Origin of the sequence: Kordiimonas sp. UBA4487 (genome assembly GCF_002389025.1) — a bacterium.
In the GTDB taxonomy this organism is placed as follows: Bacteria; Pseudomonadota; Alphaproteobacteria; order Sphingomonadales; family Kordiimonadaceae; genus Kordiimonas; species Kordiimonas lacus.
Map to the genome: position 1 here is coordinate 231,191 of NZ_DGNR01000013.1, position 56,068 is coordinate 287,258.

At 59.0% G+C, this 56,068-nt stretch carries 56 protein-coding genes, 1 other RNA gene and 1 pseudogene (2 of these 58 cut by a window edge); 22 read left to right on the forward strand and 36 right to left on the reverse strand.

What is annotated here, in order from left to right; genetic code table 11:
* The 4 genes from B3Z17_RS12615 to trxA all read left to right on the forward strand — a co-directional run.
* Positions 1 to 181, forward strand: partial view of a nucleotidyltransferase family protein gene (locus tag B3Z17_RS12615; protein ID WP_286830082.1) — the end only. Its footprint begins 557 nt before the window's first position; the window shows 181 of its 738 coding nt (coding positions 558-738); its start codon lies off the left edge, out of view; its stop codon occupies positions 179 to 181.
* Between the two features lie 3 nt (positions 182 to 184).
* Positions 185 to 3,154: a double-strand break repair protein AddB gene (gene addB, locus B3Z17_RS12620; RefSeq protein ID WP_286830083.1), complete on the forward strand. Its 2,970-nt coding sequence runs from the start codon at positions 185 to 187 to the stop codon at positions 3,152 to 3,154.
* A complete protein-coding gene (gene addA / locus B3Z17_RS12625; protein WP_286830084.1) occupies positions 3,147 to 6,599 on the forward strand; it encodes a double-strand break repair helicase AddA in 3,453 nt (1,150 codons plus the stop codon). Before addB ends, addA begins: the two co-directional genes overlap by 8 nt.
* Positions 6,600 to 6,683: 84 nt before the next feature.
* Complete coding sequence (trxA, locus tag B3Z17_RS12630) at positions 6,684 to 7,082, forward strand: thioredoxin (protein ID WP_277620363.1); 399 nt, start codon at positions 6,684 to 6,686, stop codon at positions 7,080 to 7,082.
* Between the two features lie 52 nt (positions 7,083 to 7,134).
* Here trxA and B3Z17_RS12635 read toward each other — a convergent pair whose 3' ends face one another.
* From B3Z17_RS12635 to B3Z17_RS12680, 10 genes are all read right to left on the reverse strand, one after another.
* A complete protein-coding gene (locus B3Z17_RS12635) occupies positions 7,135 to 8,454 on the reverse strand; it encodes a bifunctional folylpolyglutamate synthase/dihydrofolate synthase (RefSeq protein ID WP_286830085.1) in 1,320 nt (439 codons plus the stop codon).
* Positions 8,455 to 8,517: 63 nt separating this feature from the next.
* Positions 8,518 to 9,390 carry an acetyl-CoA carboxylase, carboxyltransferase subunit beta gene (accD, locus tag B3Z17_RS12640; protein ID WP_068301050.1) on the reverse strand — a complete coding sequence of 291 codons (873 nt, stop codon included), beginning with the start codon at positions 9,388 to 9,390 and terminating at the stop codon, positions 8,518 to 8,520.
* Between the two features lie 48 nt (positions 9,391 to 9,438).
* Complete coding sequence (gene trpA / locus B3Z17_RS12645) at positions 9,439 to 10,266, reverse strand: tryptophan synthase subunit alpha (protein WP_286830086.1); 828 nt, start codon at positions 10,264 to 10,266, stop codon at positions 9,439 to 9,441.
* Between the two features lie 16 nt (positions 10,267 to 10,282).
* Complete coding sequence (gene trpB / locus B3Z17_RS12650; protein WP_286830087.1) at positions 10,283 to 11,491, reverse strand: tryptophan synthase subunit beta; 1,209 nt, start codon at positions 11,489 to 11,491, stop codon at positions 10,283 to 10,285.
* Between the two features lie 36 nt (positions 11,492 to 11,527).
* Positions 11,528 to 12,172 (reverse strand): phosphoribosylanthranilate isomerase, encoded by a 645-nt coding sequence (locus B3Z17_RS12655; RefSeq protein WP_068301037.1) that lies wholly within the window; start codon positions 12,170 to 12,172, stop codon positions 11,528 to 11,530.
* A gap of 44 nt (positions 12,173 to 12,216) precedes the next feature.
* Positions 12,217 to 13,050, reverse strand: coding sequence for a crotonase/enoyl-CoA hydratase family protein (locus tag B3Z17_RS12660; RefSeq protein ID WP_286830088.1), 834 nt, complete (start codon positions 13,048 to 13,050; stop codon positions 12,217 to 12,219).
* A gap of 76 nt (positions 13,051 to 13,126) precedes the next feature.
* Positions 13,127 to 14,575 (reverse strand): hypothetical protein, encoded by a 1,449-nt coding sequence (locus tag B3Z17_RS12665; protein ID WP_286830089.1) that lies wholly within the window; start codon positions 14,573 to 14,575, stop codon positions 13,127 to 13,129.
* A 90-nt stretch (positions 14,576 to 14,665) separates the two neighbouring features.
* Positions 14,666 to 15,319: a B3/B4 domain-containing protein gene (locus B3Z17_RS12670; protein WP_286830090.1), complete on the reverse strand. Its 654-nt coding sequence runs from the start codon at positions 15,317 to 15,319 to the stop codon at positions 14,666 to 14,668.
* 111 nt (positions 15,320 to 15,430) lie between these two features.
* Complete coding sequence (locus B3Z17_RS12675) at positions 15,431 to 16,084, reverse strand: TVP38/TMEM64 family protein (RefSeq protein WP_286830091.1); 654 nt, start codon at positions 16,082 to 16,084, stop codon at positions 15,431 to 15,433.
* 1 nt (position 16,085) lies between these two features.
* Complete coding sequence (locus B3Z17_RS12680; RefSeq protein WP_286830092.1) at positions 16,086 to 16,820, reverse strand: SDR family oxidoreductase; 735 nt, start codon at positions 16,818 to 16,820, stop codon at positions 16,086 to 16,088.
* An 80-nt stretch (positions 16,821 to 16,900) separates the two neighbouring features.
* Between B3Z17_RS12680 and B3Z17_RS12685 the strand changes: the two genes are divergently transcribed.
* Complete coding sequence (locus tag B3Z17_RS12685; RefSeq protein WP_286830093.1) at positions 16,901 to 17,437, forward strand: Crp/Fnr family transcriptional regulator; 537 nt, start codon at positions 16,901 to 16,903, stop codon at positions 17,435 to 17,437.
* Between the two features lie 3 nt (positions 17,438 to 17,440).
* Here B3Z17_RS12685 and B3Z17_RS12690 read toward each other — a convergent pair whose 3' ends face one another.
* From B3Z17_RS12690 to B3Z17_RS12715, 6 genes are all read right to left on the reverse strand, one after another.
* Complete coding sequence (locus B3Z17_RS12690; protein WP_286830094.1) at positions 17,441 to 18,061, reverse strand: carboxymuconolactone decarboxylase family protein; 621 nt, start codon at positions 18,059 to 18,061, stop codon at positions 17,441 to 17,443.
* Between the two features lie 106 nt (positions 18,062 to 18,167).
* Positions 18,168 to 19,106, reverse strand: a complete 939-nt coding sequence (locus B3Z17_RS12695; RefSeq protein ID WP_286830095.1) for a hypothetical protein — start codon at positions 19,104 to 19,106, stop codon at positions 18,168 to 18,170.
* 92 nt (positions 19,107 to 19,198) lie between these two features.
* Positions 19,199 to 21,415, reverse strand: a complete 2,217-nt coding sequence (locus B3Z17_RS12700) for a 3-hydroxyacyl-CoA dehydrogenase NAD-binding domain-containing protein (RefSeq protein WP_286830096.1) — start codon at positions 21,413 to 21,415, stop codon at positions 19,199 to 19,201.
* A 23-nt stretch (positions 21,416 to 21,438) separates the two neighbouring features.
* Entirely contained in the window at positions 21,439 to 22,644 is a 1,206-nt protein-coding gene (locus tag B3Z17_RS12705; RefSeq protein WP_068301006.1) for an acetyl-CoA C-acetyltransferase, read from the reverse strand.
* Positions 22,645 to 22,674: 30 nt separating this feature from the next.
* A complete protein-coding gene (locus tag B3Z17_RS12710) occupies positions 22,675 to 24,468 on the reverse strand; it encodes an acyl-CoA dehydrogenase C-terminal domain-containing protein (protein ID WP_286830097.1) in 1,794 nt (597 codons plus the stop codon).
* Between the two features lie 48 nt (positions 24,469 to 24,516).
* Positions 24,517 to 24,960, reverse strand: coding sequence for a MerR family transcriptional regulator (locus B3Z17_RS12715; RefSeq protein ID WP_068300995.1), 444 nt, complete (start codon positions 24,958 to 24,960; stop codon positions 24,517 to 24,519).
* A gap of 217 nt (positions 24,961 to 25,177) precedes the next feature.
* Between B3Z17_RS12715 and B3Z17_RS12720 the strand changes: the two genes are divergently transcribed.
* From B3Z17_RS12720 to B3Z17_RS12730, 3 genes are all read left to right on the forward strand, one after another.
* Positions 25,178 to 25,543, forward strand: a complete 366-nt coding sequence (locus tag B3Z17_RS12720) for a DUF962 domain-containing protein (RefSeq protein WP_286830098.1) — start codon at positions 25,178 to 25,180, stop codon at positions 25,541 to 25,543.
* Between the two features lie 98 nt (positions 25,544 to 25,641).
* On the forward strand, positions 25,642 to 26,583 hold the full coding sequence (locus B3Z17_RS12725; RefSeq protein ID WP_068300988.1) for a sulfite exporter TauE/SafE family protein: 942 nt from the start codon (positions 25,642 to 25,644) through the stop codon (positions 26,581 to 26,583).
* On the forward strand, positions 26,583 to 27,338 hold the full coding sequence (locus B3Z17_RS12730) for a TIGR02186 family protein (RefSeq protein WP_286830099.1): 756 nt from the start codon (positions 26,583 to 26,585) through the stop codon (positions 27,336 to 27,338). Before B3Z17_RS12725 ends, B3Z17_RS12730 begins: the two co-directional genes overlap by 1 nt.
* A 27-nt stretch (positions 27,339 to 27,365) precedes the next feature.
* On the opposite strand, the gene B3Z17_RS12735 is transcribed toward B3Z17_RS12730, so the two are convergent.
* From B3Z17_RS12735 to B3Z17_RS12755, 5 genes are all read right to left on the reverse strand, one after another.
* A complete protein-coding gene (locus B3Z17_RS12735; protein WP_286830100.1) occupies positions 27,366 to 27,623 on the reverse strand; it encodes a sulfurtransferase TusA family protein in 258 nt (85 codons plus the stop codon).
* A 146-nt stretch (positions 27,624 to 27,769) separates the two neighbouring features.
* Positions 27,770 to 28,552, reverse strand: coding sequence for a helix-turn-helix transcriptional regulator (locus B3Z17_RS12740; protein WP_068300976.1), 783 nt, complete (start codon positions 28,550 to 28,552; stop codon positions 27,770 to 27,772).
* A gap of 275 nt (positions 28,553 to 28,827) precedes the next feature.
* Positions 28,828 to 29,052, reverse strand: coding sequence for a hypothetical protein (locus tag B3Z17_RS12745; RefSeq protein WP_068300965.1), 225 nt, complete (start codon positions 29,050 to 29,052; stop codon positions 28,828 to 28,830).
* A 213-nt stretch (positions 29,053 to 29,265) separates the two neighbouring features.
* Complete coding sequence (bioD, locus tag B3Z17_RS12750; protein ID WP_286830101.1) at positions 29,266 to 29,952, reverse strand: dethiobiotin synthase; 687 nt, start codon at positions 29,950 to 29,952, stop codon at positions 29,266 to 29,268.
* Between the two features lies 1 nt (position 29,953).
* Complete coding sequence (locus tag B3Z17_RS12755) at positions 29,954 to 31,156, reverse strand: aminotransferase class I/II-fold pyridoxal phosphate-dependent enzyme (RefSeq protein WP_349680328.1); 1,203 nt, start codon at positions 31,154 to 31,156, stop codon at positions 29,954 to 29,956.
* Between the two features lie 152 nt (positions 31,157 to 31,308).
* On the opposite strand from B3Z17_RS12755, the gene bioB reads away from it, so the two are divergent.
* Both bioB and B3Z17_RS12765 read left to right on the forward strand, forming a co-directional pair.
* Complete coding sequence (gene bioB / locus B3Z17_RS12760; RefSeq protein WP_333697800.1) at positions 31,309 to 32,298, forward strand: biotin synthase BioB; 990 nt, start codon at positions 31,309 to 31,311, stop codon at positions 32,296 to 32,298.
* Positions 32,299 to 32,300: 2 nt separating this feature from the next.
* A complete protein-coding gene (locus tag B3Z17_RS12765) occupies positions 32,301 to 33,563 on the forward strand; it encodes an adenosylmethionine--8-amino-7-oxononanoate transaminase (protein WP_286830103.1) in 1,263 nt (420 codons plus the stop codon).
* A gap of 5 nt (positions 33,564 to 33,568) precedes the next feature.
* Here B3Z17_RS12765 and B3Z17_RS12770 read toward each other — a convergent pair whose 3' ends face one another.
* The 6 genes from B3Z17_RS12770 to B3Z17_RS12795 all read right to left on the reverse strand — a co-directional run bounded on the left by B3Z17_RS12770 (position 33,569) and on the right by B3Z17_RS12795 (position 41,406).
* Positions 33,569 to 34,753: a DUF547 domain-containing protein gene (locus tag B3Z17_RS12770; protein ID WP_286830104.1), complete on the reverse strand. Its 1,185-nt coding sequence runs from the start codon at positions 34,751 to 34,753 to the stop codon at positions 33,569 to 33,571.
* Positions 34,754 to 34,851: 98 nt separating this feature from the next.
* Complete coding sequence (locus B3Z17_RS12775; protein WP_286830105.1) at positions 34,852 to 35,958, reverse strand: acyltransferase family protein; 1,107 nt, start codon at positions 35,956 to 35,958, stop codon at positions 34,852 to 34,854.
* Between the two features lie 71 nt (positions 35,959 to 36,029).
* Complete coding sequence (locus tag B3Z17_RS12780; protein ID WP_286830106.1) at positions 36,030 to 37,118, reverse strand: DUF547 domain-containing protein; 1,089 nt, start codon at positions 37,116 to 37,118, stop codon at positions 36,030 to 36,032.
* Between the two features lie 148 nt (positions 37,119 to 37,266).
* Positions 37,267 to 37,995 (reverse strand): Bax inhibitor-1/YccA family protein, encoded by a 729-nt coding sequence (locus tag B3Z17_RS12785; RefSeq protein WP_068300946.1) that lies wholly within the window; start codon positions 37,993 to 37,995, stop codon positions 37,267 to 37,269.
* Positions 37,996 to 38,134: 139 nt separating this feature from the next.
* Positions 38,135 to 40,669: an ABC transporter permease gene (locus tag B3Z17_RS12790; protein ID WP_286830107.1), complete on the reverse strand. Its 2,535-nt coding sequence runs from the start codon at positions 40,667 to 40,669 to the stop codon at positions 38,135 to 38,137.
* Entirely contained in the window at positions 40,666 to 41,406 is a 741-nt protein-coding gene (locus B3Z17_RS12795; protein ID WP_286830108.1) for an ABC transporter ATP-binding protein, read from the reverse strand. The genes B3Z17_RS12790 and B3Z17_RS12795 overlap by 4 nt, the downstream gene beginning before the upstream one ends.
* A 77-nt stretch (positions 41,407 to 41,483) precedes the next feature.
* Between B3Z17_RS12795 and B3Z17_RS12800 the strand changes: the two genes are divergently transcribed.
* Positions 41,484 to 42,161, forward strand: a complete 678-nt coding sequence (locus tag B3Z17_RS12800; protein WP_286830109.1) for an arylesterase — start codon at positions 41,484 to 41,486, stop codon at positions 42,159 to 42,161.
* A 68-nt stretch (positions 42,162 to 42,229) separates the two neighbouring features.
* Positions 42,230 to 42,832: an RNA 2',3'-cyclic phosphodiesterase gene (gene thpR / locus B3Z17_RS12805; protein WP_068300937.1), complete on the forward strand. Its 603-nt coding sequence runs from the start codon at positions 42,230 to 42,232 to the stop codon at positions 42,830 to 42,832.
* Here the strand turns inward: thpR and B3Z17_RS12810 are convergent.
* The 3 genes from B3Z17_RS12810 to B3Z17_RS12820 all read right to left on the reverse strand — a co-directional run bounded on the left by B3Z17_RS12810 (position 42,801) and on the right by B3Z17_RS12820 (position 45,125).
* Positions 42,801 to 43,685 (reverse strand): alpha/beta fold hydrolase, encoded by an 885-nt coding sequence (locus B3Z17_RS12810; protein ID WP_286830110.1) that lies wholly within the window; start codon positions 43,683 to 43,685, stop codon positions 42,801 to 42,803. The two genes, thpR and B3Z17_RS12810, sit on opposite strands and share 32 nt — an antisense overlap.
* An 85-nt stretch (positions 43,686 to 43,770) precedes the next feature.
* Complete coding sequence (locus tag B3Z17_RS12815) at positions 43,771 to 44,643, reverse strand: fructosamine kinase family protein (protein ID WP_286830111.1); 873 nt, start codon at positions 44,641 to 44,643, stop codon at positions 43,771 to 43,773.
* 8 nt (positions 44,644 to 44,651) lie between these two features.
* A complete protein-coding gene (locus B3Z17_RS12820) occupies positions 44,652 to 45,125 on the reverse strand; it encodes a low molecular weight protein-tyrosine-phosphatase (protein ID WP_286830112.1) in 474 nt (157 codons plus the stop codon).
* Between the two features lie 82 nt (positions 45,126 to 45,207).
* Between B3Z17_RS12820 and B3Z17_RS12825 the strand changes: the two genes are divergently transcribed.
* The 3 genes from B3Z17_RS12825 to B3Z17_RS12835 are packed head-to-tail and all read left to right on the forward strand — an operon-like array spanning position 45,208 to position 46,647.
* Complete coding sequence (locus tag B3Z17_RS12825; protein ID WP_286830113.1) at positions 45,208 to 45,927, forward strand: NAD-dependent deacylase; 720 nt, start codon at positions 45,208 to 45,210, stop codon at positions 45,925 to 45,927.
* On the forward strand, positions 45,924 to 46,223 hold the full coding sequence (locus B3Z17_RS12830; RefSeq protein ID WP_286830114.1) for a 4a-hydroxytetrahydrobiopterin dehydratase: 300 nt from the start codon (positions 45,924 to 45,926) through the stop codon (positions 46,221 to 46,223). The genes B3Z17_RS12825 and B3Z17_RS12830 overlap by 4 nt, the downstream gene beginning before the upstream one ends.
* A 10-nt stretch (positions 46,224 to 46,233) precedes the next feature.
* Positions 46,234 to 46,647, forward strand: coding sequence for a cupin domain-containing protein (locus B3Z17_RS12835; protein ID WP_286830115.1), 414 nt, complete (start codon positions 46,234 to 46,236; stop codon positions 46,645 to 46,647).
* Positions 46,648 to 46,663: 16 nt separating this feature from the next.
* Here the strand turns inward: B3Z17_RS12835 and B3Z17_RS12840 are convergent, their stop codons facing one another.
* The 4 genes from B3Z17_RS12840 to nudC form a co-directional block, all read right to left on the reverse strand.
* Entirely contained in the window at positions 46,664 to 47,134 is a 471-nt protein-coding gene (locus B3Z17_RS12840) for a PAS domain-containing protein (RefSeq protein ID WP_286830116.1), read from the reverse strand.
* A gap of 263 nt (positions 47,135 to 47,397) precedes the next feature.
* Positions 47,398 to 48,780, reverse strand: coding sequence for a S41 family peptidase (locus tag B3Z17_RS12845; protein ID WP_286830117.1), 1,383 nt, complete (start codon positions 48,778 to 48,780; stop codon positions 47,398 to 47,400).
* 13 nt (positions 48,781 to 48,793) lie between these two features.
* A complete protein-coding gene (locus B3Z17_RS12850; protein ID WP_286830118.1) occupies positions 48,794 to 49,303 on the reverse strand; it encodes a MarR family winged helix-turn-helix transcriptional regulator in 510 nt (169 codons plus the stop codon).
* 90 nt (positions 49,304 to 49,393) lie between these two features.
* The gene (gene nudC, locus B3Z17_RS12855; protein ID WP_286830119.1) at positions 49,394 to 50,371 is read right to left on the reverse strand and encodes an NAD(+) diphosphatase; all 978 of its coding nucleotides are present in this window, start codon (positions 50,369 to 50,371) and stop codon (positions 49,394 to 49,396) included.
* Positions 50,372 to 50,456: 85 nt separating this feature from the next.
* Here nudC and ffs point away from each other — a divergent pair.
* The 7 genes and pseudogenes from ffs to B3Z17_RS12890 all read left to right on the forward strand — a co-directional run bounded on the left by ffs (position 50,457) and on the right by B3Z17_RS12890 (position 54,418).
* Positions 50,457 to 50,555: signal recognition particle sRNA small type (ffs, locus tag B3Z17_RS12860), an RNA gene on the forward strand.
* A 133-nt stretch (positions 50,556 to 50,688) separates the two neighbouring features.
* Positions 50,689 to 52,467, forward strand: coding sequence for a DNA polymerase III subunit gamma/tau (locus tag B3Z17_RS12865; protein ID WP_286830120.1), 1,779 nt, complete (start codon positions 50,689 to 50,691; stop codon positions 52,465 to 52,467).
* 12 nt (positions 52,468 to 52,479) lie between these two features.
* Positions 52,480 to 52,806, forward strand: a pseudogene (locus tag B3Z17_RS12870) (YbaB/EbfC family nucleoid-associated protein); the annotation flags it as partial.
* A gap of 21 nt (positions 52,807 to 52,827) precedes the next feature.
* Entirely contained in the window at positions 52,828 to 53,139 is a 312-nt protein-coding gene (locus B3Z17_RS12875) for a hypothetical protein (protein WP_286830121.1), read from the forward strand.
* Positions 53,139 to 53,417, forward strand: coding sequence for a GIY-YIG nuclease family protein (locus B3Z17_RS12880; RefSeq protein WP_286830122.1), 279 nt, complete (start codon positions 53,139 to 53,141; stop codon positions 53,415 to 53,417). Before B3Z17_RS12875 ends, B3Z17_RS12880 begins: the two co-directional genes overlap by 1 nt.
* 3 nt (positions 53,418 to 53,420) lie before the next feature.
* Positions 53,421 to 54,026, forward strand: coding sequence for a recombination mediator RecR (gene recR / locus B3Z17_RS12885; protein ID WP_286830123.1), 606 nt, complete (start codon positions 53,421 to 53,423; stop codon positions 54,024 to 54,026).
* On the forward strand, positions 54,026 to 54,418 hold the full coding sequence (locus B3Z17_RS12890) for a GFA family protein (protein ID WP_286830125.1): 393 nt from the start codon (positions 54,026 to 54,028) through the stop codon (positions 54,416 to 54,418). The genes recR and B3Z17_RS12890 overlap by 1 nt, the downstream gene beginning before the upstream one ends.
* A 257-nt stretch (positions 54,419 to 54,675) precedes the next feature.
* On the opposite strand, the gene dapE is transcribed toward B3Z17_RS12890, so the two are convergent.
* A complete protein-coding gene (gene dapE / locus B3Z17_RS12895) occupies positions 54,676 to 55,815 on the reverse strand; it encodes a succinyl-diaminopimelate desuccinylase (RefSeq protein WP_286830126.1) in 1,140 nt (379 codons plus the stop codon).
* A gap of 3 nt (positions 55,816 to 55,818) precedes the next feature.
* Positions 55,819 to 56,068, reverse strand: partial view of a 2,3,4,5-tetrahydropyridine-2,6-dicarboxylate N-succinyltransferase gene (gene dapD / locus B3Z17_RS12900; RefSeq protein ID WP_286830128.1) — the 3' portion only. It continues 590 nt past the right edge of the window; only the last 250 of its 840 coding nucleotides appear in the window; its start codon lies beyond the right edge, outside the window; it ends in the stop codon at positions 55,819 to 55,821.

Consider the following 56,068-nt stretch of genomic DNA (forward strand, 5'->3'; position numbering starts at 1 on the left):
CAAGCCCACGCTCTATGACGATATGCCTGAGGGCAAATGGTCGAATGTTGAGATTTTCCGCAAGGCTTCGAGCGTCGGTCGGCTATACGGCTTGCTTCACACCGGCCACTGGATGCATGTGGGCACGCCCGAGGCCATCAAGGCGGCTGAGGAAAAGCTGGCTGAATTGGGGGCGGACTAGGCTATGGCTGACTATGGTCCCACCATCTATACGGTCGATCCCGCCCATCCTTTTGTGGACGCATTGGCGGCGGGCCTGATTGACCGCGCGGGCAGGGACCCAGCCAAACTGGCCGACATGACAGTGCTGGTGCCCAACAGACGCGCCGGACGGTCGCTCCGCGAAGCCTTCCTACGCCAACTGGGGCAAAAGCCTACACTCCTGCCCGCCATGCGCCCGATTGGCGATGTGGATGAAGATGAGATCACCTTCCTGGGCGCCGGGCTTGGGCTTGACCCTTCCGCGCTCAAGCCTGCCATCGGCGGTACGCGGCGGCAGGTCCTTTTGATGCAGCAGGTGATGCGCTGGATTGCGCTCAAAGGCGACCGGCTTGCACCCGCGCAGGGCTGGCGGCTGGCGGGGGAACTCGCCAAGCTGATGGACAGCATCGATACCGAAGGCCTGTCGTTTGATGGCCTCAAGGACCTGGTGCCGGAAAATCTGGCGCACCACTGGGAAGACACGCTCGCCTTCCTCAAGATCGTGTCTGAGCACTGGCCCGCAATTCTCGAGGCAGAAGGCGCAATGAACCCCGCCGCCCGGCGCGATGCCATGCTGGATATGGTGGCTGAGGCCTGGTCCCAGCGCCCACCCGTGGGGCAGGTGTTCGCGGCGGGTTCAACGGGCTCTATCCCCGCGACCGCAAAGCTCCTCTCGGTTGTGGCGCGCATGCCCAACGGGGCTGTGATCCTGCCAGGGCTGGACCGCGATATGCCCGACAGCGCCTGGGACGCCATCGATGCCACCCATCCGCAAGGCGTGCTGAAGGGGCTTCTTGTCACCATGGGGGCGAACCGGCATGAAGTGGCCCATTGGCCAACCTCAACCCTGCCCACGGGGCCGAACCGTGCGCTGCTTTTACGTCATGCTTTGTTGCCTGCTCGGGAAACTGACTGTTGGCGCGGCTTGGGCCTTGCCGAGACAGTCGACCCCTTCGCAGGGCTGACCAAACTGGTGGCGCCCACGCGGCGGGAGGAAGCTGACGCCATCGCCGTGATGATGCGCGAGGTGCTTGAGGAACCATCAAAGACCGCTGCGCTGGTGACGCCCGACCGGGCACTGGCCAGAATGGTGCGCGCCAGCCTGTCGCGCTGGGGCATTGAGGTGGATGATTCGGGCGGTGACCGGGTTCTGAATACCTTGCCGGGGCGTTTCATGGGCCTTTTGGCCGCCGCCGCCGCAGAACAGTTTTCGCCCATCGCCCTTCTGGCGCTGTTGCAGCATCCGTTCGTCTCAGTAGGGCTTGACCGTCCGGCCTTCCTCGCCAGCCTCAGGCGGCTGGATACCTTCGTGCTGCGAGGCGTGCGGCCGGCGGGTGGCCTGATGGGCCTGATGGCCCGCGCGCGCGTTGTGGCGCGTGACGCCAAGGCTGGGTTTGGTGATGATGATGTGGCGACACTCGAGCGCGTGATCAAGGCGCTTGAACCGCTGGAGCAGGGCCTTGTGGAGGAACTACCGCTCGATCAGTTGCTGCGCCGTCATGTTGGCGTGGCCGAAGCGCTGGCCTCGACGGATGCTGAGCCCGGCGAAGCCATCCTGTGGAAGGGCGAAGAAGGCCAGGCGCTCGCGGATGCGCTCGCGGACCTTATTCAGGAAACCGCGCCCGTGACCGGTGTCGCGACTGATGGCTATGCGGCTTTATTTGATGAACTGCTGGCGGGCGTCAGCGTGCGACCCGTTTGGCGCCAGCACCCGCGCCTCAGTATCTGGGGGACGCTCGAAGCCCGGCTGCAGCGGGCCGACCTGATGATCCTCGGGGGCCTGAATGAAGGCACCTGGCCGGGCGAGGTGAAACCCGAGCCCTGGATGAACCGACCGATGCGTGCCGAATTCGGGCTGCCGCCCCTGGAGCGCCGCACCGGGCAGGCCGCGCATGACTTTGTACAGGCCGCTTCGGGCGGGGAAGTGGTGCTGACACGTGCTGAAAAGGTCAGTGGTGCGCCCACGGTACCGTCCCGCTGGCTGTTTCGGATTGAGGCCCTGGCGGGCCGCGAGGTGCCAAGCGCAGGGCCGTATCTGGATTGGGCGGCCCAGCTTGACCGCAGCGCCGTGGTGACACCCTGCCTGCCGCCCCGCCCGACACCGCCGCTTGAGGCGCGCCCCACCAAGCTTTCGGTCACACAGGTGGAAACCTGGATGCGCGACCCTTATGGCCTTTATGCCTATAAGGTGCTTGGCTTCCGCTCGCTGGACCCTGTGGATGACCGCCCCAACGCCGCCACCAAGGGCACGCTGCTCCATGAAGCGCTGGAGCGCTTCCTGCTGGAAGACGGCCCAACGCGCGGCGAAGCGGGACTCGCGCGCCTGATGGACGTTGGGCGCAAGGTGTTTGAGGACGTGCTGACCCAGCCAACGGTCTATGCTTTCTGGTGGCCGCGGTTTGAGCGCATCGCCGACTGGTTCGTGAAAAACGAGGCCGAGCGCGGCGAAGTGTTCGATGTGGCGGCCGTGGAAAGCTGGGCAGAGGCGAAGCTGCCGGGCGCGGACTTCACCCTGATTGCCAAGGCCGACCGGATCGACCGGCAGCGTGAGACTGGCGCGCTGACCATCATCGACTATAAAACCGGTAACATCCCCACCAGGCGCCGCATGGAAGCGGGCTTCGCCCCCCAACTGCCACTTGAAGGCTGGCTGGCGGAACGCGGTGCCTTCGATGGTGTGGACGCGGCAGCGGTTGATGACCTCGTCTTCTGGGAACTCAAGGGCGGGGAGCCGGTGCAGAAGCAGCACCGCCCTGTCAAAGATGTGCCGCAGATTATTTCGGATGCGGAACAAGGCTTGTCGGGGCTGGTGAAGGAGTTCTCTAAGCCCACAACGCCGTATCTTTCAAACCCGCGACCGAAGGAAGCGGGATACGGTGACTATGACCATCTGGCGCGGGTGAAAGAATGGCGCAACGCCGATGATCCGTTCGGGGGAGGCGATAATGGCTAAACCCCGCATGACGGTCGAGCAGGCCCGTGCAACCCATCCTGAGCTTACGGCCTGGGTGGGCGCCTCTGCCGGAACCGGCAAGACCCACGTTCTGACCGCTCGCGTGCTCCGTCTGATGCTGACGGGTACAGACCCTGAAAATATCGTCTGCCTGACCTTCACCAAGGCAGCGGCGGCGGAAATGAAAAACCGTATCTTCGAGGAGCTCGGTCGCTGGACGCTGATGGCGGATGACGTGTTGGCCGCGGAGATCACCCGCCGCACGGAAGAATACCCGGACGCAGACATGTTGACCCGGGCGCGGCAGTTGTTCGCCAAGGTGCTGGACCTCTCTGGCGGCCTGCAGATACAGACCTTCCACAGCTTCTGCCAGGCACTTCTGGGCCGCTTCCCGCTCGAGGCCGGTATGGCACCGGGGTTCGAGGGCATGGACGAAGCTGACGCGCGCGAGACCATGGCCTCGGCCAAGGACCAGATGCTGGCCTATACCCAGACACCGGCCGGTGCGGCGGTAAGGAAAGCGCTCGACAAGGTCGCGGGGCTGGTGACGGAAAACACCTTCGATGAGGTGATCGAGCGGCTGTCGTTTGAGGCCTCCACCCTCCGCCGCGCCGAGCAGGCCTATGGCACCATGGGCCTTGTGCCTGCGCTCTATCGCGCGCTGGACCTGACACCGGGCGAGACGAAAGCCATGGTGCTGGAGGCCGCGATCCAGGACGATGCCTTCGACCTTGCAGGCATGCGCACCATGGGGCCTGTGTTGCTTGCTGGCAGCAAGACAGAACAGAAGGCGGGTGAGGCCATCACCGCCTTCACTGCAGCCGAAGGGGCCGCCAGAAAGGCGCTGTTTGATGATTATGCGCTGGCCTTCCTGACCGCTGCGGGCACCCCGCGGGCCCGGATCGCGGTCAAGAAAACGCTGACGGACTATCCCGAGTTCGAGGCGATTATCGACAAAGAGCAGACGCGCCTGATGCGTGTCACCGACCGGCTGGCTCGCATCGAGGCGGCTGAGGCCACAACGGCCTTGTTGCAGCTCGGCCTCGCGCAGCTGGGGCGCTATCACGCCATCAAGTCCGAGCGTGGGCTGGTGGACTTTGACGACATGATCGACCGCACAGTGGGCCTTCTGAGCCGCGGCGATGTGGCGCCGTGGGTTCTCTTCAAGCTCGACGCCCAAGTGGATCATATCCTGGTCGATGAAGCACAGGATACGAACCGCGACCAGTGGCGCGTGGTGGAGGCGCTGGCGACTGAGTTTTTCTCGGGCGAGGGCGCACGCGACCGGGATGTGGTGCGTACCATCTTCGCGGTGGGCGACGCCAAACAATCGATCTTCTCCTTCCAGCGGGCCGACCCGCGCGAGTTTGTGGCCGCGCGCGACCGGGTGTTCCACCGGGCCTGGGAGGCGGAGTGCGAAGCCGAACCTGTACCGCTCAATCTGTCGTTCCGGTCAGGCGGCGCAGTGCTGTCGCTCGTTGATGCTGTATTCCACAGGGAGGCTGACGCCTGGCACGGCCTGTCGGCGGATCTGGAGCATGTGGAACACCAGTTTATCCGGTCAGGCCATGGTGGCCTTGTGGAGCTGTGGCCACTCGAAGCGCCAGCGGCAGACAATGAGGGTGACGAGGAAGCCACCTGGGTGCCGCCAACCGTGCAGGAACAGGCCGATGATGCAGAAGGCCGGACAGCCTGGCGCATCGCCCACCGCATCCATGACATGATCAGGAACCGGGAGGAGCTGGAAGCACAGGGCCGCCCCATTGAGGCAGGCGACGTGCTGGTGCTTGTGCGCCGCCGCACCGCGTTTGTCGACCATCTGGTGCGCGCGCTCAAATATCTGGGTGTGCCGGTGGCGGGCCGTGACCGCATGGTGCTGACGGACGAGCTGCCGGTGATGGACCTCCTGGCGCTCGCGCACGCGGCGCTGCTGCCGACCGATGACCTGACGTTGGCGACAGTGCTCAAAAGCCCGTTCGTGGGCTTCGACGACGACCTGCTGTTTGATCTGGCTTATGGCCGGAAAGGCGCGCTGTGGCACGCGCTGCAGAAGAAAGCCACAGAACCATCAGCGCGGGCGGAGTTCGCCCACGCGCTCAAGTTCATGCAGGATGTGATCGGCGGCGCTGACATCCTGACGCCGTTCGAATTTTTCTGCCATGTGCTGACGGACCTCGGTGGTCGTAAGAAGCTGACATCCCGTCTGGGGGAAGAAGTGCACGACCCGATTGATGAGCTTCTCGAGGAAGCGCTTCGCTTCGAGCACACCCAGGCTGCCAGCCTGCAGGCCTTCATCCACCGGGTGGAACATGGCGGCACCCAGATCAAGCGGGACATGGAGGCCGCGGGCGGGGCTGTGCGCATCATGACCGCCCACAGTGCCAAGGGCCTGCAGGCGCCAATCGTGTTCCTGTCTGACCTTGTGAGCATGCCGGATGTCAGTCGCGATGGCCGCGTGCTGCCCCTGGAGGCCAAAGACCCTGACATGCCGCCGCTTCTGCTGTGGACATCGCCCGCCAAGAATTTGGCGATTGTTGAGGAAATGAAAGCGGCGCTCAAGGAAAGCCAGGTTCATGAATACAGGCGCCTTCTGTATGTGGCGCTGACGCGCGCTGAAGACCGGCTCTATATCGCTGGCTGGCAGGACCGGCGCGAGCCGAACGAGCACTGCTGGTTCAAGGCGATCGAGGCCGGTTTCGAGCGCATTGGCGCCGAGGATATAGAGCTGACGGACGGGCGCGAGGTGAAGCGCCTGACGGTTGAGCAAACCGCCGACGTGCCGCCGGTGAAGGCGAAAGCTGAAGCTTCAGCGACTGCCGCGCTACCGGACTGGATCACCCGCGCGATGCCCGACGAGCCGGACCCACCACGCCCGCTTGCGCCCAGCCGCCCGGACGAGGATGAGCCTGCCGCCACCAGCCCGACAGCGCGCGGGGACGGCAAGCGGTTTGAGCGCGGGCGGCTGATCCATACGCTTCTCGAATGGCTGCCGGACATGCCGGTGGACACGCGCGCGGATGCCGCCAGGGCCTATCTGCGTCGTTCTGGCGGGTTGCCGGACAGCGACGTGGAGGCTTTCTGGCGTGAGGTGGAAAACATCCTCAATGATCCGGTCTTCAGTCCCTTGTTCGCCCCGGGCAGCCGGGCCGAGGTGCAGGTGGCGGGCAGTGTGGGCAGCCGGGTCATCTCGGGTCAGGTGGACAGGCTGGTGGTGACCGAATCGGACGTGCTGATTGTCGACTATAAGACCAACCGCCCGCCGCCCAGGGATGCCGCCGGTGTGGCGCCGATTTACCTCAAGCAGATGGGGCTTTATGCGCGGGCACTCGAGGGCATCTACCCGGACAAGCAGGTCCGTACGGCCCTTTTGTGGACAGATATCGCCAGGCTGATGGAACTGAGCAAAAGCCAGATGGATGAAGCACTTAAGGCCATGGGCCTTTAGGGCATATCTGGTTTGTTTTCACGACCGTGTTACTAAACCTTGACCGGGCGAGGGCCTGTTCTTACGTTAGCTCTCAAGCCGCCAGTGAGGCGGGCAAAAGAGGCAACATTTCGCGCGGGCCCTGTAGCGTTCCGGCCCGACGAGCAAAAGAAAGAAGAGTGTGTTATGGCGACCATCACCATTACCGACGATAATTTTGAAGCTGAAGTGCTGAAATCCGACAAGCCCGTGCTCGTCGACTTCTGGGCACCATGGTGTGGCCCCTGTAAAATGATCGGCCCGGTTCTGGAGCAGATCTCCGGCGAGCGTGACGACATTGTGATCGCCAAAATGGATATCGATGAAAACCCAGAGACGCCAACGTCCTTTGGTGTGCGTTCGATCCCAACCATGCTGATCTTCAAAGGCGGCGAAGCCGTGGCGACCACAATGGGCGCCAAGCCGAAAGCCCAGCTTGAGCAGTGGATCAACAGCGCAGTTTAATCGCTCGATACATTGAGAATTGAAGAAGGCGCCCGATGAGGCGCCTTTTTTATTATGTCGGCAAAATGTCCGCGTCGCGCAGGACCTGCCCTGCGAGATAGAGCGAGCCGCCGATCAGCACGAAAGGCGGGCGTTCGTCCTGGGCTTTTTCGCCGGTCATTTTGAGGGCACTCGCTACATCCTTGGCTACGAGGCCGTTGATGCCTGCGTCTGTTGCGGCGCCCGCAAGGAATGATGGTTCCGCCGCACCTGGCTCACCCGGGATCGGCACGGCGATCACCCGGTTGACGATGCCCGAGAGCGGCTTCAGGTAGCCTTTGGCGTCCTTGTTGCCGAGCATGCCGAGGATCAGGATGATCTCCCGCTCAACCGGGTCCACTTCCGACAGGAAAGACCGGATCACTTGCCCGGCCGCCGGATTATGGCCGCCATCCAGCCACAGGTCATGGCCATCGGGCAGCATGGCATTGAGGGGGCTGTTCTTGATTTCCTGCAGGCGTGCAGGCCAGCGCACCCAGCCAAGCCCGGCGCGTATGGCGGCGTCCGGGATTTTGACGGCGGTTTGCGCGTGCACCAGCGCGATGGCCATGCCGGCGTTCGTTACCTGGTGTTCGCCCACAAGCGTCGGCATCGGCAGCTCAAGTTCGCTTTGCCAGTCGCCGTAGCTGAAGCCATCTCCGCGCGGTTTGATGGCCGATTGCCAATCGCGCTCGAACAGCTTTGGCTGCACGCCTTTTTCTTCGCACACGCCCTGGATGGCCTTCATGGCTTCGCCCATCTGTGGCCCGATCACAGTGGGCACGCCTTCCTTGATGATGCCAGCTTTCTCGAACGCGATGGCAGCGAGCGTGTCGCCCAGGAACTGTTCGTGGTCCATGCTCACGGGCGTGATGCCAACTGCAGCAGGCTTATCGACCACATTGGTGGCGTCCAACCGGCCACCGAGGCCTACCTCCAGGATGCAGAGGTCAGCGGGTGTGCGCGCAAACGCCAGGATCGCGGCGGCGGTGGTGACTTCAAAGAAGGTGATGGGCTCTTCGCCGTTGGCTTCTTCGCATTCTTCAAGGAGTTCCGTGAGCGCGTCTTCGGAAATCAGCTTGCCTGCCACGCGGATGCGTTCAGCGAAGCGGACCAGATGCGGGCTCGTGTAAACATGTACCCGGTGCCCGGCGGCTTCTGCGATGGCGCGCAGCGTTGCGGTGGTTGACCCCTTGCCGTTGGTGCCAGCGATATGGATCACTGGCGGCAGCTTGTCCTGCGGGCGACCAAGGCGCTCCAAAAGCCGCTCCATCCGGCCCAATGAGAGGTCGATTTTCTTGGGGTGCAGGCGCATCAAGCGCGCGAGAACGGCATCGCTGGCCGAAGTATCCACGGGTGGGACTCCCTTGAACAGAAAGAACGGCCGCCTGGCGAGGTGCCGGCGGCCCGTAATGACTTACTCTGCAGCCTTTTTCTTGTGCCGTCCGCCCATCAGAAGACGGATCATGGTGCCCAGCTTTTCGCCCAGCTCGTGCCGGTGCACAACCGCGTCTACCATGCCGTGCTCCTGCAGATATTCTGCGGTCTGGAACTTCTCCGGCAGTTTTTCGCGGATGGTCTGCTCGATCACGCGCTTGCCAGCGAAACCGATCATGCAGCCCGGCTCGGCGATGTGGACGTCACCCAGCATGGCGTAGGATGCGGAAACGCCGCCTGTGGTCGGGTCTGTCAGCACAACGATGTACGGCAGGCCCGCATCGCGCAGCATCTGGATTGCGACCGTCGTGCGCGGCATTTGCATCAGGCTGAGGATGCCTTCCTGCATGCGCGCGCCGCCAGAGGCGGTCATCATCACATAGGGTGCGCCGATCTTGAGCGCGTGGCGGGCGCCGGCAATGATGCCTTCGCCCACAGCCATGCCCATGGAACCACCCATGAAGAAGAAATTCTGAACGGCCACGACAACGTCTTCGCCGCCGATCTTGCCCACAGCCACCTTGATGGCGTCTTCGTCACCGGTTTTCTTGCGCGCGTTCTTCAGGCGCTCGGTATAGCGCTGGGTGTCGCGGAACTTGAGTGGGTCCTGCTTCACAGCAGGCAGGTCGATCAGGTCGTAGGTGCCGTGATCGAAAAGATTGTCGAACCGATCCTTCGGCGGCACACGGTCGTGATGGTCACAGTGCGCACACACATATTGGTTGGCGACAAATTCTTTCTGGAAAATCATCTGGCCGCAGCTTTTGCACTTATGCCAAAGGTTGTCTGGTGTTTCCTTTGGGTTCAGTACTTTTTGCAGCTTCGGTTTTACATAGTTGGTGAGCCAGCTCATGCGTCTCAACCCCTTCTCTCAATTGGCTTTTTGGCGCCTGGCGCCTTGTTAGCCCTTTGTCCCGGCCCGCACACCTTCGGCGAGTTTACCGGTAAAGTCCAGCACGTCCTTGACCATGCCGCTCTTTGGCATGTGGCTATCATCAAGGCCACTTTCAATCAGGGATACGATTGCGGACCCGACTACAGCCCCATCTGCCACGCGGGCAATGGCTTCGGCTTGTTCAGGCGTGCGGATACCGAATCCGACGGCAACTGGCAAGTCTGTATGTGACTTGATACGCATTACCGCCGATTCGATATCGTCTGCTGTCGCAGACTTGCCGCCCGTCACGCCGGCTACGGCTACATAATAGACGAATCCGCTCGCGCCATCCAGTACTGTGGGCAAACGGGCGTCGTCGGACGTCGGTGTGGCCAGCCGGATCACGTCGATCCCGGCGGCATTTGCGGGCAGGCGAAGCTCTTCGTCCTCTTCGGGCGGCAGGTCGACAATGATAAGCCCGTCAACGCCAGCCGCCGCGGCATCAGCGCAGAATTTTTCAGTGCCGTAAGCATAGATGGGGTTGAAGTATCCCATCAGAACCATCGGGGTGCTGTCGTCCGTTTTGCGGAACTCACGCACGATCTCGAGCGTGCGCTCCATGTTGCCGCCGGCTTTCAGTGCGCGCTGGGCGGCCTTGTCAATCGCCGGGCCGTCAGCGGACGGGTCGGTGAAGGGCATGCCCAGTTCAATGATATCTGCGCCCGCGCCCGGCAGGCCACGCACGATTTCCATCGAGGCGTCGAAGGTTGGGTCACAGGCGGTGACGAAGGTGACGAAAGCGGCGCGCTTTTCACCGGCCAGACGCTCGAAACAGGAAGTCAAACGGCTCATAACTCTGATCCCAACTCTAGATTTCAGCGCCGAGCGCATCGGCCACTGTGAAAATGTCTTTGTCGCCGCGCCCCGAGAGGTTCATGACAATGATATGATCCTTCGGCAGGTCAGGCGCCATACGCATAACCTGCGCCAGCGCGTGGCTGCTCTCAAGCGCCGGGATGATGCCTTCGGTGCGGCACAGCAGCTGGAAGGCCTCAAGCGCTTCATCGTCGGTGGCGGAAACATAATTCACCCGGCCGGCTTCATGCAGCCAGACGTGCTCCGGCCCGATGCCGGGATAATCAAGGCCTGCGGAGATTGAGTGCGCTTCGGTGATCTGGCCGTCAGCATTCTGCAGCAGATAGGTGCGGTTGCCGTGTAGCACACCGGGCGTGCCGCCCGCGATGGAGGCGGCGTGCTTGTCGGTCTCCAGACCATGGCCGGAGGCTTCAACCGCATACATCTTGACGTCCGGGTCATCTAGGAACGGATGGAACAGGCCCATGGCGTTGGAGCCACCGCCCACACAGGCCACAAGGCTGTCTGGCAGGCGGCCTTCCTGAGCCTGAAGCTGTTCTCGCGTTTCGCGGCCGATGATCGACTGGAAATCGCGCACCAGCATCGGGTAGGGGTGCGGCCCCGCCACCGTGCCGATGATATAGAAAGTGTCGTGAACGTTGGTGACCCAGTCCCGGAGCGCGTCATTCATGGCGTCCTTGAGCGTGGCCGAACCCGATGTCACCGGTTTCACCTCGGCGCCCAGAAGCTTCATCCGGAACACATTCGGCTTCTGGCGCTCGATATCCACGGCACCCATGAAGACGGTACATTCAAGGCCGAAGCGGGCGGCCACGGTGGCGGTGGCCACACCGTGCTGGCCCGCGCCGGTTTCGGCGATCACACGGGTCTTGCCCATGCGTTTTGCCAGCAGCACCTGGCCGATGGCGTGGTTGATCTTGTGCGCGCCGGTGTGGTTGAGGTCCTCGCGCTTCATGTAAATCTTGGCGCCGCCCAGATGTTCGGTCAGGCGCTCGGCATAATAAAGCGGATTGGGCCGTCCGATATATTGGCGGTTCAGCTCGTCCAGTTCGGCCAGATAGTCTGGGTCCTTGATGGCGTCGCGGTAGGCCTTTTCAACCTGATGCACCAGTGGCATCAGGGTTTCCGAGACATAGCGTCCACCGAATTTTCCGAAATGACCCTTTTCATCGGGGCCGGTACGATAACTGTTAAGCGACATCTGTACGTCCTAACTCACATAAAACCACCGGAGGCCTTACCTAACGGCTTTTGCCGCACGAAGGAAGGCTTCAATTTTATCGCCGGACTTGCGGCCCGGCCCATCTTCAACGCCCGAAGAGACGTCCACGGCATGAGCGCCGCTTTCCTGCACCGCCTGCCTGACATTCTCTGGCGTCAGACCACCCGCCAGCAACCACGGATATGGCAGGTCCCTGCCCGACAGCAGGTTCCAGGGGAAACTGTGCGCATTGCCGCCGGGGCGGTCAGACCCTTTGGGCGGCTTGGCATCAAACAGTATAGCGTCCACGTGCGGCGCGAACATGTCTGCCTGGTCGATATCCTCGGCTGTCGATACCCCGATTGCCTTGATGATTGATACGCCAAGTCGGTTCTTCAGGATCAGTGCTTCGTTGGGATATTCATCGCCGTGCAGCTGCACCCAGTCCAGATCAAGCGCGTCGCAGGCATCTTCAATAAAATCGTGGGATGCGTTCACGAACAGGCCGACCCGTTCCGTTGAGGACGGCAGTTGACGACGCATGGCGGCAGCATCCTGGAGCGTCAGGTTCCGGGGCGATTTGTCGAAGAAAACAAAGCCTAGCCAGCGGGCGCCATAATAGGCCGCCAGATTGGCGTGTTCAGGCTTTGTAATGCCGCAGATCTTTACCGAAACAGACATGCCCCAATGGTTCCTCAAGACCGGTGTTGGGGTGAGTGCGTCCCCTAATCCGGATCGTCGCCTTTCAAGAGATCATCAAACTCCACGCTTTGGCGCGTCAGCGCAGCAGTCGCGGCCTTCATCAAATCCTCGCCCAGGAGCATACCGCTGTTCCATGTGGCGACATAGTCCAGGCCGTCCGCAACCGAATGATCCCGTGCATGATTGAGTACCGCTTTTGTGCCTGCAACCGCAAGAGGACTTTTGGATGCAATTTCTTGCGCGATCCGTAAGGCCAGCTCGTGCAACGCCTTACTGTCACTCGCTGTGTGGTTGACAAAACCTAACCTGAGGGCTTCATCCGTCAGCATCTTGCGGCCTGTGTAAGCCATTTCCTTCACAATACCGAACGGCAGCACGTGCGGCGCGCGCTGAAGCGTACCGACGTCGGCGACGATTCCTACATTGATTTCCTGGATGGTGAAAAAGGCGTCTTCAACAGCTAACCGGATATCGCAGGCGGTGATCACATCGACGCCCGCGCCAATGCAGGCGCCGTGGACGGCGGCAATCACCGGCACGCGGCAATTATCGATGGCGGTGAAACAGTCCTGCAGCCATAGGATATGACGGCGGAGCTTTTCACGGATGCGCGCCGGGTCGCCTTCTGTGGCGCCCAAAACTGCGCCGCTTTCCTTGAGGTCCAGCCCGGCGGTGAAATGCTTGCCGTTGCCACTGAGGATCACGGCCCGCACGCTTGGGTTTTCGTCCAGCTCGCGGAAGGCCCTGCCGATCTCGCCAAACATGGTGCCGTTCATGGCATTCAGCTTGTCAGGGCGGTTGAAGGCCACATGGGCGATATGGCCGTCGATGGTGACGTCGAGTGTTTCAAAAGTCATGCGTGGCTCCTCCCGGCTGTTCTGACCCGTTATATTGGGCGAAACAGCCGGGGGGCCACCTCGCTGCCATGATTTTTTACCGGTAGAGGGCGACCAGCTCTTCAAAGCTTCCCGCCTTGGCCATGTCCTTGCCGATCCGGCCCTTGGAGAACCAGTTTTCAGCAAACTTGCGGGCTTTCCTGTTTTTGATGTGCTGGTCCAGATAGTCGGCCACAGTTTGCATATCCACATAGCCGACGCTGAGCTCCGCCCGAAGCCCACGCACAAGGGCGAAGAAGTCATCGCTACCAAGGAGCTCATGGAGCGCTAAAAATGCCAAGATGCTGGCTCGGCTCATCATGAAGTCCTCTTGCATGCTCGGAAATTCCACCAACGCTGATTCTGCAACTTCGGGGTTTCCTGAGAAGTATGCTTTCCAGTTGGGAAATTCTTTGTTCACCATAGCAGAGAGTGAAGAAGGCTCGACCCAGAGCAAGGCGAATAGGGCTCCGTCCAAACCAGACGCCCAATGTTCAAATTCGTTTGTTGGGTTAATCTGCCACAGGCCAAAGGCTGTACCCATAACAACCGCGGCCCTTGACCGGTCGCCCAAGTGAGGGATTCTGGGGAATGGGTCTTCCCTGTTGGGTTGGACAAAGAGCAGTCCCCGCTCGTACGGAGCCGCGAAACCATCTGGTAGTTCAACAACCTTGAGTGCCTTGCGTACTGTCCGACCGCCGATGGTACTTTGCAGTTGTGTGGCCCTTTTCTCTATGTCGCCCGCAATTCCAGCAATCAGATCGATTGGCTGTCCAAGCGTGGCCGTGGTTACAAATCTTTGTTGCTGAATCTGGTACGGGCCAATGGCCAGCGTCATCAGCCCTGTAGGCCGCTCGCTTTTCATCTCAAATGTGGTGATTTCGCCATTTGTGGTTTTTCGGGCGACATCAAGATTACCGACGATAGTGTTTGTGCCGGGAATATCGAGGAATGCGACTTGATAGAACGGCTTATGGTCCCATGCTTTGATGATGGCGTTTTGTTCAGGCGCTGAAAACACCGGATAACCAAAGCTTCCTGATCTTATCATCGTGAAATCAGGGCTCAGCGTCTCTTTTATGCCCTCTAGGCCCGGGAAAGTAACGGAAAGGTCCTCAAGGTAGCCGCGGTAATGCACTACGATCTCCAAGCGGCTTTCCCCCTTGCGCAGTGATTTTGGCAAGGTTAGCTCGGCTACGTTCAGCTCTAATGGACGCATACCCGTTACGGGCGTAACTCGGCTGGTCAATTTGAGTGTTTTGCCGCCTGGCCCCACAACTTTGTCGAATTGCAGGCCGGGGTTCAGGAGCAGGGAAATGGTGCGCACGGGCGTATCGCCATTATTGCGGAAGCTGACCTGATAGGCGCCCACCATCTGGCCGTCGCGGGCAACCTCCGCGAAATGGAACTTGGCCACAAGCGTGGCGTTCAGAAGCTCAATATCGCTCTCTGCCCTTACCGAAGCCGCACATAGAAAAACAAGAAGTGCTCCAACCCACAATCGCATGATGTCCCCCAACTCAATTTATGTAATAAAATAACATAATAACATTCACGGAGTGGGATCAAGCCAAAAATAGATTGGGTTTATGTGGCGTTACCCTGCCTCTTGGTCAGGGGCGCAGAATCGGGTGATCAGCGTGTCGCCGATCTCGGCAGCCGCTTCCACATGGGCGATATCGATGTTGAGGCCAAACAGCACGATCACGATGTTGGTGGTGTCTTCCGTCACTGCCGTGCGGGCGCTGTCGGAAAAAGGTGTGCCAAAGGGGCCCTTGTCGTCCTTCAGCACCGGCAGGCCTTCCAGGTTGATGGACCCGCGGCCGATGCCGTTATAGCTGTCGCCCTTGACGCCGATGGTCAGCTGCATGTCGCCGTCAATTTTTGCGGTGTCATAGATGCCGATGGGAATCCCGGTCATCAGCGACACCAGGTTGCCACTGTCGACCACATTATTGACCTGATAGAGCGGCTTGCCGGCAATCACGCGGCGGGTCAGGGCCTCGCTTGATGGGCGGTAGCGGCTTGGGTCCTTGCCACAGGCCTTGAAAGCCGCGCGCACGTTCGCGATCACAGGATCGCTCGCGGCTGCTTCGCCCAGAAGTTCCTGCAACCGCATCTCCGCGCCATCCTCAATGGAATGCGTGAGCGCAGGCGGGGCGGGACGCACAGAAACGTCATACTCAAGCGCGCCCACATGGACGGCAAAGCCGAATTCCTGAAACCGGGGATCAATTGATAAAGGCGGCATAACAAACTCCCTGACAGCGCCATCTTAACGGTGAGCTAGCACAAAGGCCATGGTCTCCGCAGCACAAACTTCGGGCTGAATAGTTGCCGTCGGCCGGATGCAAGGGCGGGTCTAGATTTTGGCCCATACCCGCCGATAGAAATAGAACCAGACCGTCCAGAGCGTACCGGATAGCGCGAGGGCGGTATATACAGCGGGCATGGGATCGTCCACCGTGCTGACAGACCCGGCGTAGGCCGCGATCAGGCAATAGGGGACGGATCCCAGCCACCATGCCGCCAGGAAACGGCTGAACCGCATTCGTGTGATGCCGGACAGGCAGGCTGACACTTCGGGGATGATGGGCATGGCGCGTGCGATCAGGATCATCAGGAAGCCATGGGTTTGGAACATGGATTTTGCCTCCGATATCTGCTGCTCGCTCCTGGCGATGCGCCTGAGCAGGCGGTCGCCATAATGCCGGCTCAGCCCATGGCCACATATGCCTGCAAGCGTAAGTCCGGTGATGGTGGCCAGGCTGCCCATGCCAAAACCCAGAAAATAGCCCGCCAGCAGGCACAGGGTCAGGGTCGGCATGGCAATGAACAGGTCTGCGAACAAAAGCGCCGCGATGATCAGCGCCACCAGCCCAGGCGACAGGCTTGAGGCGGTTGTGAGCCAACCTTCGATCTGGGCGGTGGTCAGAACGCCCGCGGCGTTCAGGACAATGAAAGTTGATGCAAACCCAAGCGCCAGTATCAGGAATATTTTCACAAGGGCAGCCATGTCATGCTCCCTTCAGGATGCGGGCGGCAAGGGCCGGGCTGATGCGGTGGAGGATCATCAACAGCTTCACTTTACCGACCCGGTTGTCGGGCACATCCTTTTCAAGGCCACGAATAATGGCCTGCGCGGCGTCCTGCGCCGATATCTTGCCGCTGCCCCGGCCCGTGGTCATGGCCGTGTCTACAAGGGGCAATATGGCCTGCTGGACCTGAATGCCTGTGCCCTCAAGCTGGTACCTGAGCGACTGGGTCAGGACATTGAGCGCGCCTTTGGTGGCGCAGTACACGGCGGAGCTGGTCTTGGGCACCAACCCAAGGGCCGAGTTGATATTGAGGATGCGGGCATTCCCGGCGGCCTCAAGGCACGGCAGCAGGCCGTGGATAAGGTGACAGAGGCTGGTAAAATTCACCGAGATTTCTTCGGTGATGCTATTGGGGTCGAAAACGGGGTCAGTGAATAAGGGAGTATGCTGGATGGCGGCATTGTTGATCAGCACATCCAGCGCGCCCATATCCCGGATACTGTGGATGGCCGACCGGACGGCATTCAGGTTCGCCAGATCAGCTTCAATTGTCTCAACGTTAGGGCCAGTGCGGGCGAGTTCCTGAAGTTTCTCAGGGTTTCGTCCAAGCACGATCACCCGGTTCTCGTGCCGGAGCCTCTCTGTCAGTGCCCGTCCCACGCCCGCGGTGCCGCCGGTGATCAGAATGGTTTTATCTTTCAATTGAAATTGCATTTTCGCCTCGCATGTTCCTTATTGTGAAGGGACGATAAGGCTGCGCATGAGGCGGCGGCATTAACCTGGGTTAAGAGGCGATGGATTTTTCCGACTATCTGAAAGACCATGGGGAAAGGCGCGAGTTTGCGCGCGGCAGCCATGTATTCAGGCAGGGAGATACGGACCCAAGCCTTTATTTGATCCGTGCAGGTTTCCTGAAAGCCTATTATGTCACCGAAAGCGGCGGCGAGCAGATCAAGTCGTTCCTGGAGGCCGGGAAGGTGATCGGTAGCCTGACGGCTGCTTGTGCGGCAGAGCCCGCAACCTTCAGTCTCGTCTGCATGGAAGACTGTGTCCTGGAGCGTTTCTCGTATGACCATCTGCGCGATGTGGCAGCCCGGCATCCGCTGTTGTCCGAGATGGTCACCGGCCTGCTGCTTGACCTTGCGATGAAGAAAGAGCGCCGGGAGTATGAATTGCTGTGCCTGTCCGCTGAACAGCGCTACCAGCGGCTGTTGGCGCGCATGCCTGAACTGGCCGCGCGCGTGACCCAACAGGATATCGCGGCTTATCTGGGTATTACCCCGGTGGCGCTCAGCCGTATCAAGAAGCGGCTGGCTGAGCGGGGTGCATGACGCTCAGTTGTGGCCCCAATTGTCGGGGTCGTCATTGTCGCCGGGGCTGAGACCCAGCGCGTCGCCGTCTGTGGTAACCCCAAGGCCGAGAACCGTACGGTTGGCATAGGCGAAATAGGCGGTGACCTGATTGATCTCGAGTATCTCGCCGTCATCGAAGCCCGCCGCGCGCAGGGCATCGATATGGTTTTCGCTGACGGCAGACGGCGTTCGGGTCAGGAGAGCGGCATAATCCAGCGCGGCCACATCGCGGGCCGAAAGATGGCTGTCTGAGATGGTTGGGGCCAGGTCACCCTGTTCCATGGCGCGCCTGATGGCGAAGGATTTGGTGTCGTCCGCCAGAAGGCGCCTCAGGCCGACAAAGTGATGCTCTATGCAGTAAGCACAGTCGTTGAGGAGGCTGACGTAGGTGCCGATGGTCTCAAGAAGCCACTTGGGCAGCTTGTTGGCACTGTGGTGCAGCACATATTTATAGAGCGTCATATGGCCTTCAAGCGTATGTGGCCTGAGGCTGTGGGCCATCAGGATATTGTCCACATTGTCGTCCGGCCCTTTGACCCGCTCATAAATCGCGCGCAGTTTCCCCGCCGCTTCCCCAAACGGCACCGTCCTGATCCAGCTCATGCATTATCTCCCCGAGCATCCCCATGCTTGTATGGCGGGATGATAGTTGCAAATGCAATAAAATGAAAGAGGAGGATCTGTGTTGAGGTTGGGCGCCTAGAAACACCTACTGTTCCTTTGGTGTTACCCCAGGAGCAGAAAAGGACATCGCATTGATGAAGTCCTCAAAATGGCGATGGTTCCATTGATAGGTACCATCAAGACCAGAATACATAACCCCAAACATCCTTCTGCCAGTTCGCCAGCTTGTGAACTCCCGGTGTAATGTTTTGTCTTTGTTGGGACCAAAGCTGTAATCGGCAACATGTCTGCTTGCTAGGTCTGCCCGCGTTGCCAGTTTGGCTGAAGAAATTCCTTCAAGTCCAAACAGCTTGTTCCAATAACTTTCAAAAGCAGCTGGTTCAGCGTCGGGCGACACAATCAGCATAATTGTTGCCTGCGATTTCCCGGTTTGGTCAGTATGCCAAGCAGTGCCGGTTGAGAGCGTGATGATGGCCGCGGTATGCCCTTCGGTCGTCCTAATGGCGCGAATATCGTGAAGCATAAAGAAATAGGGGTAGTAAACCTTCCAGCCCTGTTGAGCCGTGGAAAGGTGAAACAAATCACCCTCCAATTTCAGTTGAAAATCTCCCGGAAGGGGTAGGGATACAGGCAAAACCTCAATGCCTTTCGGTCTGACCCGATTGTAAACTTGTGCTCCCCCATATACCCCCAACCTTTCAGCCCACATAAAAAGGGACATTAGTATAAGGTCATCATCCTTTGGCATGACCAAACCTGTCTGATCGTAGCTTTGGATTATTTGGGAGTTGATCAGCTCGTAAAGGTGTTCCCGATATGGAGGCCATTTTTGTGGTGGGATTTTTTCTATATTTTCGGTCAACCAGTTGGAAAAACGTGCGGTGTTAACGGCTGTATGCGCCGCATCGAAGATCGGATTTCTCAATGTTTCAGTTGTATATCCCTGTATGGGAGCAGGTTCGGTTTGGTCAGCTGCGGCATGTGTGCCAAGCGCTATCATCAAAGATAAAATCAAAAAACGCATCATTTTCCCCATCGTTTCCGGCACCCTAACAAAAAGGGGCCGCCGAAGCAGCCCCTTTGTTACTCAGTACAGCGCCAGAACTGGCGAAATTTTTAAGCGGCTTTGGCCGGGATACGCCCGCGGCTGTCGCCTTTGGTGTAGAAGGTCTCGCCCTTGTTTGCCATGTCGCGCAGCAGCTGTGGTGGTGTGAAGCGGGCACCGTAGGCCTGTGCCAGACGGTCTGCTTCTGCCACGAATTCATCAACACCCATGGTGTCGATAAAGCTGAACGGGCCGCCGGTGAAGGGTGCGAAGCCCCAGCCGAAGATGGCGCCAATGTCGCCCGAGGCCGTATCGCGAAGCACGCCTTCCTCGAAACAGCGGGCGCATTCAACGGCCATGCGAACCATCAGGCGGGATTTCACTTCATCCACGCTTGGCTGGTCATCAGCGAGCGGGAACTGCTCGGCAAGGCCAGGCCACAGGTGCTTGGGGCTGCCGTCTTCAGGATACACATAGGAACCCTTGCCGTTCTTGCGGCCGAAACGCTCCAGCTCCACAACCATTTTCTCGACAAAGTCATCAGCAGGGCTTGGGACATAGGCGTCGCCCAGTGCTTTCCGTGTCGCCATGCCCACTTTGTAGCTGAGGTCGATCGCCACTTCGTCGCCAACCGCCAGCGGGCCAACCGGCATGCCGGCCATCTTGCCTGCATTCTCGATCAGGGCCGGGTTCACGCCTTCCTTGACCATGGCATAGCCTTCCTGCACGTACGTGCCGAAGCAGCGACTGGTGTAGAAGCCGCGGCTGTCGTTCACGACAATCGGGGTCTTCTTGATTTGGGAAACATAATCGAGCGCAAGCGCAAGCGTTGCGTCGTCGGTCTTTTCCCCCATGATGATCTCCACGAGCGGCATCTTGTCGACCGGCGAGAAGAAGTGAATGCCGATAAACTGGTGCGGGCGGGTAAAGTTTTTCGCCAGACCCGTGATCGGCAGCGTGGAAGTGTTCGATGCAAACACAACGTCCTTGCCGATAACCGCTTCGGTCTTCTCGGTCACGTCCTTCTTGATGTCTTCGGCTTCGAACACAGCCTCGATGATCAGGTCGCAGTCCTTCAGGTCGTCATAGCTGTCGGTCGGGATGATGCGCTCGAGAAGGGCGTCGCCTTTCTCTTTTGTCACCTTGCCGCGGCTGATGCCTTTTTCCACGAGCTTGCGACTATAGTCTTTGCCTTTTTCGGCAGCGGCCATCTCGCGGTCCAGTAGCACCACTTCCATGCCCACTTTGGCGGAAACATAAGCCACGCCCGCGCCCATCAGGCCGGCGCCCAGCATGCCCAGGCGCTTGACTTTCTTGCGCTCGAACCCGTCAGGGCGCAGCGAACCTTTCTCGACCGCTTGCTTGTTGATGAACAGGCTGCGGATCATGTTCGGTGCCACAGGGCCCGAGAGGAGCTTCATGAAATATTTGCTTTCGATCCGGATCGCGGTGTCGAAATCAACAATGCCGCCTTCATAGAGGCATGACAGGATGGCTTCCACAGCCGGGTAGTTGTGCTGTGTCTGCTTCTGCGCCATGGCGTTTGCGCCCACGAAGGTCTGAACGGACGCCGGGTTCATTGCGCCCGCGCCGCCCGGATATTTGAAGCCTTTCTTGTCCCAAGGCGCGAGCGCCGATGGGGACTTTTTGACCCACTCTTTGGCTTTGGCGACAACCTGATCACCCGGCACCATTTCCTGCACGATGCCAAGGCCAAGGGCGATCTGGCCGTTATATGGCTTGCCGGTGGTGATGGCTTGTGCGGCAGCCTGGATGCCTGTCAGGCGTGGCAGGCGCTGTGTGCCGCCGGCACCCGGCAGCAGGCCAACCATCACTTCAGGGAAGCCAAGCTGCATGGCAGGTGTGTCGGAAATCACGCGGTAGTGGCATGCCAGCACCAACTCGAACCCGCCACCAAGGGCGAGGCCGTTCACGGCTGCGGCGAAAGGCTTGGTGCCTTCTTTCATCAGAACCTTGCGGTCCTTGTCGCCGGTTTCCATTTTCCGGAGGATCTTGTTGAGGCGGAAGGCATTTTCAAACGCCTGCTCAGGCGTCTGGTCAGCTTCCTGGGAACCCAGCATGTTCAGGTCAGCGCCCGCAAGGAAGGCGTCCTTGCCGGAGGTGATCACAGCGCCTTTGACCGCGTCGTCAGCCAGCACCTTGTCGACAGTGGCGTCAAGGTCTTCGATCAGCTGGGCGTTAAAAACGTTCATGCTGGCGTTTGGCAGGTCGATCGTCAGAAGCGCGATGCCGTCGCCGTCTACTTCGTAGCGAATGGTCTCAGTCATTTTCAATACTCCCCTTGCGCTTCTTAAACACGTTCGATGATGGTTGCGGTGCCCATGCCGGCGCCGATACACAGCGTGGCAAGCGCGGTGGATTTGCCGGAACGCTCCAGCTCATCCAGGACCGTGCCCAGGATCATTGCGCCGGTAGCACCAAGCGGGTGGCCCATGGCAATGGCGCCGCCGTTCACGTTGATGTCGCCGTGGTCGATGTTCAGGGCTTCCATGAAGCGCAGCACCACTGATGCGAAGGCTTCATTGAGTTCCCACACATCAATGTCGGACGTGCTCATGCCAGCCTTCTTCAGCGCTTTCTGGGCCGCAAATTCAGGGCCTGTCAGCATGATGGTTGGCTCTGAGCCGATAGACGCCATGGAGCGGATGCGGGCGCGGGCCTTGAGGCCGAGCTTTTCACCCATTTCCTTGGAGCCAACGAGGATGGCAGAGGCGCCGTCCACGATGCCGGACGAGTTGCCCGCATGGTGCACGTGGTTGATGCGCTCAAACTCAGGGTATTTCTGCAGCGCCACGTTATCAAAGCCGAACTCACCCATTTGAACGAAGCTTGGCTTCAGTGCGCCAAGGCTTTGCATGGTGGTCTCGGGGCGCATGAACTCGTCGTGGTCCAGCACATTCATGCCAACAACGTCCCGGACCGGCACGATGGATTTCGAGAAGCGCTTGTCGTCCCACGCGGCTTTCGCGCGCTTCTGGCTTTCAACCGCATAGGCATCCACGTCGTCACGGCTGTGGCCGTATTTGGTGGCGATCAGGTCTGCGGAAATGCCTTGCGGCACGAAATAGCTGTGGAAGGCCACGGCCGGGTCTGCCGGCCAGGCGCCGCCGTCGCTGCCCATGGGCACACGGCTCATGCTTTCAACGCCGCCGCCGATGGCCATGTCGGCTTCACCGGACATCACTTTGGCTGCGGCTACGTTCACAGCTTCAAGGCCAGAGGCACAGAAGCGGTTCAGCTGGAAGCCGGCAGTTGTTTCGGCGTAGCCCGCGTTGATGGCGGCAACACGGGCGATATCCGCGCCCTGTTCGCCAACCGGGGCTACACAGCCCAGGATCACGTCATCGACGTTTTCCGTGTCCAGTTCGTTGCGGTCACGCACGGCCTCAAGAACCTGGGTCGCCAGCTGCATCGGCGTGATTTCGTGAAGGCTGCCATCCTTGCGGCCACGGCCTCGTGGCGTGCGGACGGCGTCATAAATATAGGCTTCGGTCATCTTGGATTAACTCCCCTTGAATCCGTGTGCTTAGAAGTTTGCTGCGTCGAGCGCCATGACGTCTTCGGCGCCGGTCTCAAGTTCTGCAAGCAAGGCTTTGATCTCTGGCATGCGGCGCTTCACATAGTAGCGACCGGTGGCCAGCTTGTTCTCATAGAAGGTAGGATCAGATGTGCCCGCGTCCAGCGCGTCAGTAGAAACTTTTGCCATCTGGGTCCACATCAGGCCCAACAGGACGTGGCCAAACAGGTGCATGTAAGGCGTGGATGCGGCACCCGCATTGTCCGGGTTGGCCATGCCGTTCTGCATCAGCCACATGGTGGCCTGCTGCAGGTCCTTTAGGCCTTGGCCCAGCGCGTCGGTGAACGGACGCAGGCGGTCGTCGCCTTTGGCGCTTTCGCGAACTTCAGCCGCATATTTGAAGAAAGCCTGCACGCCGCGGCCGCCGTTGGCGCCCAACTTGCGGCCCACCAGGTCAAGCGCCTGGATACCGTTGGCGCCTTCATAGATCTGACAGATGCGCGCGTCGCGGACAAACTGTTCCATGCCGGTTTCGGCGATATAGCCGTGGCCACCGAAAATCTGCTGGCTGGATACGCAATATTCGAACCCGCGGTCGGTGAAGACACCCTTGATGATCGGGGTCAGCAGGCTGACCATATCGTCCGCCCACTGGCGCTCTTCTTCGGTTTCTGCCTTGTGCGCCAGGTCAACCAGGAGGCCACACCACAGGCTTGCGGCACGGGATGCTTCGTTGAAGGCCTTGGCGTTCATCAGCATGCGGCGTACGTCCGGGTGCACGATGATCGGGTCGGCGGCGCCGTCCGGGTTCTTCGGCCCGGTCAGCGAGCGGCCCTGGATGCGGTCACGGGCATATTCAACAGCGTTCTGGTAAGCAACTTCAGAGTTGCCAAGGCCCTGCATGCCCACGCCGATGCGGGCTGCGTTCATCATGATGAACATGGACTTGAGGCCCTTGTGTGGCTCGCCGATCAGGTAGCCTTCCGAACCTTCATAGTTCAGGACACAGGTGGAGTTGCCGTGGATGCCCATCTTTTCTTCGATGGAGGCTACATTCACATTGTTGAACTCGCCCGGGTTTCCGTCAGCGTCCAGCTTGTATTTCGGCACGATAAAGAGGGAGATACCCTTCACGCCCTTCGGTGCATCTGGCAGGCGCGCCAGCACCAGGTGGATGATGTTTTCCGCCAGGTCATGGTCACCGGCCGAGATGAAGATCTTGGTGCCGGAAATGGCGTAGGAGCCATCCTCATTTGGCTCGGCTTTGGTGCGCAGCATGCCAAGGTCGGTACCACAGTGTGGCTCCGTCAGGTTCATCGTACCTGTCCATTCGCCCGCAACCATTTTCGGCAGGTAGGTTTGTTTCTGCTCGTCTGTGCCGTCGATTGTGATCGCTGCCATGGCGCCCGCCGAGAGGCCCGGGTACATGGCAAAGGCGTGGTTCGAGGAAATCATCATTTCTTCAAAACAGAAGCCCAGCACGTGCGGCAGGCCCTGGCCGCCATACTCGGGGTCGGACGTCAGGCTGGACCAGCCGTTCTCGACAAACTTCTGGTAGGCTTCCTTATAGCCCTTGGGCGTGGTTACCGTGCCGTCTTCATGGCGCGTGCAGCCTTCGCGGTCGCCAGAGTAGTTGATGGGCTGAAGCTCGTTCTCACAGAACTTGGCGCCTTCTTCAAGGATGGCGCTGACAAGATCCGGGGTCGCTTCCGCATAGCCTGGCAGGTTGGAATATTTGCCGATATTCAGCACTTCATTCAGGATAAAGAGCTGGTCTTTCACAGGGGCGCGATAGATTGGCATTTTTGGTCCTCAACTATGTTGGTTGTTCTAGAATTTATCGAATGGTTGTTACGGCTGATATTTGCCCAGCGGCTGGCCGGTATCCCGGCGCACCCACAAGCCCCGATCCTTGTCGCGGATCAGGTTGGCGATCAGCTCGCAGAATTCTTGCAGTTCTTCGATGGTGGCATTGATGTCGTCCCGCTGGGCTTCAAGAGCCCGGATCCGTTCCCGGCAGCGGTCAACAGTGACGGCGCGCTGGGTCTCACGACCGTCGCCTACATTATAGAGATCGAGCATCTCGCCGATCTCGGACAGTGAAAAGCCCACGCGTTTGCCGCGCAGGATCCAGGCCAGACGCACACGGTCTTCCTGGCTATAGATTCGGTTCTGGCCCTGGCGCTCGGGCGAAATCAGGCCCTGGTCCTCATAGTGACGAAGCGTTCTTGGCGTCACGCCGAAGTCGCAGGCCAGCTCTTTGATAGAGTAGGATATTGGCTTGTCTGCAGGCATGAAAGGTTCCCTCTAATGTGGTTCATTAGATAGTTGACGTTTACGTTAACGTCAACCGCGATCCAATCACAATTGCTAGACTCTTGGAAATCCTTTATATTTTCTGGACGCATGAGTTTGATTTTGGCCAAAATGGCTTAGCTAATTGGTGGAATCCACTGCGACTCGGTGTCTAAAGGGGGCGGTGTAAGGCAATTGCCAGCAAAGGGGAGTGATCATGGCACCAAAATTTGAGAGTTTCCGGGAGTTTTTTCCTTATTATCTGGCTGAGCATGCTGACCCGGTCTGTCGGGCGCTGCACTATATGGGCACGACGCTGGCGACGCTTGTCATGGTTTATGCCATCTACAGCCAGAACTGGTGGCTGCTTCTGGCGGTGCCGCTGTGCGGCTACAGCTTCGCCTGGGTTGGCCATTTCGTGTTCGAGAAAAACAAGCCTGCCACCTTCGACTACTGGAAGTGGTCGCTGATTGGTGACTATAAGATGTACAGCCTCTGGATCACCGGCCGGCTGGGGCCTGCCCTTGAAGATGCGCTTGCTCAATATGGCCGCCGCAACAGTAAAGGCGTAAAAGGCGCATAATGGTTCGCCGCCATTAGGCCTTTGTTTGCATTTTACAATTAGTTTCGGTAGGTCTTTGAGTTAACTCGTCCGCTGTCCATTTTGGAAACCGAAGCAGCATGCCTCTGTATCTACCCATAGCAGAATTGTCGATGAACATCTTTTTGGTCATGGGCATGGGTGCGCTTGTGGGTTTGTTGTCTGGCATTTTCGGCGTCGGTGGCGGCTTCCTGATGACTCCGCTTCTTATATTCGCCGGAGTGCCGCCCGCGGTTGCTGTGGCAACCCAGTCGAACCAGATTACCGCCGCCAGTGTGTCGGGCGTGATTGCCCACTGGAGGCGACAGGGCGTCGATTTCAAAATGGGGGGCGTGCTGATCGCAGGTGGTGGGGTTGGTGCCTTTATCGGCGCGGAAATCTTTACGATTCTGCGCGCACAGGGGCAGGTGGATCTGATGATCTCCCTGGCTTATGTGGTGTTTCTGGGGCTCATTGGGGGCCTGATGTTCTGGGAGAGCATGCGCGCTATTATTCGCCAGCGGCGGGGTATCGTGCCGCCCAGGAAACCGCGCGAAGAGCGCCACAAGGCGTGGATTCATGCCTTGCCGTTCAAGATGCGTTTCCGCAAATCGCGGCTTTATATCTCCGTGCTGTTGCCGCTGGTGATCGGCTTTTTCGTTGGTGTCTTGTCCGCCATCATGGGTGTTGGCGGCGGCTTCGTGATGGTGCCGGCGATGATCTATCTTCTCAACATGCCCACCAACGTGGTGATTGGCACTTCGCTGCTGCAAATTATCTTTGTCACGGCGCTGACCACTGTTTTCCATTCGGTGAATACGCAGACGGTTGATATTTTCCTGGCCATCCTGCTGCTGCCCGGCGCGGTGATTGGCGCCCAGTTTGGCGTCCGGATCGGCATGAAGCTCAAGGCGGAACAATTGAGGGCCCTGCTGGCCCTGATGGTACTGCTGGTGTGCGCGAAGATGGCTGTGGCGCTGATGGTCGAACCGCCTGAGCTGTATTCCGTGACCGACATGGACGTGATGGGGGAGCATAATTGATGATTGCTCGCCTTGCCATTTTCTGCGGCCTGTTACTGGGTCTCGCCGTGCCGGTGAACGGGCTGGTGACTGATCTTTCAAACAAGCGGATCGAAATTCGCTATAGCTTTTCCGGCGCAGAATTGATCCTTTTTGGCGCTGTTGGTTCCACCAACATCGATGTGCGCCAGGATGACTATGATGTGGTGATTGTGGTGCGCGGGCCTGAATCTGCAGCCGTTGTCCGCAAGAAGGCCAAGGTTGGGGCCATCTGGGTCAATCAGGACAATCTACGCTTCCCGTCCGCACCTGGTTATTATGCGGTTGCGGCTACGCGCCCCCTGAAGGAAATTGCCACCCCGGTCGCTTTCGCATCCTATGGGATCGGCTTCCATAACCTGCCGCTGGTGGCGGAAACAGGTGCGGGCCTCGCCATGCCTGACCCTGAGTTCCGCGATGCGCTTTTCCGTCTCAGAAGCAACGAGGGCCTGTACCGGCAGGAACGCGATGAAGTGGCCATCATTGGCCAGGGCCTGTTCCGCACCAACGTGCACCTGCCAGCGAATGTACCGGTTGGGGAATTTATTGTGGAAACCTTCATTTTCCAGCATGGCAGCATGCGGTCAAGAAACCGTATCGCGCTTACAGTGGACAAGGAAGGGTTTGAACGCGCCGCCTATAACTTCGCTCACGGATACCCTTTCTGGTATGGCATCGTGGCCGTGTTTGTGGCGCTTGGGGCTGGCTGGCTCGCGGGTGTCCTGGGCCGCAAATAAGGGCGCGCTGCTACCTGGGTGGCTGGTTCAGGCCTGCTCGCCGTCACCTTTCCTGATCTCAAACAGATATTTCTCGCCTTCCACGCGGGCCATGACCAGCGTGTGACCAGCCATAGAGCAAAAGGCTGGCATGTCCTGCACCACGGCCGGATCGCTGGCCTCAACCAGCAGCATGTCGCCGGGCGACAGATCATCCAGTTTGCGTCGGGTCCTGAGGACCGGCATGGGACACAGCATGCCCGTAACATCCAGATGGGCTGCGAACCGTTCGTCGGTATCATCCATTTTTCATAACCCTAACCCAATGGGTGACTGTACCGTCGCGGCGGGACCGCGCGTTGCCTTAAGTGCCAAGTTTACGCGCTATTTCTATATAGCGCGTTAACAGCGGCGCTATATAGAAGGCATGCAAGTGCTTGGCAAGGCGGGGGTTAGTCCTCGAGGATGCCCAGGCGGAGGGCGCTTGGCAGGATTTCACGGGTGCTTGTCACTTCAAGCGCGTCTTTCAGTTCCTTGATATGGAACGATACCGTCGGTGCGCTGACGCCCAGGCGGTCTGCAATCTGGCCGTTCGTGAGCCCGGCATTCAGTTGCTGCAGTACCTCAAGAGGCCGGCCTTTGATGCCCACGCTGGCGGCGCGTTCGGTACGCTCAAGCGGCTGATAGAATGTGTGCATATAGAGACTGGCCAGGTGCACTTCGTCGCCATGCATTTTCATGATGTTCTTCAGTTTATCGAACGGATGCTCGCAGTGCAGCGTTACTTCACCGTGGCCGCGCCCGAACGGATGCCTGAGCGGGAAGCCTACGGCGGAAAAGATGCCATAGTGCTCGGCTCTTTGGAGCAGGAAGTCGAAGCCTTCGAAGTTGGGGTCGCGCGGGTCCAGAAGCTCCCGTGCCATATACAGCGGCTGCATGGACCGCTTCTCGATCTGGTGGATCATCGGGTCCACCTTCTCATACTTCCGACTCAGATATTCCTCAACGCCTTCTTTAGGCATGCTGGTGATCCAGGTGCGACCAGCAAGGGAAACCCGCACGTGCGTGTCCTTGCCATTGTCGGTCTCCACCCGCGAATTGATCGGCGCATAGCTATAGCCATAGGTGGCGCACTTGAAACCGCGGTCGCTGACAAAATCCAGGAACAGCTGCCACACATCGTGGCTGGTATCGACCGCCTCCAGCTGGCCGATTAGGGTGCTGACACTTTCCACAAAAGAGTCTCCGTTTGGTGATCGGTATGATTATCTTTTTTTGTAAGAATGAGCAGAACAGCCGCTATTTCAAGGAAATATAGACATTTGAAATGTTTTTGTCGCCCACCGATTGCGTATTTTTCGGGGGGTGTCCGGGCGCACACATAAATAAAGCCCGCCCTGGGTGAGGGCGGGCTTTTACCGGGTTGGGTGTTCCCGGTAAAACGGACGGAACGGTTGGGTGCCGGGTGCTGAGAGTTGTTCCGTCCGCAAACTCGAAACTGAAACTGTATTTAGTGGACGATGGTCCGGCGTGTCTTAAACGAGTCTGCTGCGATGGTGGTCAGATGCTCATGGATCGATAGCCAAAGATCGAACCCCTCTTCGTCGCCAATCGCCTTCATCTTCGATAGAGCCTCATCTGCATAGTCCAGCGCCTTGGGGCCCAAGTTCTTCAGAAGGTTCTCGGCAACGAGACCAAAATAATAGTTTGGATCGAATGGCAGGGACTGTTGCATCTGAAGACCTCCTAGAAGCGGCGTTTTAAACTTGCCCTCTTTATCAGCAACAGGCGTGCCAACTTTTGGCCTTTAGGGTTTTCAAGGGGTTGGGCGAAAAGCACCCTTATTGTGTCACCCGTTTTGCGTGTGAGCGGACAAAGCTGCCGGGTGAAAGCTGCCGCCCCTTGGCAAGGCTTGCCGTGCCAAATTGGAGCAGTGATCTTGAGGCGTTCAGGCGTCTAGCAGGTGCAGGAGCGGCGGCACATGGCGCCAGGGGTGTGCTGCCTGGATGCGCGGGATGGTGGCCACCGGCAGGCCGGTCAGGCGCTCTATTTCATTCGCTGTTTCAGCCAGGTCCGGGTTGGCGTAAAGCGTGCCGGGCGCGCTTTCACTGACCACAATCGCCCGTACCTTCAGGCCGCGCGCCTGCATGGCCTCCAGCGTACTGATGGTATGGGAGATGGTGCCCAGATAGCTGCCTGCAACCAGGATGCTCTCCAGTCCCAGGTCGGTAATCCAGTCAGCTACAAGCCGGCCATCAGCAAGAGGTACGAAAGACCCACCAACCCCTTCGATCAGGGTAAAGTTATCACTTTCAAGTGCCCCCCGGCAGGTTTGGATGACAGCATCATAATCCAGCGTTCGGCCCTCGGCCTTGGCCGCCATGGTGGGGGCCAGCGGCGCCTTGAAGCGGAAAGGGGAGATCTGGTCAAAAGTCGTGTCATTGATGGGCAAGCCAAGGGCCTGTGCGATCACGGCGGTGTCGCTGTCGGCCATGGTGTCAGCGTCCAGGCCGCTGATGATGGGCTTCAGCGTCTGCAGAGGCGTGCCTGCCTCACGCGCCTGATGGCACAGCGCGGCGGTCACCAGCGTTTTGCCGATTTCCGTACCGGTTGCAGTGATGAAAAGCCCTGCCATATCAGCCCCCCAAATCCAGTTTTTGGCATACCTCAATCAGCCGCGCGACATCCGCGTCCCGGTGGCTGGCGGAAAAGCTGAAGCGCAGGCGGGAGGTGCCTTCAGGCACGGTGGGCGGGCGGAAAGCGATGACTTTGAAGCCTTCCCTGGTCAGCTGTTCTGACGCGTCCAGGGCGTCGGTTTCCGTGCCGATCACAAGTGGTACGATGGGTGTCTCGGGTCTGGGTAGGCCCAGCACTTCGGCAAATACCTGCGCGAGCTTGACCGGACGCGCCACCATGGCAGCGTCGGTTTCGATCAGCTCAAGCGCCTTCAGGCTCGCGCCAACAGCGGCGGGTGGCAGGCCGGTGGTATAGATGAAAGACCGCGCGCGGGTCTTGATCAGGTCGATCACCGGCTTTGATGCTGCCAGATAGCCGCCATAGGACCCGACAGCCTTCGAGAGTGTGCCCATCTGCAGTGGGACAAGGCCTTCCGCCCCCGTGGCGTACATGGACCCGCGTCCCCCACCAATGGTCCCCAGCGCATGGGCGTCGTCGTTCATTAGCCAGGCATCATGGTTTCTGGCCAGCAGGCCGAGATCCTTGAGGGGGGCGATATCACCGTCCATGGAATAGACCCCGTCCACCACCATCAGGCAGCGGTTATGGGCGGCGCGGTGCTCGGCCAAAAGCTCCGCAGCGTGGGCGACATCATTATGGCGGAAGAATTTCACCGTGGCGCGTGACAGTTGCATGCCCGCATGGATGCAGGTGTGCACCAGCTCATCCGCGATGATCAGGTCGTCCTTGCCCACAAGCGTCGGGATAATGCCGACATTCGCCAGATAGCCTGAGCCGAACACGGCCGCATCTTCCGTGCCTTTGATGGTAGCGATCTTTTCTTCGAGCGCGCGGTACAGCGGGTGGTTGCCGGTTACCAGCCGGCTGGCGCCAGACCCCGCACCATATTCGTTTGCCGCCGCCTTGGCCGCCGCCACCACGTCCGGGTGGGTGGACAGGCCCAGATAGTCATTGTCTGTGAAGCTGATGAGTGGGGCGCCGCCGTTCACCGACAGCGCCATGGCGGCAGACCGGGCCGTGTCCACCAGCGTGCGGCGTTGGTTCCTGGCTTCAAGGGTTGCCAGCTTGCCGAGGGCGAAATCAGACAGGCTGTCGGTAGGGCAGGCTGATGGACTGTCTGACGGACTGTCTGGGCTGGGCATGGCGGCTTTCACATTCTGTTGCATGGGGGTGACTTAAGCACTGTCCGGCGTCCAGTCAATGGGCCTTTTTCCTTGACTTCGCGGCCTATCCCCGCACATTAGCGGCCAAATAAAACCGACCGCACAAAGCCCGTGCGGCAATGGAGAGAAACATGAACGCCCCAGCTACTTTCGACGCCGCCAACAATGCTGATGCCCCGATCCGCCACGACTGGACGCGCCAAGAAGTTATGGCCTTGTTTGAAAAGCCTTTTATGGACCTGGTGTTTGAGGCCGGGCGCGTTCACCGCATCTATCATGATCCCAATAAAGTGCAGTTGAGCCAGCTGATCTCCATCAAGACCGGTGGCTGTGCGGAAGACTGTGGTTACTGCTCCCAGTCGGCCAAGCATAAAAAGACAACCGGCCTTGAAGCCACCAAGCTGATGGAAGTAGAGCGCGTGATCGACGCCGCCAAGAAGGCCAAGGCCGGCGGCGCGTCGCGCTACTGCATGGGTGCAGCCTGGACCAGTCCGAAGGACCGTGACATGGACACGATTGTGGCCATGGTTGAAGGCGTGAAGGACCTGGGCATGGAAACCTGCATGACGCTGGGCATGCTGTCTGACTGCCAGACCAAAAAGCTGAAGGATGCCGGCCTCGATTATTACAATCACAATGTCGACACGTCCGAAGAATTCTACGGCGAAATCATCACCACCCGCACCTATCAGGAGCGGATCGACACGCTGAACCGTGTGCGTGATGCGGGCATCAATGTCTGCTCCGGCGGCATTGTGGGTATGGGCGAGCGCGTTGAAGACCGTGCGGGCATGCTGCAGACGCTGGCGAACCTTGATCAGCACCCGGACAGCGTGCCGATCAACATGCTGGTGGCAGTGCCTGGCACGCCGCTTGAGCATGTTGAGCGCCTCGACCCACTTGAGTTCGTGCGCACCATTGCGGTCGCCCGCATCATGATGCCGAAGGCGGAAGTGCGCCTTTCGGCCGGTCGCCAGGAAATGACCGAAGAAGCGCAGGCGCTGTGTTTCCTCGCGGGCGCCAGCAGCATTTTCTATGGCGAGCAGCTTCTGACCACGCCGAACCCTGAAAACAACAAGGACATGGCCCTGTTCTCGAAGCTTGGCCTCAGCCCGGCGTAAACATGGCGGGTACCCCCACATGGTTTGATGAGGGCATCCAGCATATCTGGCTGCCCTATACCCAGATGAAGACGGCAACACCGCCCTTGCCCGTGAAGGCAACAAGTGGCGTGCGCATCACGCTGGATGACGGGCGCGAGCTGATTGACGGCATTTCCAGCTGGTGGGCGGCGGCGCACGGCTACAATCACCCCCACATTCTGGACGCTATGAAGGCGCAGCTTGATGCGATGCCGCATGTCATGTTCGGCGGGCTGGTGCATGAGCAGGCCTTGAAACTGAGTTCACGCCTCGCGGCCATGCTGCCGGGGGACCTGAACCGCTGTTTCATTGCGGAATCCGGCTCGGTTTCCGTTGAGGTGGCCATGAAGATGACGGCGCAATATTTCATGAACCGGGGTGAAAGGCGCACCAAGTTCGTGCATTTCCGCGGCACTTATCACGGCGACACGCTCGGCACCATGGCAGTGTGCGACCCGGAAGAGGGCATGCACGGCATGTTCAAGGGCATGCTGGCGGAAAACCTGCTGACCGACCTGCCGCGGGATGCTGAAGGCGCGGAACGCTTTGCCGCGTTCCTGAAGGTCAACGCGCCGGATGTTGCGGCGGTGATCACGGAACCGCTAGTGCAGGGCGCGGGCGGCATGGTGTTCCACACGCCCGAGACCCTTCAGTGGATCAGGCAGGCGTGTGATGCGGCGGGTGTGCTGATGATCGTCGATGAGATTTTCACTGGCTTCTACCGCACGGGCACCTGCTTCGCCATTGATCAGGCCGGCATCGTGCCCGATATGGTGACACTGTCGAAAGCCCTGTCGGGCGGGGTGGCGCCGCTTTCCGTTTGTGTAGCGCGCGATACCATCTTTGATGCCTTTTATGACGACGATCCGATGAAAGCACTGATGCACGGCCCCACCTATATGGCGCATGCGCTTGGGTGTGCGGCGGCCAATGCCTCGCTCGATCTGTTCGAGCGTGAAGATTATGAAGCCAAGGCCGAGGCCATCCAGCATCAGATGATGGCGGAGCTGGCACCCTGCGGGTTCCTGGACAATGTGAAAAGCGTGCGGGTGAAAGGCGCTATTGGTGTGGTGCAGCTTGAAGACGCGTCCATGATTGAAGCGCTGAAGCCGAAATTTGTGGCCGAAGGCGTGTGGATCCGGCCATTCCGCGACATTGTCTATCTGACGCCGCCGCTTATCATTGAGCCGGCGGACTTAACAAAGCTCACCGGCTCAATCTACAAGGTTCTGTCTGAAGCCTGAGGCCTCTAGCGGCCCCCTTCATCCGTGTCGTCTTTCCTGGTTGGTGCGACTTCAATCTCGTCGTCCATTTCCTCTTCAGATGTGTCTTTCGCCTCAAGCTTTACCTGCTGGATGCTGACATTGCCGGCGCGGTTCATGTTGCGCTTGACAACATCTGTCAGCAGCCGCTGAACATGGGGCGGATACATGCTGACATCCAGGTTCCGGCCATTGCGGCCAACAGACTGGAAGTTGGCGCCACCGTTGGCTGCGCTGACATAGCCGTTATAAAGGTCGGCAATATGCCAGTCTTCCAGCTTCACTTCGATGCTGGTCACTGGCCCCAGTAGGAAGCCGAAATCGCGGCGGGCATATTTGTTGATGTGGGCCAGGAGGTCGCGGTCAAAATTCGGAAACTTCTGCGCCACGTCTTTATAATAGGTGGAAACACGGAGGATATGGTCATCCTTGATCCAGGTGCCGCGGATGCTGTTGACGAAATCACGTGCGTTGTCTTCAAGGTCGGTATAGACGGTTTCGCCGGTATAGGCTTTGGTGCGCAGGTTTGGTGACCCAACAGACCCGAGGAAGAAACCATAGATCACGACCGGATCAGACCAATTGTCCAGCACATGCTGGCGGATATCATAGGGTGAAATCATCATGCCCATAAAGTCCGTCTGACGGTCGCAATAGAAGCGGTCCTGATCGTCTGGATCACTGCAGTCGCCGTATATGCGGTCCACCAGCGTGACCGGGTAGCGGTCTGCAATCTTGGCATACATAATCGCGTTATGCAGGTTCAGCCAGTATGCCAGCTGTTCGTTTTTATTCAGCTTCGTAAGGTCGATCTTGTCTGGCAGATCCAGAAGCACATCCCGAACCTCGCGTACTACGAATTCCTGCTCGCTGGTCTTGATGTCGTGGAACATCACACGGTTGCCCTCAAGCCTAGACGGCTTGGGGTTGTCGCGCACCAGTCGCGTGCCGGTGCCGGAGCCCGGCCAAACCCGGCGGGCGGGCTTGTGGTCTGACCGCCCAAGCGGCATGACTGTCTTCTCCAGAAGATAGTCCATGTCCTCATATTTGAGGGCGGTCACTGAATTCGGATTATAGGCTGTCGGCAGCTTTGGCTCAGCTGCGTCAGCTGAGAAGCTGACAGTCAGGAGTGCGCCGGTAATGGCCGCGCACGCGCCTTTGATGATTTGCATTGAGAACCCCACTATCTCGCGTCATTGATATTTTTTATTGTTGTACGAAAAAATATAGGGACAATATTCTAAGACTACAAGGGTAGCTAAACCTGAAACTATACTTTCAGGATGATTTTTCGTCTTTGCATTATTGCCACAGGCAGCCAGGTCACGAGTATCACACCAAAGGCGGGTAAGAGCGTTGCCGCGGGCACGCCGATGGTGCCGCCAAGGCCGTCAACCAGGTGGTCCGCGAATCTGTTCAGCAGCATCGGCCCCATCAGATAGGTGTGCAGCACATAAGCGGTGATGGCATTGATGCCGAAGGCCTGCATGAAGGTAACGGACCAGCCGCGATAACCCTTGATATCGATCACCCAGATCAGGAAAGCGAAGGTCAGCAGCCCGAGGCCGGTTGTGGCCAGCACGAAGGTTGAGGACCATACGGCCTTGACGATGGGGTGGAAGGGCGCGAGGCCATAACCCAGCACGGTGAGCACTGTGCCCGCGAGCGCGAGCCGCCCGACAGTATCGATCGTCCCGCCTTTGGTTTTGATATAAAGCCCGGTCAGCACCCCCAGCAGCGCCTGCGCAATGCTCGGAAGCGTGCCCAGAATGCCTTCGGGCTCAAACGGAATTGGCGCGGTGGGGTGATAGATATTGTCGCCCAGCATGGCGCGGTCAAACCAGCTTGAGAAATTCTGGCCCGGCGCCCAGAGGTCACGCGTTGCATCTGGCACCTCCACAAGCAGCAGGCCATGATAGCCAACAAGGACCGCCAGCGCGATGATCGCCAGCGTGCGCCAGCTGAAGGTCAGAAACAGGATGGCGGCTCCGAAGAAGGTCAGGCCGATGCGCTGCAGCACACCCAGAAGGCGGATCGGGCCGTCCCAGTCTGCAAAAGAAAGCGTCAGCCCGAGCCCGATCAGGAACAGGAGCACCGCCCGTTTGAAGAGCCGTATCAGCACCGGGCCTGTCAACCCGGCTTCTTCCTTCTGTCCGCCCAGCGCGAAAGGCAGCGATACGCCGACCATGAAGATGAAGAAGGGGAATACAAGGTCTGCCACCGTTAGCCCCGCCCAGGGCGCATGCAGCAGCGGGCCATAGACCGGCTTGCCGGTGCCATAATGGTAAACCGCAATCGAATTCACCAGTACCATACCGATAACGCTGAGCCCCCGAAGGGCATCCAGCGACAACAGCCGGTCTTTCTTTTCTACCATGGTTCCGCTTCCCAATCGAAAATGACTACGTTGTCATTAACATGAGTGAAAGGATTTGGGAAGCAGGAAAGCTATTGGTCCTGGGTTTGTCCGGGGTCGAGTTCTTCTATCTGGACCTCGGCCTCACGCAGGTGGCGCTTGCGCTCAACCAATTCAGTCAGGAACTCCTGAACATGCCTGGGGTATTTTCCGGAGGATGCAGTTTTCCGGATTATTGCAGCAATGTCTTGCGGTGACGCGTTTGGGTTTGATGCCGTGGCTAAAACAATCCTTGCTGGGTTGGTGTTGGCGGAAGTGGTCAGGCCCAGATGGCCGTTATAGAGATCAGCGATGTACCAGTCCTCGATCTCAGGTTCGAACCGGTCCAGATTGGCGATCAGGCTTGTCATGCGAACATCTGTGAAACGCATCAGGTGGGCTTTCAGTTGCCGGTCAAAATCCGGGAACAGGATGGCATAGTCCGCGTACAGCATTGATACACGGGCACCACCGTCCCACAGCTGGATGCCGCGCAGGCTGTTTATAAATTCGCGCGCGTTGTCTTCCAGATTGGCCCAAACATTCTGTGCAGTATAAGCTTCGCGCCTCAGGTTCGGCCCGCCAATGGTGCCCTGATAAAAACCATAAAGAACCCGGGGGTCCTGCCATCTGTTGACGATATAGACCTCTATATCGGCGAGTGACCAACGCTTGCCCGCAACTGTCAACACCTTGCGGAGCCAGTTGTCCTTATGAAAGCCCTTAAGGTTTGATTCTGGGTATTCATCGGCAATCAGGGAATACGCAGTCGCATTATGCAGGTTCAGCCAATAGGCCAGCTGTTCATTTGGCGAAAATTCACGGAGCGGAACACTGTCAGGTACCCGAGACAGGCTATCAACAATGGCCGCGATATAGACTTTGTTGTCTTCCCCCAGTGCGTGAAAGAAAACACGGTTTGCTTCGAGCCGAGTGGGGTTTGGGTTGGTTTTGGTCAGCCGCGATGCCGGGGCGGTTTTTACGCGCGAAGCCGGTTTGCGGTCAGACCGACCAGTATCCATCACCGTTTGCTTCAATACAGCATCCCAATCGGCATAACTGATCGAAAGCGCGTCCCTCGCTTGCGCAGGATGACAATAGGTGAGTATGCCTACGCACAAAACCGCAAGTAAAAGCCGCATGAAACTCTGCCCCATCTTTGCTTCAGATATCAGGGTAAACCAAAAGTGTCATTCATACAACTTTGATAAGGTTGGTCTTATTGCGTGTCGTCAAAGAAAAAGCCCGGCGGTTGGGCCGGGCTTTCGGTGTTTGGTATGCGGGCTTCCTCTAGCGGCGGTCGCCCAGGAACTGCAGCAGGAACATGAACAGGTTCACGAAATCCAGGTACAGGTTCACCGCACCCATGATCGCGCCTTTGGCAACGGCTTCGCCTGTGGCCATCATGTAGTAGCTTTGCTTGATGCGCTGCGTATCGTAGGCGGTCAGGCCCGCGAAGATCAGTACGCCGGCAACCGAGATGATGAACTGCATCATCGATGACTGCATGAAGATGTTCACCACACTTGCGATGATCAAGCCGATCAAGCCCATGAACAGGAAGGTACCCATGCCCGACAGGTTCTTCTTCGTTGTGTAGCCATAAAGGCTGAGCGCGCCGAAGGAAGCTGCGGTAATGAAGAAAGTCCGTGCGACACTGGTTCCTGTGTAGGCCAGGAAAATCCAGCTGATCGACAGCCCCATCACTGCGGCGAAGGCCCAGAAGATCATCTGCAGTGTGCCAGAGCTCATCTTATGAACGCCGAAGCTCATCACCATGATGAAGCCAAGCGGCGCAAGCGCCAGAACCCAGCGCAGCGGTGAGCCATAGATGGTTTGCTGCAGCTCAATGTTGCCCATCAGCATATTGCTGAACATCAGCGCAACAATGCCGGTCAGCAGAACGCCGGACGCCATATAGTTATAGACCTTGAGCATGTAGGCGCGCAGGCCTTCATCATACTCAGCAGTTTGGGTGGCAGAGCCAGCCCGGTAATTAGTGTTGTATCGTTCCACGATAGTTGCTCCCCACAGGGTTACAGTCAGTTGACGCTAATATGGGCATTCGCCCTTTTGCTTGCAACCGTATTCGCAAGAATTTGATCGCAGAATTTCCGGTGCGATAGATTTTGCCTATCACCGGAAATTCTGTTTCTGATCACTCGGTCCGCAGCACCGCGTTCGGTTTGATGCCAAGCGCCCGGTAGCTGGAGCCCAGACCAAACAGGATGGTCACCAACAGGCTTGTCACCACGGTGAAGATCATCGGTGCGGGCAGGAAGCTGAATTCCATCTCCATAACGAAGTCCACCACGATCCAGCCTGTCAGGCTTCCAAGGCCCAGGGCGATGGCGGCAGTGATCAGGCCGATCAGGGCATACTCCAACAGGTAAGCCCGCAGGATCTGGCTTCTCACGGCACCAACCACCTTCAGGATCACGCTTTCATACACCCGCTGGCGGAAGCCGGCAGCAATCGCGCCCGCAAGCACCAGAATGCCGGCAATTATGGCCACAGCCGCGGTTGCCCGCACGGCGGTGCCGATCTGGTCCATCATGGTGTTGACGGAAGACAGTACTTCTTTCATGCGAATAGCAGTCACGTTCGGGTAGGCGTTCGTCAGCACCTTGTGGGCTTCCACTTCTGCAGCATCTGATGCCTTCAGTGTTGCCATATAGGTATGCGGCGCGACCTTCAGGGTATTGGGATCAAACAGGATCACGAAATTGAAGCCGAATGTGCCCCAGTCGATTTCCCTCAGCGACCGCACGGTTGCCGTGATCTCGCGCCCCAGCACCGATACGCTGATGGTATCGCCGATCTTGAGGCCGAGGCCATCAGCGGCTTCCTTGCCCAGACTGACTTCCGGCTCACCGCTATAGTCAGCAGGCCACCAGTCGCCGTCCACAAGGTGGCTGCCGCTGTTCAGCTCATTCATATAGGAAAGGCCGCGGTCACCGCGCAAAATCCAGCGCACATTCTGCGCCACTTCCACGTCAGCGGCATTGACGCCATTGAGTTTGGTTACCCTGCCCCGAAGGTTCGGCACGGTCACCAGTTCATCGACGCCCTCGATACCTTTGGCCGTTTGTTCGAACTCTTCAAGCTGGTAGCGCTGGATATCCAGCAGGAAGAAGGCGGGGGCTTCTTCAGGCACCTGTTCGGTCAGGCGCTCTGACAAGTTGCCTTCAATCAGCGCCAGCGTTGAAAACAGCGTCAGGCCAAGCCCTAATGATATCACCACTGCGCCAGTGGCCGCCCCGGGCCGGTGCAGGTTCGCCACCGCCATGCGGATCAGCGGATTGCGTGACCGTGGCGCTTTGGAGGCCAGCCGTTCAATCATCCAGCTGGTGAAACGCAGAAGGCCAAGGGTGGCGCCAGCGCCGCCCATGAAACCCGCGGCCAGGATACGGTTGTCTGACATACCGACAGCCAGCAGCACCACAACGGTAGCGGCGCCAAAGATGGTGGCCATATAGATGAAGCGCGGCCAGCGTCGCTCGGGCGCCACAAGCGCCCGGAACAGACGCACAGGCGGCAAGTCCCGCGCTTTGCCAAGCGGCCACACGGCGAAGGCGATGGTGATCATCAGGCCATAAAGCGCTGACAGCACAAGGGCCACAGGGTACACACCGCCATCCGGCTTGACCGGCAGCGTGTCTGGCAGGAACAGGGTCAGGATGCTGGGCAGCAGCGAGCCCACAACCATGCCAACCACGATGGCGACAAGGCCGATCAGCAGGATCTGGAAGAAATAGGTTTTGAACACCGTGCTGCCGTCCGCCCCCAGAATCTTGAAGGTCGCGATGGTTTTGGTCTTGCGGTCCATATAGCCGCGCACAGCGTTGCCGACACCCACGCCGCCAACCACAAGGGCGGAAATGCCAACAAGCGTCAGGAAAATGCCCATCTGGTCAATGAAACGCCTTAGGCCCGGTGCACTGGTGGAACGGTCACGAACGCGCCAGTTGGCATCCGGGAAGGCTTCATCCAGGTCCTTGCGTACGGCCTTGATGTCGGTGCCCGCAGGCATCTTCAGTTTGTAATAGAAATTCACCAGGCTGCCGGTGGTGATCAGGCCGGTTTCTTCTAGCGCCGCACGCTGGATCATCACGCTTGGCCCAAGCTGGAAGCCCATGTTGGCCTTGTCTGGTTCTCTCTCAATGAAGGCACGGATGTCGGCTTTCACATTGCCGAAAATCAGTGTGTCACCGGGCTCAACGCCCAGGCGATCCGCCAGCAGTGGGTCGATCGCAACGCCCCATTTGCCGGCGCGCCTTTCGAACAGCGCGTCATTATCCAGCATCGGTTTGGTGATAAAATCGCCATAGAGCGGGTAAAGGTTATCGACCGCCCGAAGCTCCACAAGGGTGGACCGCGGAGCGCCGTCAACCCGCGCCATGGTGCGCAGTCGCGCACTGTCGGACAGCGTGCCGCGTTCGGTCAGCCATTCGCGGGCGTCGCTCTCAAGCTGCGCCTGGAAGATGTTGATCTCAAGGTCACCACCCAGGATCGACTGTCCTTCGCGTTCCATGCCTTCCTGGATCGCACGTGTGAGCGAGCCAACAGCGGCAATGGCGGTTACACCCAAAATCAGGCAGGCCATGAAGATGCGGAAGCCCGACAGGCCGCCACGAAGTTCTCTGAGCGCCAGCCTTAACGCCACTGGCAGGGCGGGGCTACGGCTGATCATTTGTTTGATACCTTGCCCATAACGTCAGCATCTCCGGTGACGGATTTGGTGTTGCCCGTGTCGTCCACCACTTTGCCGTCGGCCATGGAAATCACCCGGTCACAGCGGTCTGCAAGCTCGGGGTCGTGGGTTACCAGCACAAGGGTGGACCCCCGCGCTTCAGCCAGATCAAAGATCAGTTTGATGATGGCATGGCCGGTCTTGCCGTCGAGGTTGCCGGTGGGCTCATCACCAAACAGGATGGCAGGCTCAGGCGCCAGGGCGCGCGCCAGCGCCACACGCTGCTGTTCGCCACCCGAAAGCTGTGCCGGGTAATGGTCCATCCGGTGCGCAAGGCCCACGGCTTCCAGTTCCCGCGCCGCGCGGTCAAAGGCGTCATTAACGCCTGCAAGCTCCAGCGGTACGGCGACATTTTCAAGCGCCGTCATGGTGGGGATCAGGTGGAAAGCCTGCATCACAATGCCTACACCCTTGAGGCGGTGGCGGGCCAGCGTGTCTTCGTCCGCGCCTTCAAACTTCAGGCCATCGACGCTCACGGAGCCAGTTGTGGCCTGCTCCAGGCCGGTCATCAGGCTCATCAGCGATGACTTGCCGCTGCCCGACGGGCCAACGATGCCCACAGTTTCGCCTTTTTCTATGCCGAAACTGATGCCCTTGAGGATGTTCACCGGGCCCGCGCCGCTTTCAAGCGTCAGTGTGACATCGGTTAATTTGATGATGCTGGAGGTATCAGCCATTGTAATTGTCTCTCTTCGCTGCCAGATAGTTTGTTTATGGTTCTAAATTATGTCTCTTAAAGCTGGGAGCTTGCCCTGTGAAGGTCAATCAATCGCTCAAACTTTTTTTCTATACGCTATTCGCCCTCGTTTGGACGAGTTTTGCGCCAGCCAGTACCGTAAGTGCGATGGATGGCGACAATGCGGCGGATACGGTTGAGATTCTGGCCTTTGGTGACAGCTTGACCGCAGGCTATGGCCTTGAGGCCGGTGACGGCTTTACCGACCAGCTTGAAGCCTGGCTGAATACCAATATGGATGTGCCGGTGAAAGTGACCAACGCCGGCGTTTCGGGCGATACCACATCGGGCGGCCGGTCGCGCCTTGAATGGGGCCTTACGCCCTTTGAAGGCGGCAAGCCGGACCTGGTGATCCTGACACTGGGCGGCAATGACGGCCTTCGCGGCATCGACCCCACCATCACGCGCGATAACATCGACGCCATGGTGAAGCTGTTGAGCGAGCGCGATATTCCAGTGCTGATTGGTGGTATGCTGGCGCCGCCGAACCTTGGCCCGGATTATGCCGAAATTTTCAATCCAGCCTACAAAGCCACGGCGGAAAAATACGACCAGCCGCTTTATCCCTTCTTCCTTGAAGGCGTTGCTGCAGACCCATCGCTGAACCAGCCGGACGGTATTCACCCCAATGCGGAAGGCGTAAAAATTATCGTTTCCAAGCTCGGACCAGTAGTCAAAGACCTGATTTTGCGCTAGGGTTAGTGTATCGCGGGTATGTGACCCACGAAATCTTGTCGTTACGACTCTTTTTAGGGAGGTCGGCCATGGTTCGTTTATTCGTCGGCCTGGAAATTCCCGAAAATGTGCGATCTGCGCTTGATGAGGCGCGCGGCGGTGTCGAATGCGCACACTGGCAGCGGGATGACCAGCTCCATCTCACCCTTGCTTTTATTGGCGATGTTCCCAAGCGGACCATGCATGAAATTGAAAGCGAACTTTCCCGGATCATCGTGTCGCCGTTTGAGCTTGCGCTCACCGGTGTCGGGCTGTTCGGAAAGCCCAAGCAGCCCAAAAATCTTTGGGCCGGGGTGTCAGACAGGCAAAGGCTTTCGCATCTGCATGAGAAAATCTGCCATGCGCTTGAAAGCGTCGGGGTGGAGGTTGAACGCAGGAAATACAAGCCGCACGTGACACTGGCGCGGTTCCGGCGCGGTGCGCAGGCCCGGATCGGCGATTGGCTGACCGAACATGAAATCCTGCATACGCCCAGCTGGACGGTGGATCATTTCACGCTGTTTTCCAGCCAGCTGACTTGCGAGGGGTCCTATTATACCGTCGAAAGCCGCTTTGGTCGCGCCTTTGAGGGCGAGCCCGAAGAAGAGGATATCTCCGCCTTCAGCGACTTTGAACTGGAACCAGCCTGGTAGCAGGCAGCTTGGATGCCATCTCGGTGATGGCGTCCAGAAGCGGCCCGCGCGCGTTCCAGGGCAGGAAATGGTTGCCGCCTTCAAGCGTCACCAGCTTGGGTGCTGTGCCTGAAAATTCCCGCATCATATAATCTGTGTTGGCATAGGGCACCAGCTCGTCTGCTGTCCCGTGCACAATGGTAACAGGTATATGGATATCCCTTAAGCGCGGCGCCAGCGCGCGCAACTCGTCCTCAAGCGCAATCAGTTCAAAGTTCGCGTTCCGGAACTCCCACTGCAAAAGCCATGAAACTGGCGGTGTCGCGCCCAGATGCTGTACCCACATCACTTCTTCAAGGTCCGGGTCCAGTGCGCCGGCCGCAATGATCACGCCTCCCAGCTGGTCGCCATACAGTGTGGCCGCGGCTGCCGCCACTGGCCCACCCAGCGAATGGCCCACCAATATGGGCTTGCCGCGTTCGGGCACGGTGATCAGCGGCCCCAGCGCGCGGGCCTGCTCCATGATGGAAGGCTGGGCGTTCTCCGGTCGGGTCTGGCCGAAACCGGGGCGATCAACAGCGATGAACTGATACCCCTTCGGGGCGTGCTTGAGCATGTCATACCAATTGGATGCGTCACCGGGCGTGCCATGCACGAAGATGACACGCTGGCCAGTCGGGTCACCGCCCTCAAGGTAGCTTAGTTGATACATCTGTCCGGCCATGGTGGCGACAGACCGGCGCCAGGCGAATTCATCATGATCGAACCGCGGCTGCATGGAGATGTAGGCCGAGGCACAGCCGATCAGCAGGAAGGGCAGCAGCACCAAACAGCACCAGAATTTCTTGGACCCCAGCAGGCGGCGAACACGCATTGATTTTCCTCGCAGTATTTCCTGGAAGTCTAGGGGGCGTGTCTGCTGGCGTCAGCGCACAAGATGTCACAAGGGCGTGACAGTCCTATACGCCGAAGCGGTCGAGAACCGATCCAACCTGATGCACATAGCCGCCACCGAACAGGCGCACATGAACCAGAAGGGGCCAAAGCTGGTACAGCGCGCAGCGCTCCTCATGGAAGCCAGCATCAATGGCAACGTGGGCGTGATAGGCATCGAAGAAGGCTGGGTCCAGCCCACCCATGAGCTGGATGAAGGCCAAGTCCATCTCGCGGTGGCCATAGGATATGGCAGGGTCGATGAAGCCCGCGGCGTGGTCGCCGTCGATCAGCATGTTGCCCGCCCACAAGTCACCGTGCAGCAGGCTGGCGCCGGGGTCGCGCGGGATCAGGTCTGGCAGCTTGGCCGCGAGCGCTTCAACACGCGTCATGAAGGCGCCGTCGATGCGGCTGGTGTTCAGGCAGGACCGCGCCATAGCCAGCAGGCGTTGATCGCGGAAGAAACTGATCCAGTCCGCGCTTGGGGTGTTTTTCTGTGGCAGGGGGCCAATCACGGTATCCGCCTTGAAGCCGTATGGCTTCTTGTCGCCGCTTGTCACGCGGTGCAGCGCCGCCACATGTTTTGCCACATCTTCAGCCGCCGCGCGGGCGTTAGTAATACCCTGGTGTTCAATATGGCTGATTACCAATATACCGGCTTCCTGAAACAGGACTTCGGGCACCGGCAGATCACTTGCGGCCCGAAGATGCTTCAGCATCATGGCTTCGATCTTGGTGGTGTCGCCCTGGTCCGCGCGGGGGCGCTTGGCCACCACCTTGCGGCCGTCCCCCAGCGTCAGGCAGGACACGTCAGCGATGTCTCCGCCGCGCATGGGCTTCGATCCCGTCACCGGGCTGCTAAGGGCTTTCGCGAGTTTCTGTGCCAGCGGGGATGCCATGGCGGGGGCTACATATGCCGTGCTTTGATGGCATCCAGAAGGCCTGCGGCGGCTTCCCTTGCTGCCTCGAAGCACAGGTCGAACTGATTCACTTCGCCATAGTAAGGGTCTGGCATCTCTTCATAGGGGTGGTCGGGCGCGTAGCTCATGAACAGCTCAATCCGGTCCCGGTGTTCGGGGGCCGCACGGGCCATCAGGTCGCGGTAATTGTCATGGTCCATCACCAGGATATGATCGAACGTGTGGAAATCATCATCGCGCACCTGGCGCGCGCGCTGGCGGGAGATATCGATGCCATTCTTTTTCGCCGTGGCCTGGGCGCGGCGGTCCGGCGGGTTGCCCGCGTGATAGCTGATGGTGCCGGCGCTGTCGATCTTGATGCGGTCCGTGAGGCCGGCGGCATCCACAGCTGCCCGGAAGGCACCTTCCGCCATGGGTGACCGGCAGATGTTCCCCATGCAAACAAACAAAACTTTCACCATCTGGATTTGCTCCCACGCCGCTTTTGCCTATAAGTATGCCTGATCAACAAGTAGCGTATCTTGGCGGGGAGAGAAAGAGCGCATGGGGCCATACAGGGATATCGTCATTCTGACGGGGGCGGGGGTTTCCGCCGAATCCGGCGTGCGCACGTTCCGCGATAACGACGGCCTGTGGGAGGAGCACCGCGTGGAGGATGTGGCTACCCCCGAAGCCTTCGCGCGAGACCCCAAGCTGGTGCAGCGTTTCTATAACCTGCGGCGCGCGCAGCTGCCGACCGTTCAGCCCAACGATGCCCATAAGGCCATCGCCCGATTGCAGAGGGAACTGGATGGCCGTGTAACCGTTGTTACCCAGAATGTGGATAACCTGCATGAGCGCGGCGGGGCAGAGGGTGTTATCCATATGCACGGCGAGCTGGGCCGGGTGCGCTGTGTGCACTGTGGCATGCGCCACGACTGGAGGACCGACTGCACGCAGGCAACGGCTTGCCCAAGCTGCAATGCTGCGCCGGGGCTGAGGCCCGACATCGTATGGTTTGGCGAAATGCCCTATCATATGGACCTGATATACACGCGGCTTCGCGCGTGTGACCTGTTCATATCCGTCGGCACCAGCGGTAACGTCTATCCGGCCGCCGGGTTCGTGGCCGAGGTGCGGCGCGTTGGGCATGCCCACACCATTGAAGTCAATCTGGAGCCCAGCGCGGGCGTGAGCTATTTTGAAGAATGCCGCCACGGCAAGGCTGGCGACCTGATGCCGACCCTGGTGGACGAACTATTAGGAAAAGGGACAGTGACATGAGTGACAGACCATCGAGAATGACAGACACTGAGCGGGATGCCGCCCTGGGCGCCGTCTCCGGCTGGGCCTATGACGCAGAAGAGAAGGCCATCAGGAAAACCTTCCAGTTCGCCGATTTTTCCGAAGCCTGGGGCTTCATGAACCGGGCTGCACTGCTGGCGGAAAAGCTGGATCACCACCCTGAATGGTTCAACGTCTATAACCGGGTTGAGGTGAAAATGACCACCCATGACGCGGACGGGGTGACGACCCTCGATTTCCAAATGGCGACGGCGATGGACAGTTTCGCCGCATAAGGAGACAACCATGAAAACCACGATCGTGGCCTTCGCGGCCAGCATGCTATGTGCCACTGCTGCCCTCGCGGGCGCTGAAGTGAAGCTGAAGGGTGCAGAGGATGTTCTGGGGAACGCTATCAGCTACCCTGAAGGACAGGCTGAGATCACGGGTCTTGATGTCGTGCAGAAGCCGGGCGAATGCAACGGCTGGCACAGTCACCCTGTGCCCACGTTCGGGCTGGTGAAATCAGGCGAACTGACCGTGACCTACGCCACGGGTGAAGTGAAGAAGTTCAGCGCGGGCGATATACTGATCGAAGCGCAACATGTGGCGCACGAGGGCTGCAACACCGGCGACGCGGATTTGAAGGTTCTGGTGTTTTACGCTGGTTCAAAGGACGTGCCCAACACGCACAAGCGCGAAGACGAGCGACCGCAATAGGGCCCCTGGCCGGGGTCTAGTGAAGGGGTTGCAGCCCCACGTGGATGACCGCTGTTCGGCTGGCATAGTGCGGCACGATCATGATCTTGTCGGTATGGTTATGGTCGCTGGCGAGCGGCAGGTAAAGCGTGTAAACGATTTCTGGCCCTTCCTTCGGTCCGACATACGGCACCTCAAAATAGTGCGGTTGGCCGTCCTCATAGGTTTGTCGCATGAATGACCACAGCCTGCTTTCAGGCCCCTTGCCGGGGATCATGGAAAGGCGCACACCGGTATAGTCCTTGTGCAGATGGTCCACCACCGTCGTGCCGATCAGCCGGTATTCAAAATCCAGCGGATTGGGCTTTACATCCAGGATGGCTATGTGTGTTACATGCCTCCCTAACGCACGCAGGGAAAACTCTTTTCGTGAAGGCAGGCCACCTTGTTGAAGGTGAAACTCAGACCAATGCTTTAGTAACGCCTGCTGCGGTTCTGACATTTGCATCGACGCCTCCTCTGCCGTTCTGGCAACGTCTGTCTCTATCGACCCCTGAGGCACCCTTAACAGAATGTTTACCCTATCACGTTCACCCAGGGGCGGCGAGTCAATTAGGACAGTTTCGGGACTAAATCGTGTCTTTTCTTGGCACGAGGGTGTGCGGTTGGCCTGGTGAGCGTTTCAGAACCATGCAATCTCTGCAGGCAAAGGTGGCGGCGCAGTGTTGATCGGGCATTTTTGTCAGCACTATGCCGCCTGCCATTCTCAACCTATTTGCTCTGCTGCCGGATATGAGCGGCCAGTGCCTCAATTTGTGCATTAGAATCGCCCGGGGCCGGCGGGAGCGGTATGTCCGGCTGGACCGGATCCATGCATGCCTCGGGGCCGGCGGGACGTGTAAAAATCAGCGTAGGTACGGACAGTTCAATCCGCGTATGTTTCGTTTTTGAGAACTCAATGCGACCGGTAGTGCAGGACCGGCCGCCGGTAGGTTGGCCAGCGATCACAGCATTGGCTGCGTCCTGCATTGCCGTGAGGAACAGAATAGTGGACGAGTAGCTGTATGGACCTGCCAGGATGTAGGCCTTGCCGGAAATGCGTAGAGGTTCCTCTGGCTTAATTGGCACCACCATAGCGAACGGACCTTCCTGGATGCTGTCCTGTGGACCCTGGATTGGGCCAAGCTTGAGGTTGCGTTCTGTCAGGCGCACCTTGAAATATGACAGGAAAGGAAAGGGCGTGTCGGTAACATAGGGTGCAATGCCCATTTGCCAGTAATGGTCTGTGCCGCCACCATTTTTCCGAACATCAATGATAACATCCCTGACGCCCGCATCATGGAATGCCTGCCATGTCTCTTTCATGAAGCCGAAGAAGGCTGCTTCCTGCTCGGGCGGGTAGGCGAAGGCGTCGACGCGGAGATACCCGATGTCACCCGGCAGGATGCGGCGCTCGACTTTTTCCTCCAGGGGAACAGTCTGGGGTCGCATGGCGCCCGTGGTGCCGGGGATGGTGACTGTTTTCACCTCATGGCCCAGTTGCAGCCGTATGTCATATGTATCCGACCCGCCATAAAGTTCCCAGTGCAAGTCACTGAAGCGGTGTCCTACATAGGCACGGCGGAAGGTTTCACTATCGCCTTGAGCCCGGGCCATCATTGCTGCCACGATGTCAGAGCTGGTTTTGCCGTTGATCGACAGGATAACTGGGGCGCCGTCGGTGCCAATGCCGGCTGTGCGGCTGCCAGTTAGGTGGAGCTTGTTTTCCGCGGACAGGGAGACCGTCAGGGGCAGCATATGGCCGCCTGCGGCAAGATCGTCAGCGATGCGGTCTTTCAGGTCCGGGTAATAGATTGCCGCGTGGGCATCCCGGAACACGGGGTTGAGCTGGGCGATAAGCTTCCACGCTTCCCGTTCGGACATGGGGCTGGTTGCCTTGGCCTGCAGTGCGTCGGCCGCCGCCTTAAGGGCAGCAGGTTCGAATGAATGGGTCGGCTGGGGGTGAACAGAAAGAACGCGCTCGACGATTTCATCGATATCCTGTCGAACCTCTTCCGGCGTGAAGGTGCTGGTGTCTTTCGCCTGCGTTGCTGTGCCCAGAATGGACGCGGCAAGCATGGCTATGGCTACAAGGGCCTTGCTGTCGTAACTCATGTTTTTCTTTCTTTTATAATGGAGCCTGCATGCGCGCCGTTAGCGGCTTGGCATGAAGGGCGTTCGCTGCTTCTTTCGCAACTGTCGTCAAGTTGACGCCAATTTCTTGGTAAAGATCATTAACCGCATCTGCCAGAGACAGGCTGAAGGACCAGAGCCTTCCAGCTTCTTCCTGGCCCAGGTCAGTTAAGTGAATGAGCTTGCGGCGCTTGTCTTCCGTGTCGGTAGCGCGGTAGGCCAAGCCATTCGCTTCCAGCATTTTTAGCCGGATAGCGATCAGTTGGTGCGGCCTGTCATACGCCCGCGCCAGATCTGCCAGAGACACTGGTCCCCGTTTCCACAACTGGAGGAGCGACGAAACTGCAAGGGCAGGCGTCTTGAACCCATGCTGCTGGAGATAGGCGCTACTGTCGTTGGTAATCTGTTCTACCAGACCTTCCAGTTGCAGCCCGATGAAGGCCGATTGGGTGTCTGGTAGGAATACCGCGAGGTCGCTGTGCGACGTATGTGTGTCCTTGCTCATGCGCAATATATTGCGCAATATATTGCGCAATTCAATAGTCTTAAGCAAAAAATATAATTTTTAGCGTTAAATCATAGGGTTGGGGGGCGGTTACTTCTGAAGCCAGTTCATGATCAGATTATGTGCAATGGCGAACGGCGGCGGCACCAAGCGGTAGGGGCTTTCGCCTTTCATGCTGGCGCGCACATCATCTTTGGTGATCCACAGGGCCTCGGCGATTTCGGCCTCCTGCAGCGTGATCTCGCCGTCTTCCACCCAGGCTTCAACACCGATCATCAGGGTTGATGGCCACGGCCATGGCTGGCTGGCGATATAGCGGACATGGGTGGTCTTCAGGCCGACTTCCTCGAACACCTCCCGCGCCACGGCTTCTTCCATGCTTTCGCCCGGCTCCATGTAACCGGCCAGGGCGGAGAAATTACCTTCGGGCCAGCCTTTGCCGCGGCCCACCAGGGCCTTGTCACCACACCGCACCAGCATGATCACCACCGGGTCTGTGCGCGGAAAATGATGGGCTTTGCAGGCAGGGCATTCGCGCTCATAGCCAGCCTTGATCATCTCGCTTTCCTCGCCGCATTTGGCGCAGAAGCGGTGGCTGTCGTGCCACATCAGCATGCTTTTGGCCTGGGCGATGATGCCGAGCGATGGGTGGGGCGACGACGGTGGATTGGTGAGCTTGTGTGCGATGTTGCGGCCGTCGCGGAACTTCTGGCCCTGTGGTTCGAAAAACTCGGCGAAGTCTGTCGTGGTGCCGCCAAGCTTGACAGCAAAGCGTGGTGCCCCGTTTTCATCAAGGCCCAGGAAAATCGTATTGTCCTTGGGTAGCAGACGGATAGCGGACGGCTTCTGCCAGGCAATATCGCCCGGCTCGTCTGTCAGGACCCAATAGTCATTCGGGGGCAGGAAGCTGCTGTTATCTTCATCGCGCGCGCCTTCGATGGCAAAAAGGACGACTCGGGCATCCTCGCGCTCCATATAGGCGCCGAATATCTCGGGATCTTCCCTCAGATAGTCTGCACGGTTGAGCGGATTACCGGAAAAAGCGGTCGGTACGGACGAAAGCGCCATGAAAAACTCCCCAAATGGACACTCCATTACCTAGGGCGGACACATTACTCTTGCAAGTCACTTCAAGAATCGCCATATACACCCCCGGGAGAGCCGGCGGACATTCCGCTCGCCAACCCGGTCAGGTCCGAAAGGAAGCAGCCGTAACGAGTTTGGCATGGGTCGCATTGGCCCTCCCACCCTTTCAGGGTTTAAGATGAACGCGCGAGGAACTTGCGGGTTCATTTTTTTTGCCCTGCCGAGGCCGCCTAAGGCCTTCCCTGCCGCCATCATACCTGCTAGTCATAACCCCCTCAGTTTCGGGGAGATGAAGCTACATGAACGAAAGCGCGAAAAAGACAGAATATCAGGTTCTGGCCCGTAAATACCGGCCGTCGGATTTCGACAGCCTGATCGGCCAGGAAGCCATGGTGCGCACGCTTTCGAATGCCATCGATACCGGCCGCCTGGCGCACGCCTTCGTGCTGACGGGTGTTCGCGGGGTGGGTAAAACCACCACGGCGCGGATCATTGCCAAGGCGCTCAATTGTACGGCCCACGACGGCCCTTCCATCAGCCCCTGCGGTGAATGCGAAAACTGCAAATCCATTGCCGAATCGCGCCACGTTGACGTTCTTGAAATGGACGCTGCCTCCCGCACCGGCGTGGACGACATTCGCGAGATTATCGAAAGCGTGCGCTATGCGCCCGTGTCAGCGCGCTACAAGATTTATATCATCGACGAAGTACACATGCTGTCGAAGAATGCCTTCAACGCGCTCCTGAAAACACTTGAAGAACCACCCGAGCATGTGAAGTTCATCTTTGCCACCACCGAAATCCGCAAGCTGCCGGTCACGGTGCTTTCCCGCTGTCAGCGCTTTGACCTGAAGCGCGTGGAAGCCGAAACGCTGATCGGTCATCTGGCGACGCTGGTTGAGAAGGAAGGCGCCAAGGCGGACGAGGGCTCGCTGAAGCTGATCGCCCGCGCCGCAGAAGGGTCCGTGCGGGACAGCTTGTCGCTGCTGGATCAGGCCATCGCCCACGGCGGTGGTGAGGTTTCGGAACAACAAGTGCGCGATATGCTCGGCCTTGCCGACCGCGCCCAGGTGCTGGACCTGTTCGAGCAGGTGATGAAGGGTGAGATCAAGGACGCCCTTTCAACCCTGCGCGCCCAATATGATTCCGGTGCTGACCCGGCTGTGGTGTTGAATGACCTTCTGGAGGTCACCCACTGGCTGACGCGCCTGAAGGTCACGCCGGACAGTGGCACAGACACACTTGTTTCGGAAGCGGAACGAACCCAAGGCGGCGCCATGGCCGAAACGCTGGGCATGCCGCACCTGACCCGCGCGTGGCAAATGCTGCTGAAGGGCGTGGGCGAAGTGAAAGTGGCGCCAAGCCCGATCGCGGCGGCTGAGATGGTGTTGATCCGTCTTGCCTATGCGGCCAACCTGCCGGCTCCGGCGGACCTGGTGAAACAGTTGCAGTCCGGCGGCGGTGCGTCAGCAGCCGGTGGTGCGGCCCCTGCGGGTGGCGGCGGGAATGTGACCGCCATTGGTGGCGGGCAGGTACAGGCCGGCGCCCAAGGTGGCGCGACCGCTTCCATGCCAAGCGCGCAGGTTGTGGCGCTTCGGCAGGATGATCATGGCGATCACCCGATGCACCCGATGCCGGTCGATTTCGAGAAGCTGGTGGCGCTCTTTGAAGCCGAGCGTGAGCCGACGCTGGCGGTGGTCCTGAAGGACCATGTGCGGCTGGTGGACTATAAGCCCGGTCGGGTCAGCTTCAACACCACGCGCCAGACGCCGCCTGATTTCATCATGCGCACCAAACAGTGCCTGAAGGCCTGGACCGGCGTGGACTGGCAGATCACCATCACCAAAGAGGTGGAAGGCGACGACACCATCCGCACCAAGGAAATCCGGCGTGACAAGAAGCGCCGCGATGAAGCCATGGCGGAGCCGATCGTGAAGGCGCTGTTGTCCACTTTTCCGGACGCTGAGCTGCTGGCCGTGCGCGACAGCCGCACCGAAGAGGAGCTTGAAGCCGACTTGGCGGACGAGGCGCTTGAAGGCATCAGCTTCGATGACGACGCCAGCGAATTCGATTTCTAGTTTTGGAGTGATCCCATGAAGAATTTATCTGACATGCTGAAAAAGGCCCAGGAAATGCAGGCCAAGATGGGCGATATGCAGGCCGAACTTGACCATGTTGAGGTCGAAGGCACGGCGGGCGCCGGCATGGTGAAAGTGGTGCTTTCGGGCAAGGGTGACATGAAATCTGTGTCGCTCGACCCGTCGATCTTTTCCAGCGAAGACAAGGAAGTGGTCGAGGACCTGATCGTCGCGGCGCACAATCAGGCGAAAGCCAAGGTGGCCGACGCGGCGGCAGAGAAGATGAAAGACCTCACCGGTGGCCTTGACCTGCCGCCCGGCTTCAAAATGCCGTTCTGATGCTTCTCTCGGGGGCAGAAAATGACAATGGATAATGGCTCGAATAGTCGATCTGTTTTTTTTTGGTGCGTTTTCGGGCTTTTCGCCGCTGCTCTCCTTTCTTTTGGTATGATAGAGGTTGGTTTCCTGTTGGAGTCGGGCCCTAGATTTCCTTGGATGTTTAATGTCGCCCTTGATGTGCTTCCATTAACACTGGGGTTGTCTCTTGCTTTCTATGGCTTCAACCGTTCTTGGAAAAAGACAGCAATTTTCTCAATGCTAATATTGCTGGTTATGTGTGTGGCTTGGCTTAGCATGCTATATGGTCACTGCATGAATGGTGATTGCATCTAGTGGCCTCTAGCAAAAACGATTACGCCTGTTTCACCTACATCCTCGGGAGCGTGAAGGACGGCAAGGCCCGCACCTATGTGGGCTGGACAACGGACGTGGAAGCCCGGCTTCAGGCCCACAACGCAGGCACCGGCGCCAAATCCACCCGCGGGCGAGAATGGGTGGTGCTGCACACAGAAGAATTTAAAACGCGCGGCGAGGCCATGAGCCGGGAATGGCACTTGAAACGCGACCGGAAATTCCGCAAAAAGCTGATGGAAGAGTTTTTGAAAGGCTAATAGATGCCCCGTTCCCACGGCAGTGAAATCGATACGCTGATCCAGCTTTTGGCAAAACTGCCTGGCCTTGGGCCGCGGTCTGCGCGCCGGTCCGCGCTCCAGCTTCTGAAGAAGAAAGACAGGGTAATGAAGCCGCTGGCAGACGCACTCAATATGGTGGCGGACAAGATCGTCATCTGTGACACCTGCGGCAACATCGATACCCACAACCCCTGCCATGTGTGCGAGGACACGCGCCGTGACCGCAGCCTTGTGTGTGTGGTTGAGGATGTCGCCGACCTGTGGGCACTGGACCGGAGCGAGACCTTCAAGGGCCTTTATCATGTGCTGGGTGGGACGCTTTCGGCGCTGGACGGTGTCGGCCCGGATGAACTGAACATCAGCCCTCTGATCGACCGTGTCGAGACGGGCGATGTGCAGGAAGTGATCCTGGCGCTGAATGCCACAGTGGACGGCCAAACCACCAGCCACTATCTGGCTGAACGCCTGGCAAGCAGCGGCGTCAAGGTAACGGCGCTCGCGCACGGCGTGCCCGTGGGCGGCGAACTGGATTATCTGGACGACGGCACCCTGGCGGCGGCGCTTAGGGCCCGTGGGAGTGTAAGTTGATGACAGGTCATGTAACCCACAAAGGCGGCTGCCACTGCGGCGCCGTGACGTTCGAGCTGGATGCCCCGGCAACACTCAAGGGCAAGCGGTGCAACTGCAGCATCTGCAACATGACCGGCTTCATTCATGTGTTTGCCACACAGGACGAATTCCGCATCACATCGGGCGCAGACAATCTGACGGACTACCGCTTCAACACAGGCACTGCCCAGCATCTTTTCTGCAAGACGTGCGGTGTCAAAAGCTTCTATGTACCGCGCAGCCACCCGGATGGCTGGTCGGTCAACCTGAACTGTATCGACATGGCGACTGTGGAAGCCACGGACGTGGCCGATTTCGACGGCGCTAATTGGGAAGCTAACATCGCGGGCCTGCGCGCTGACGACGCCTGACTATCCTGATCCAGAAAAGGGGTCGGGGTCTGCCGGTATGAACAGACCCCGAGGGGAGCCCAGGGGTTCGGCCTGAGGCTCGGGAGGTGTACTTAGGTCGGTCGGGGCGCGCCCCTGCTATCTCGCATACTGAACGGCCAAAGCCTGAATGCCGTCCATCGTCACTCGGGAACAGTTCGGGAATATCCTCACCCGCTTGCCCAAGAGAATAGGCTTCTTCAGCGTGTGCGAAAACTAGAAAGAATTTAGGTAAAATATCAGCCAAGAAGGCGGCTGATCACGTCCTCATAGATGTCCGTGAGGGCCTCGATGTCGGCTACGGCCACATGCTCGTCAATCTTGTGCATGGTGGCGCCCACAAGGCCGAATTCCACCACGGGGCACATGTCCTTGATGAAACGCGCGTCTGATGTGCCGCCTGTTGTCGACAGTTCAGGCGTCACGCCCAGCCGCGCAAGTGCGGCCTGTTGTACGGCATCGGAAAGCGGTCCTGCAGGTGTCAGGAAACTGTCGCCACTGAGCCACCAGTCAATCTCATAGTCCACCCCGGCGCTGTCCATCCGGCGGGTCAGTTCCGCACGCAGGGCTTCGGGTGTGAACTCGTTGTTGAAGCGCACATTGAAGCGTGACTTGGCCTCTGCCGGGATCACATTGTGGCTTTCGTTGCCCACATGGACGTTGACGATCTCCAGGTTCGACGGCTGGAAACGGTCATTGCCGTCATCAAGCGGACCATCGAGTGTTGCCAGTACCTTGACCAGATCGGGGATTGGGTTCTTGGCTACATGCGGGTAGGCCACGTGGCCCTGCATGCCCTTGACGGTGACGATGCCGTGCAGGCTGCCGCGGCGGCCGATCTTGATCATCTGGCCCATCTCTGTGGGGTTGGTGGGTTCGCCCACCAGGCACATGTCGATTGTTTCACCACGCTCGCGCATCCAGTCCAGCACCTTCTTGGTGCCATTGACCGCGTCGCCTTCCTCGTCCCCCGTGATCAGGAGCGAGATGGAGCCCTTCGGCGCGCCCTTGGCGAGCGCGCGTTCGACGGCGACCACGAAGGCAGCGATGGCGGATTTCATGTCAGAGGCGCCGCGACCATACAGCTGGCCATCCCGCACTTCAGCGATGAAGGGGTCAACCGTCCAATGGTCTTTGGCGCCCACAGGCACAACGTCCGTGTGGCCGGCGAAGCAGAAGTTTGGCGCCTCGGTTCCCAGTCGGGCATAGAGGTTCGGGACAGGGGCATAGCCCTCTTCCTCGAACACCAATTTTTCGCACTTGAAGCCCATGTCCCCAAGGTAACCCGCCAGCAGGTCCAGCGCATCGCCCGTGTCCGGCGTTACGCTTTCAAGGCGGATCAGCTCCTGGCTCAGGGTAATGGGGTCAAGGCCTGCCATGGATTAGTCCCTCAACAGTTCGTTCACGGAGGTTTTGGAGCGCGTGCGCTCATCCACCCGCTTCACGATCACGGCGCAGGCCAGGTTCGGGCCCGGTGTGCCGTCCGGCAGTGGCTTGCCCGGCAGCGTGCCCGGTACCACAACACTGTAGGCCGGCACGCGGCCCATGAAGACTTCGCCGGTGTTGCGGTCAATAATCTTGGTGGAGGCGCCAATGAACACGCCCATGGAAATCACGGCGCCTTCTTCAACG

Coding starts and splice junctions, on each gene's coding strand:
- accD (WP_068301050.1), bottom strand. CDS start 9,390: ATGAGCTGGCTCACCAACTATGTAAAACCGAAGCTGCAAAAAGTACTG.
- thpR (WP_068300937.1), top strand. CDS start 42,230: ATGGTTCGTTTATTCGTCGGCCTGGAAATTCCCGAAAATGTGCGATCT.
- B3Z17_RS12660 (WP_286830088.1), bottom strand. CDS start 13,050: ATGACTTTTGAAACACTCGACGTCACCATCGACGGCCATATCGCCCAT.
- B3Z17_RS12715 (WP_068300995.1), bottom strand. CDS start 24,960: ATGCCTGCAGACAAGCCAATATCCTACTCTATCAAAGAGCTGGCCTGC.
- trpA (WP_286830086.1), bottom strand. CDS start 10,266: ATGAGCCGTTTGACTTCCTGTTTCGAGCGTCTGGCCGGTGAAAAGCGC.
- B3Z17_RS12815 (WP_286830111.1), bottom strand. CDS start 44,643: ATGGCATCCCCGCTGGCACAGAAACTCGCGAAAGCCCTTAGCAGCCCG.
- B3Z17_RS12780 (WP_286830106.1), bottom strand. CDS start 37,118: ATGCGGCTTTTACTTGCGGTTTTGTGCGTAGGCATACTCACCTATTGT.
- B3Z17_RS12795 (WP_286830108.1), bottom strand. CDS start 41,406: ATGGCTGATACCTCCAGCATCATCAAATTAACCGATGTCACACTGACG.
- B3Z17_RS12810 (WP_286830110.1), bottom strand. CDS start 43,685: ATGCGTGTTCGCCGCCTGCTGGGGTCCAAGAAATTCTGGTGCTGTTTG.
- addB (WP_286830083.1), top strand. CDS start 185: ATGGCTGACTATGGTCCCACCATCTATACGGTCGATCCCGCCCATCCT.
- B3Z17_RS12720 (WP_286830098.1), top strand. CDS start 25,178: ATGGCACCAAAATTTGAGAGTTTCCGGGAGTTTTTTCCTTATTATCTG.
- recR (WP_286830123.1), top strand. CDS start 53,421: ATGCCCCGTTCCCACGGCAGTGAAATCGATACGCTGATCCAGCTTTTG.
- B3Z17_RS12685 (WP_286830093.1), top strand. CDS start 16,901: ATGGATTTTTCCGACTATCTGAAAGACCATGGGGAAAGGCGCGAGTTT.
- B3Z17_RS12730 (WP_286830099.1), top strand. CDS start 26,583: ATGATTGCTCGCCTTGCCATTTTCTGCGGCCTGTTACTGGGTCTCGCC.
- bioD (WP_286830101.1), bottom strand. CDS start 29,952: ATGGCAGGGCTTTTCATCACTGCAACCGGTACGGAAATCGGCAAAACG.
- B3Z17_RS12755 (WP_349680328.1), bottom strand. CDS start 31,156: ATGCCCAGCCCAGACAGTCCGTCAGACAGTCCATCAGCCTGCCCTACC.
- B3Z17_RS12735 (WP_286830100.1), bottom strand. CDS start 27,623: ATGGATGATACCGACGAACGGTTCGCAGCCCATCTGGATGTTACGGGC.
- B3Z17_RS12875 (WP_286830121.1), top strand. CDS start 52,828: ATGACAATGGATAATGGCTCGAATAGTCGATCTGTTTTTTTTTGGTGC.
- bioB (WP_333697800.1), top strand. CDS start 31,309: ATGAACGCCCCAGCTACTTTCGACGCCGCCAACAATGCTGATGCCCCG.
- B3Z17_RS12840 (WP_286830116.1), bottom strand. CDS start 47,134: ATGCAAATGTCAGAACCGCAGCAGGCGTTACTAAAGCATTGGTCTGAG.
- B3Z17_RS12775 (WP_286830105.1), bottom strand. CDS start 35,958: ATGGTAGAAAAGAAAGACCGGCTGTTGTCGCTGGATGCCCTTCGGGGG.
- B3Z17_RS12675 (WP_286830091.1), bottom strand. CDS start 16,084: ATGGCTGCCCTTGTGAAAATATTCCTGATACTGGCGCTTGGGTTTGCA.
- B3Z17_RS12690 (WP_286830094.1), bottom strand. CDS start 18,061: ATGAGCTGGATCAGGACGGTGCCGTTTGGGGAAGCGGCGGGGAAACTG.
- B3Z17_RS12680 (WP_286830092.1), bottom strand. CDS start 16,820: ATGCAATTTCAATTGAAAGATAAAACCATTCTGATCACCGGCGGCACC.
- B3Z17_RS12700 (WP_286830096.1), bottom strand. CDS start 21,415: ATGACTGAGACCATTCGCTACGAAGTAGACGGCGACGGCATCGCGCTT.
- addA (WP_286830084.1), top strand. CDS start 3,147: ATGGCTAAACCCCGCATGACGGTCGAGCAGGCCCGTGCAACCCATCCT.
- B3Z17_RS12695 (WP_286830095.1), bottom strand. CDS start 19,106: ATGCGTTTTTTGATTTTATCTTTGATGATAGCGCTTGGCACACATGCC.
- B3Z17_RS12820 (WP_286830112.1), bottom strand. CDS start 45,125: ATGGTGAAAGTTTTGTTTGTTTGCATGGGGAACATCTGCCGGTCACCC.
- B3Z17_RS12865 (WP_286830120.1), top strand. CDS start 50,689: ATGAACGAAAGCGCGAAAAAGACAGAATATCAGGTTCTGGCCCGTAAA.
- B3Z17_RS12770 (WP_286830104.1), bottom strand. CDS start 34,753: ATGCAAATCATCAAAGGCGCGTGCGCGGCCATTACCGGCGCACTCCTG.
- B3Z17_RS12655 (WP_068301037.1), bottom strand. CDS start 12,172: ATGTCTGTTTCGGTAAAGATCTGCGGCATTACAAAGCCTGAACACGCC.
- B3Z17_RS12725 (WP_068300988.1), top strand. CDS start 25,642: ATGCCTCTGTATCTACCCATAGCAGAATTGTCGATGAACATCTTTTTG.
- B3Z17_RS12850 (WP_286830118.1), bottom strand. CDS start 49,303: ATGAGCAAGGACACACATACGTCGCACAGCGACCTCGCGGTATTCCTA.
- B3Z17_RS12825 (WP_286830113.1), top strand. CDS start 45,208: ATGGGGCCATACAGGGATATCGTCATTCTGACGGGGGCGGGGGTTTCC.
- B3Z17_RS12665 (WP_286830089.1), bottom strand. CDS start 14,575: ATGCGATTGTGGGTTGGAGCACTTCTTGTTTTTCTATGTGCGGCTTCG.
- B3Z17_RS12705 (WP_068301006.1), bottom strand. CDS start 22,644: ATGACCGAAGCCTATATTTATGACGCCGTCCGCACGCCACGAGGCCGT.
- trpB (WP_286830087.1), bottom strand. CDS start 11,491: ATGTCGCTTAACAGTTATCGTACCGGCCCCGATGAAAAGGGTCATTTC.
- B3Z17_RS12790 (WP_286830107.1), bottom strand. CDS start 40,669: ATGATCAGCCGTAGCCCCGCCCTGCCAGTGGCGTTAAGGCTGGCGCTC.
- B3Z17_RS12845 (WP_286830117.1), bottom strand. CDS start 48,780: ATGAGTTACGACAGCAAGGCCCTTGTAGCCATAGCCATGCTTGCCGCG.
- B3Z17_RS12710 (WP_286830097.1), bottom strand. CDS start 24,468: ATGCCAATCTATCGCGCCCCTGTGAAAGACCAGCTCTTTATCCTGAAT.
- B3Z17_RS12745 (WP_068300965.1), bottom strand. CDS start 29,052: ATGCAACAGTCCCTGCCATTCGATCCAAACTATTATTTTGGTCTCGTT.
- B3Z17_RS12670 (WP_286830090.1), bottom strand. CDS start 15,319: ATGCCGCCTTTATCAATTGATCCCCGGTTTCAGGAATTCGGCTTTGCC.
- nudC (WP_286830119.1), bottom strand. CDS start 50,371: ATGGCGCTTTCGTCCGTACCGACCGCTTTTTCCGGTAATCCGCTCAAC.
- B3Z17_RS12765 (WP_286830103.1), top strand. CDS start 32,301: ATGGCGGGTACCCCCACATGGTTTGATGAGGGCATCCAGCATATCTGG.
- B3Z17_RS12830 (WP_286830114.1), top strand. CDS start 45,924: ATGAGTGACAGACCATCGAGAATGACAGACACTGAGCGGGATGCCGCC.
- B3Z17_RS12835 (WP_286830115.1), top strand. CDS start 46,234: ATGAAAACCACGATCGTGGCCTTCGCGGCCAGCATGCTATGTGCCACT.
- dapE (WP_286830126.1), bottom strand. CDS start 55,815: ATGGCAGGCCTTGACCCCATTACCCTGAGCCAGGAGCTGATCCGCCTT.
- B3Z17_RS12890 (WP_286830125.1), top strand. CDS start 54,026: ATGACAGGTCATGTAACCCACAAAGGCGGCTGCCACTGCGGCGCCGTG.